A 56,246-nucleotide genomic window follows, 5' to 3' on the forward strand; every position below is an offset into this window, starting at 1 on the left:
CGTGTGCTCCACGATCGCCTTGCCGGCGATCTTGATGAGCTGCTTCGGGATGCCCAGGCCGACGCGGACGCCGATGCCTCCGGCCAGCACGACGGCGACGGTGCGGGGAGTGCTCACGACCCAATCCTACGGTGCGCCCCGCTCGGGCTAGAGCTCCGGAGGTTCGTACGCGGACAGCGTGCCGTCCTCGATCGCCTGCCGGACGACCTCCATCTCGTCCGGGTCTGGCAGCACCACGGACTGCCCGCCGCGCCAGCCGGTGCCCAGCGTCGGCGAGGTGAAGAAGTGGACATCGCCCGAGCGGATGTCCCGCGCGCCCCAGATGGTGGACAGCAGGTACCAGGGATCGACACCGGCATCGACGGTCAGGTGCGGCGAGACCGCCGACACGAGCTCGCTCACCCGGAAGGGGTTCACGAGCGTGTCCGGGCTCAGGATGCCCGACAGCATCCCCTTCAGGAAGCGCTGCTGGTTGGCTGCCCGGCGGTAGTCGCCGGTCGCGAACGCCTTGCGCTCGCGCACGAAGGCGAGGGCGTCGCCGCCGGCGAGCGTGATCTCCCCTTCGTCGAAGTGCTCGCCCGAGACGGCGGTGAAGGCGGACGGGTTCTGCACCGTGACGCCGCCCAGGGCGTCCGAGATCGCCGAGAAGCTCTCGAAGTCGACGATGGCGACATGATCGATCCGCGTGTCGATGAACTGCTCCACCGTCTGCACGACCAGGGGCACGCCGCCGAGAGCCATCGCCGCGTTGATCTTCCCCTCGCCGTGGCCGGGGATGTCCACCCAGTTGTCGCGCATGATCGACATGACCGTGACGGTCGCCTGATCGGCGGGGATGTGGACGACCATGATCGTGTCGGACCGCCCCGTGAGGTCGGCGCCCTCGTCGGTGCCGCGCGAGTCCGATCCCAGCAGCAGCACCGTCTGCGCGCCCTCGACGGCGGCGGGCCGATCGCCGTCGGGGAAGGCGTCCTCCAGCCTGTCGGCCTGGTCGAAGGACGACCACAGGTTCCAGGCGAAGACGCCCACCACGAGGAGGGCGACGACGAAGACCGTGAGGACCGTGAAGAAGGCGATCTTGACCCGGTCGCGCGTGCGGCGCGGCTGCGTCGGGGCGGCTGCGGGGCCGCTGTCGGCGACGGGGAGGACGGCGGTGGGCATGCCGTTCTTCGGGATCCGGGGGTCGTCGGTCATCCCGCCATCCTGGCAGGCGGGCCTGAGTCCCTCCCCGGAGCCGTGCCGGGTGAACACCTCGACAACGCGCGGTGAACGCGGCCGCCGACGGCGGGTCGGGCCCGCACCGCTTCCGTAGGATCCCTACGTAGCGTCATCAGCGTCCGGCGGTCGGTCGCGCGCGGAAAAGGGCACCTCGGTATGGATCTCCTCGTCGTCGGCTCCGGCTTCTTCGGCCTCACGATCGCGGAGCGGGCGGCCGCAGCCGGGCGCCGCGTGACGGTCATCGACCGTCGCTCGCACCTCGGCGGGAACGCCTATAGCGAGGTCGAGCCGCAGACCGGGATCGAGGTCCACCGCTACGGCGCGCACCTGTTCCACACCTCGAACCCGACCGTGTGGGAGTACGTGAACCGCTTCACGGCGTTCACCGACTACGTGCACCGCGTCTACACGACCCACCGCGGCGTCGTGTACCCGCTGCCGATCAACCTCGGCACGATCAATCAGTTCTTCCACGCGGCGCACTCGCCCTCCGAGGCCCGCGCGCTCATCCAGGAGCTCGCCGGCGAGTTCGACCCCCAGGCCGCCCGCAACCTCGAGGAGCGCGCGATCGGTCTCATCGGCCGGCCGCTCTACGAGGCCTTCATCCGCGACTACACCGCGAAGCAGTGGCAGACCGATCCCACCGAGCTCCCCGCCGAGATCATCAGCCGCCTCCCCGTGCGCTACACGTACGACAACCGCTACTTCAGCGACACCTGGGAAGGACTCCCGGTCGACGGCTACACCGCGTGGCTGGAGCGCATGGCCGACCACCCGAACATCGAGGTGCGACTGGACACCGACTTCTTCGACGAGGCGCAGCCGCTGCACAAGCGCGCCGTCGTCGGGCAGCTTCCCGTCGTCTACACCGGCCCCGTAGATCGCTACTTCGATCACGCCGAGGGCACCCTCTCGTGGCGGACGCTCGACTTCGCGCAGGAGGTGCTCCCGGTCGGCGACTTCCAGGGCACGAGCGTCATGAACTACGCCGATGCCGAGGTGCCGTACACCCGCATCCATGAGTTCCGCCACTTCCACCCGGAGCGGGCGGACCGCCACGCCCCCGACCGCACCGTGATCATGCGGGAGTTCTCGCGCTTCGCGGACGGCGACGACGAGCCCTACTACCCCGTGAACACCCCCGCCGACCGCGAGCGGCTGCTGGCGTACCGTGAGCTCGCGAAGGGCGAGGCGGACGTCCACTTCGGCGGGCGTCTGGGGACCTACCAGTACCTCGACATGCACATGGCGATCGGCGCCGCACTGTCGATGTGGCGCAACGTCCTGGCGACCGACGCGGAGCTCGCTCAGGGCTGAGCGTCACGGCCGGGGTCAGCGAGGATCCCGTCGACGCGCGCCGCCAGATACGGGGCGAGCGTCCGAGCGAAGGTGCGCGTGAGGTGCAGGCGGTCCGCGTAGACGACGGTGCCTCCGATGACCGCGTGGCAGCGCTCGCCGCCGCGGCACAGGATCTCGTCGAAGGTGATGATCGGAAGCCGCAGGGCGCGCGCCGCGGCGTTGACGGGGTCGGAGCGGTCGGGCTTGTCGCTCGCGCACGGGTCGACGCGGGCGCCGGACGCCTCCACGCAGGCCGGACCGCGTGTCCCCGGCGGCATGCCCGGGGTGTCGTCGACGACGGCGAGGCGGGGCAGCCGGTCCTGCAGCGGGCCGAGCACGCCGAGGACGTCCGCCACACGGATGTTGCGCCCGGCGGCGCGGCTGCTGAACAGGACGAGGTCGGGCCGGGTGCGCTCGAGCTCGGCCCAGACGCCCGCGGCCCAGTCCGGGCACGTGCTCATGACGCGCTTCGCGTCGACGGATCTCGTGCGCGCGGAGGTCGCGGCGTTCTCGAACCCCGAGCAGCTGGACTGCACGTACATGGTGACGTCCCACCCCTCGCGCCTCGCGCTCTCGACGAACGCGTCCCAGAGGTGGAAGGCGTGCGAGTCGCCCACCAGCGCGATGCGGGGACCGGGTGCCTCGATGCGGCAGCGGATCCCGACCCGCGGCGGCGTCGCGAGGTACTGCTCCTCGGTGCAGTCGTACCCGGCCGGCGCGGCGGCGTAGTCCCACTGATCGCCCGCGGCGACGACCGGGTCGACGGTGTCGGTGACCGCATACGGATCGGCGCAGTCCCGGATGACCGCGGCGGCGCCGAAGCAGCTGTCGGCGTCGTCCACCAGCGCGTCGATCCGCGCCGACAGCGCGGCCGTCTGCGTCTGCTGCACCGCCGCCTGGGCCGGGGCGACGGCGACGAAGACCGCGATCCCCGCCGCCATGAACGCGTATGCCGGGGTGCGGCGGCGCAGGAGGCCCGAGGCCCGGCGCACCGGATCCTCCACGAGCGCCTTGGTCGCGGCAGCCAGCGCGATCGTGAGCCCCAGCAGCGCCGCGCCGCTCAGCGGACCGACGCCGTGGCCGAGCACGAACGGCGCGGCCACGATGAGCGGCCAGTGCCACAGGTAGATCGCGTAGCTCGTGTCGCCGACGTACTGGACCGGACCGAGGCGGGCGGCGGCCTGCGGCGCCCACGGATGGTCGTCGTCCCCGAGCGCGAGGAGCAGGGCCGCGCCGGCCACCGGGACGGCCGCCGCCCACCCGGGGAAGGGCGTGGCGGCATCGAAGAGGACGGCCGATCCGGCGATCGCGCCGACGGCGGCCCACGCGGCGAGCCGGCGCACCGTCGGGGTCCCCGCCCGGGCGGCCGCGGGCGGGAGCAGCGCCACGAGGCCGCCGACGGCGAACTCCCACGCGCGCGTCGGAGTGACGAAGTAGGCGAGCGCCGGGCTTGCAGCCGTCATCGCCACGGAGGTCGCGAGGGAGGCGACCGCCACCGCGGTCATCAGCAGCGTCACCGCCCGGGTGCGGGACGTGCGCGCCGAGCGCGCGGCCAGCCACGCTGCGGCGAGGACGAGCAGCGGCCACACGAGATAGAACTGCTCCTCCACCGACAGCGACCAGTAGTGCTGCACCAGCGAGGCCGAGTTCTCGGCCGCGAGGTAGTCGACTGCGTCGGCGGCCAGCCTCCAGTTGAGCACGTACGCCGCCGCGGCGCCGATCTCCCCGAGGTTCTGGGGGAGGAGGGTGCGGGGGAGCACCGCGAACGCGAGCACCGCACTGGCGGCCAGGACGAGGAAGGCCGCAGGGAGGAGCCGGCGGATCCGCCGCGCCCAGAAGCGCGTGAGCGACACGGTGCCGGTCCGTTCGAGCTCGCCCACGAGGTGCCCCGTGATGAGGAACCCCGAGATGACGAAGAAGACGTCGACGCCCACGTAGCCGCCCGGAAGGGCGCCCGGCCACAGATGGAACACCACCACCAGTCCGACGGCCAGGGCGCGCAGGCCCTGGATGTCGGCGCGGAAGGCGCGCTCGGTGCTTCCCACGTCAGCGCAGCGCGGCGGTGAACGCGTCGGCCTGGGACTGCAGCTGATCCCACAGCTCCTCGCGGCGTGCGGCGATCCCCGACGCCAGTTCGTCCTCCCGTGCGATGAAGCGGGTGAGCGTGGCGATCATGCGGTCGGCCATCTGGTCGAGCTGGGCACGCGTCATCGTCGTCGTGCGCGGCACGGCGCAGAGGAACTCGTCATCCCCGAAGTAGTCCCGCGGCATGCCGCGGCGCGCCCCCATGCCGATGAACGCGGACGGCTTGTCGTAGGCGAGGAACGGCAGCCACCCGTGCAGGCGCTTGCCGAAGGCGAAGCGGCTGTCGGCGTAGCGCTGGGCGAAGGACGGGTGACGCAGGAGCGCCGCGTTGAACGCCTCGTGGAAGTCCCGGCCGTCGAGCTCCGCGCGCAGCAGATCTCCGAACAGCGGCTCGTCGAGGTCGATCAGCGGGAAGAGGTCGAGCATCAGGCGGTTGGCGTCACCCGAGGCGTTCACCATCGACCGCACCTCGAGGCCGTGAGAGGCGGCGAAGTCCCGGAACCGGCGGAGCGGATGATCGGCGATGTTCTCGGCGGTGAACAGGAAGCTGTCGAAGTTCACGACGACGACGTCGCGCGTGGTGCGATCGGCCGGCAGCAGCCGATCGGTGAACAGCGACGTGCAGGGCGCCCACTCCGGGCTCGTCACCGGTCCCGCCGCGCGGACGAAGTCCGCCTCCCGCGTGGCGCGGACCACGATGCGCGGCGCCCGCGAGGTCACGCGCCGGACGGCGGCGAGCTCGTCGGGCGTCGGCTCCTGGAGGATGCCGGTCGACCACAGGTAGTACTTCGACTCCTCGAACCGGTCCCACTGCTTGGCGAGCTTGGCGTGGAGGTGCCGCGACGAGTTGGTCTGCACGAAGAGCCCGCCGGGCCCGATCACGACGTTCTCGGGCGCCGCGTCCGAGGACGAGAGGTAGGCCGGCGCGCTCACGTGGCGGAAGTCGAGGTCGATCCGCCCGTCGAAGAGCCTCTCGGTGACCTGATGCAGGAGCGCGTCTCCCGCATTGCCGCGGACCCCGCACGTGATCCAGAGCGCCTTCTTCACGAGACGTCCTCCTTCGCCGTCGCGCGCGCTTCTCGGCGCGGCGCCGCGAGGTCCAGCGCTCTGCGCTGCTCGTCGATCATCCGCCGGTAGCGCTCGGTGAAGCGGGCGAGGGAGAAGTGCTCCTCGTACACCGCTCGGTTGCGCTCACCCCACATCACGCGGTCGCGGGTCTCGAGCACCCGGCAGGCGTCGAGGATCGTGCCCTCGTCGACGAAGAGCACATTGCTGGCGAGGTCGACCTCGAGGTTCCCCCCGACCGGTGAGAGGATCAGCGCCTTCCCCGCCCGCATCGCCTCGAGGGTGGCGAGGTCGAAGATCGCGTTGCGGTGCATCATGACGTAGTAGTCGGCGAGGTCCATGAGCGCGAGCAGGCGGTCGTGGGTGGTGCGCGTGCCGATGAGGCGCGCCGTGAACGGCCACGACTCCCGCTGCCGCTCGAGGTCCTCGAAGCGCGACCGGTCCGACGAGGCGCCGATGGCGATCCACACCACCGTGCGTCCCGACAGGCGGGCGTGACGGCTCAGCAGCGCCGGGATGCGATCGAGGCCCTTGTCCTCGTTGAAGTCGCCGACGCTGAGGAAGACGTCGGTGTGCTCGTCGCGCGGCGGGAGGTCCAGCTCGCGGATGAGCTCCTCCCGCAGCGCCGCCCGGGCGCCGGCGTCGTCGTCGTGGTCGACCGCGGACACCGTGTTGTAGAGGGCCCAGTCGGCGAAGTTGCCGCCGTCCACCCCGCTCTCCGATGTCGCGAGGTAGGTGTCCCGCGCGCCCAGGCTGGGGAAGAAGACGGTCTGCGCGTTGTCGCAGATGAGCTTCTCGAGCGCGCCCGCCACGCTGATCTCGTGCGCGCTCGGCGTCCGTCCGATCGAGCGCATCTCCTGCAGGGTGCTGCCCTGCTGGTGGTAGACGAGCACGTAGGGGATGCCGAGCCGGTACGCGCCGTAGGCGGTGCCGAGCTCGTGGCACACCATGAGCACGTCGCCGCGCTCGCGGGCCGCCAGGACATCCGGATGCGTGCGGATGTACTCGCTCGCCTCCACGATCTGCGCGATCTTGGTGCTGAGGCCGCGGGTGGTGGGGGCGAGGCGCTCGCGGATCTGCGACGCCTCGGGCCCCTGGAAGAGGTAGGCGAGATCCGCGCCGGCGTCGTGGTCTCCCAGCGCGAGTCGCTGTGTCGCCAGCACCCCGCCGGGGCCGCCGGTCTTGCCCGTCGCCGGGTCGTACTCCCGGTACGCGCATCCGAAGATCGTCAGCGCCTCCGACCGCGGCACCGCGGGGGAGGGATCGTGCTCGCGCCTCTCGACGATGTGGTCGACCAGCAGGGAGCGCAGGAACGCGCCCTCGTGCTCGACGTCGTGACGCGACCCCATGTCGCCCAGCGCGTCGAAGTAGTGCCCCGTGTCGCCGCCGGTGATCGAGGAGAAGCCGTAGACGTCCACGCCCGCGAGCGACCCCCGGCTCTGGAACAGCATCCACAGGATCTGCGCCCCGGAGGTCGGCAGCAGCAGTCCGGAGCGTCGACGCAGCGCGGCCTTGGTCTCGGTGTCGATGTGGGTCACCCGGTCAGGGGAGAACAGGACGTCGCGGTAGAGGATGTCGGCGTGTGCGGGGACCTCGAGGAGGTTCCGGAAGAAGTCCATCTCCCACACCACCAGGGCTCCGGTGTCCACGGCGACCCGGTCGCGGACGTCGCGATGGGCTCCGCGCACCCAGATGTCCGTGCGGATCCCGTAGTCGGCCTCGTAGCCGGTGGGGTGGTTGTTGAAGCGGATCACGACGTCGTGCGCGTCGATCTCGGCGCCCTTGCCCGATCCCAGGTTCCCGGGGCCGTTCCCGACGACGGCCACGGTCCGCCCGGCCACAAGCTGGGCGAACAGCCGGCGCTCGCTGTTGCGCTGGAGGACCTCGGCCACCTGCGCGGCCCGGGCGACCTCGTCGCCGCCGAGCCGCAGCTCGCCGGCGAACTGCGCGACGGGGAGGCAGCGGGTCAGCACCTCGACCGGCAGGCCGCGCGAGAGGTAGGTGCGCAGGAGCTGCTCGGCGGCGGCGCGATCGCCGGCCTCGATCAGCACGCCGGCGTAGACCGCCCACATGGCGGGGGAGAGCACCCGCCAGGCGACGGTGTTCTGGGCCATCGCGCGGGCGCGGTCCACGAGATACGGGGTCGCGCCCTGATCGCGCCACTCCACGCGGGAGAGCGCGAAGTCGTCGGTCGCGCGCCGCTCCTCGCCGCCGGCGCCCAGCGGCGACCGGCGCCCCGCACCCATCGCCGCGGTCGTCGCCGAGAGGCGGGAGCGCAGCCGTGTGAACCGTCCGCGCCAGCGCGATCGGAGGCCGCGGGTGCGTCGCGCGAGTGCGCGCAGGAGAGGGATCTTCCGTGCGAGTTTCTTCATGGGGCCCGTCTCGGTCGGGCGCCGCCGGGGGTTCGTGGCGGCGCAGGATCGAGGGATCCTAGCGGACGCACATGGCGTGCCGGAGACACGGCGGTGTCCCCGCGGTGGCCGGGGGCGGGGCGGCGCCGGCGGGGTGCGCGCGTGCGGTCAGCGGGCGCCGACGGCGGCGATCAGGCGGCGGGCGATGTCGTCCGCACAGGGGGTGGCGCCAGCGGCGGGAGCCGGATCGCCCGGCACCTGCACCCAGCGGCGCGCGAACGCCGCGGCGTCGGCACGCGTCGCCCCGTCGGCGGCGACGGCCGCCACGAGCTCCTCCACCGTGCGGACGATGGGCCCCGGCAGGTCGCGGCGGTAGTCGAGGTAGAAGTCGCGGGAGGAGAGGTACTCGTCCAGGTCCGGAACGAGGAAGTAGCTCGGCACCCCGACCACGGCGGCCTCGTACAGCGCCGACGAGTAGTCGGTGATGAAGAGATCGGCCACGAGCAGCATCTCCTGCGTGGAGAACCCGTCGGCGGTGTCGACGTCGGCCCCGAAGCGGCCGTGCATGAGCGGATGCAGCTTCACGACGGTGTGGACCCCCGCCTCGGCGAGCGCCGCGCTCAGGGTCGCCGCGTCGACAGTGACCGTGCCGTCGAGGCGGAAGGTGGGGGCGAAGACCGCGACCCGCGCGCCGCGCAGGTGCGGGTGGCGCGCGTAGATGCGCTCGCGGGTCTCGGCCGCGCGTGCCGGGTCGCGCAGCCGGTCGACGCGGGGAAGGGGGGCGACGACGACCTTCGACGGATCGGTCCCGAACGCCTCGGCGTACGCGGGGCGGCACTCCTCGGCGCTGGTGAGCACGATGTCGTACCCCTCGTGCATGCGCATGGCGGCGGCCAGACGCGCGTCGCGTCCCTCCTCCTGCCCGAGGATGCTGAGACCGAACTTCTTGAAGGCTCCCAGGGCGTGCCAGATCTGCACGACCGTGAGGGACTCCTTGTGCCGGAGCACGCTCGCGACGATCGAGTAGGTGTCCACGACGAGCACCCGGGCGGTCGCCACCTGGTAGAGCTGCGCCAGCATATGCAGGCTGTACCGGATCTTCCCGGGGATGCCCGGGGGGACCATCCGGACCATCGAGACGACGTCGACCGTGGGGTCCTGGGCCCGGATCGCTGCCCGCAGATCGGTGAAGTCCGCCGGCTCCTCGGGATGCTCGCGGCTGATCATCACCACCTTGCGTCGCGTGCGGAGGAGCTTCAGCGGCGCGTACAGCGCGGACAGCCCGGTGCGGGCGAGCCAGGCGACGGCGAGCTGCCCGGTGATCCGCCCTCCGACGGTGGTCGGGGCGGGGCTCCCGCCGGGAGCGACGGCGGCGGCGTCGACCTCGGCGCGACGGGCCAGGACGATGTCGCGCACGATCCGCTCGCTGGAGCGCCCGTCGCAGGCGGCGAGGAAGCGCTCGCGGAACGCGTCTGCGTGCGGGCCCACCGTCGCCGAGGAGATCGCCGCGGCGAGGTCGTCGCCGTCGGTGACCAGCGGCCCGGTGACGTAGGTGTCGAACGGGTAGTAGAAGTCGCGGTCGGACGTGTACTCCGCCAGATCGGGGCAGAAGAAGACGATCGGGCGGCGCAGCAGCGCGTACTCGAAGATGGCGGAGGAGTAGTCGGTCACCAGGACGTCCGCCGCCATCAGCAGCTCGTTGAGCTCGCGCTCGGCCGAGACGTCCAGCACGCCGGTGACGTTGGGCCGCTGCACCTCCAGCGGCGTCACGAACGGGTGCATCTTCACCATGACGACCCAGTCGTCGCCGAGGTCGGCGGCCAGCCGCTCCCACGGCACCGCGTCGACGTCGTACGTCGCGGTCAGCTGGCCGTTGCCCCGGAACGTCGGGGCGAACAGGGCGATGCGCTGGTGCGCGCGGATGCCGTAGCGCTTGCGCAGGCTCGCCGCCGTGGACTGCACGAGGCCCTCGTCGAAGAACACGTCCGTGCGGGGGACCCCGAGCGCGTGGACGCGCTCGAGATCGACGGCGAACGCCTCGGCGTAGTCGCCGCGGATCGCCTCGGCGCTCACTGTCACGTCGGTGTAGTTGCGGTGCGCGAGCGATCCGGGGAGCGGTCCGCCCGGAAGCCCCTCACGGCTCCACCCCACGCGCTTGAAGGCCCCCGCGGCGTGCCACACCTGCAGCAGGCGGGTCTGCGGCCGGAGGTTCAGCGGGTAGATCAGGGGGTAGAAGTCGTCGACGATCACCGTCTGAGCCGAGGCGATGAGCCAGGGCAGGGCGAGGAGATCGCGCAGCGGACGGCGGGCGCGCAGGCTCTTCTTGAAGACCCCGCGGATGTCGGCGGTCGGGTCCTGGCGCCGGATCTCGGCGTCGAGGAACGCGAAGTTGCCCGAGAACCCCGACCGCGAGTCGGAGAGGAACAGCACCCGTCCGTCGCGCACGGAGGTCGTGCGGCGCGCGAGAGCGTAGGCGAGGATGTACGGCGCGAACCGCCACTTCTGGAGGAACGCGTTGCCTCGCAGCAGGCTGCGGAGTGCGTGCACGAAGACCTCCAGGCGGGACGAAGCGATCGGTCAATCCTAGTTCGGGCTGCCTGTGCCTCCCCTGTCGCCCTGCCCTGTCGCCGTTCCCCGGGCCGCGGCTGCCGGCTGCGGCCCGTCAGTCGCGCGGCGCGCGCGGAGCCCGCCAGCCGGGGGACTCCGGGCCGGTGTCGAGGCCGCTCCGCCAGCCGCGCACCAGCGAGGCGCGCGTGGCGCAGACGACCAGGAGGAACCACCCGAAGCCGCCGAGCAGCGAGCTGGTGACCACCGAGTCGGCCAGCAGGGTGATGATCACCAGGGGCGGCCAGGTGTACACGGTCGACCGGCGCTCGGACGCGGTGACCCAGGCGCGCGCCAGGGCGAGCCCGGCGAACCCGACGAACAGCGCGACGCCGACCGCCCCCGCCTGCAGCAGCACATCCATCCAGGCGTTGAGGGCAGAGGCGTGGTCGCGGCCGGTCGTCACGCGGATGAAGTAGTAGGGCATGAGGTTCTCGGGCCATGTCCCGACCCATCCCCAGCCCTGCACCGGCCGCAGCGCCGCCATGTCGAGGACCTCGTTCCACAGGCGCGACCGGGTGAGGAAGTCGGGCTCGGCGTTCAGCCAGTACACGAGGGGGCGGCGGAACGTGAAGACGAGGATCGTCGCGATCGCGAACGCGCCGGCGATCGCCCACTGGAGCGCGGTGCGCCGGTGAGGCGGTGTACGTCGCACGATCGCCAGGACGCCGGTGGCCAGACCCGCGATCACCGCCATCCCGAGGACGATCGGCGAGGCGGTGAACACCGCCAGCAGCACCGCCAGCGACACCGAGTACACGGACAGGCCGGGGGCGACCGACCGGGTGCGCCACTCCACGAGGAACGTGATGAGCGCGAGGATCGTCACGAGCCCGAGCATGGTGCGGGTGCCGAACAGGCCCTGGATCGGTCCGCCCTCGGCCAGGTTGCCGGCGATGCCGAGGAACGGGACGGGCCCGTCGAGCAGGATGCCGCTCAGGATCTCGATCGCGAGCGAGCCGGTGAGGAGGAAGCGCAGGACGTCGCCGGTCGCGCGCACCGTCTGCAGGGTGTCGCGGAACTGCGCGACGACGATCGCCAGGAACGTGGGCGCGGCCAGCTGCAGCCACCCGCCGAGGGTCGCGCCCACCGAGCGCGACCAGAACACCGTGAGCAGCAGCCAGATGAGCAGGAGGAGCAGCGTCGTCGGCATGATCTCGAACGCGCGCAGCTCGCGGCGACGCGCCACCAGCATCCCCGCACCGATCACGCAGAGGCCCGTGATCACGGCGCCGTACCCGGCGTCGCCCATGAGCTGGCGGATGAGGTGGGTGGAGAACAGCGCGCCGATCGCCGCGGTGGCGAAGGCGGCCGCGAGGGCCGAGGACCGGAGGAAGTCGAGGATCGACCGCGGTGCGCTCGTCATCGCTGGGCGAGCCGCTCGCCCTGCTCGCCCGCGAGCCGCTGCTCGGACGGCCCGCGGCCCACGAGGGGCGCCTGCTTGATCTTGAAGGCGAACATCACGAGGAACATCCACCCCCAGCCCAGCAGCGGCGAGGATTCGGCCAGGCCCTGCACGAGCAGCTGCGCCGCCGTCAGGGTGGGCAGGAGCGTGAGGGCCTCGTAGGGCCGGTCCGCCACCAGATCCCAGCGCGGCCGGTCGACGGCGAAGAACCACGACCTCCAGATGAAGGCGAGGTAGGTGAGCGCCATGAGCACCACGCCGACCACGCCCAGCTGCAGGTACACGTCGATCCACATGTTGTGGGCCTGCATGACCGTCTCGCCGTGATCGACGATCCAGCGGTCGAAGAACGGGTCGGTGGGCACCCAGGGAGTGGAGAACCCCCACCCGAGCACCGGGCGCTCGCCCGCGCGGGCCAGGACCGCCGTCCAGATCGACTCACGGCCCGTGAGGTCCGCGGAGCGGCCGAGGAGCGAGAACACCGCGTCGCGGCCGAACCACAGCGCCGCCAGGCCTCCGACGGCGACGATCGCGTACGCGAGGTAGTACCGCGTGCGCTCGCCGGCCCGGCGCGTCGTGCGCATGAGCAGGGCCGTCACGAGCACGACCGCCGTCAGCGCCGCGGCGAGGTAGGCCGTCGCCGAGCCCGCCCGGACGAACAGGAACGCCGCCAGCAGGAACCAGCCGACCAGGAGGGTGCGGCGCGGGGCGCGGGCGGCGAAGCGCAGGCCGAAGACCACCATCCCGAGCAGCGCCACGTAGGCGAGCGCGTTCGAGTTGCCGAACAGCCCCTGGATGCGCCCGCCGTCGAACAGGTTGTCGCGGCTCCACATGGTGATCGGGTCCTCGCCGCCCTGCGGTCTGCCGAACTCGGGGAGGATCGGACCGCCCCAGACGAGCGAGACCCACAGCTCGAAGGCGAGTGAGAGCCCGAGGATCCACTTGAGCGCCGAGGCGACGGCGCGGACGAGTTCGCGCCACGTGAGCACCGAGGCGATGAAGAACGCATGGATGGTGGTGCTCAGGAGCAGTCCGAGGGTGAGCGCGGTGGCGGCGGGCCAGGCCGTCCAGGCGAGCGATGCGACCGCCAGCACGACGTAGGCGACGGCGAACCACGGGAGCCGGCGCCACTGCACCACGGGACGGAGCAGGATCCACAGCGCGAGCGAGACCACGGCCGAGCCGAAGACCGCCACTGCGGCCCCGACGACGCCGAGCACCATCAGCAGGCTCGTGCCCGACAGCGCCCCGGCCAGCACCAGGATGCACCAGCCGCGCAGCAGCAGATGACCCGTCTTCTCGCGGATCGGCGCTGCGGGCGGGGCCGCGATGGGGTGCTGGGTGTGGGTGGTCATGTGCACATCAGGGTATCGCGGGCGGCCCTAGGCTGAAGGGTGTGCTGATCCCGATCTCCAACGCACCGCGTGAATACTCGTGGGGGTCGCCCACGCTCATCCCCGGGCTGGAGGGCCGTGTCCCCTCGGGACGTCCCGAGGCCGAGATCTGGTACGGCGACCACCCCGGCAGCCCGTCGCGCACCGCCGACGGGCTGACCCTCGACCGGGCGCTCGCCGACGCGGGCGCGGCGCCGCTGCCGTATCTGCTGAAGGTGCTCGCCGCGGGGATGTCGCTGTCGATCCAGGCGCATCCCTCGCGGGCGGAGGCCCAGGAGGGCTTCGCGCGCGAGGAGGAGGCCGGCATCCCGCGCGATGCGGACGTGCGCACCTACCGCGACGACAATCACAAGCCCGAGATCATCGTCGCCCTGAGCGACCGCTTCCGCGCGCTCGTCGGGCTCCGCCCGCTGGATCGCACCCGCCGGCTGCTGGCCGGACTGGGCGACGGTCACGGCGTCCAGGAGCTGCGCCGCCGGCTGGAGGGCGACGACGAGCCCGCCCTCCTCAGGGGCGCGCTCGCGTGGGCGCTCTCGGATGCCGCGCAGGACGAGATCGACGACATCGTCGCCGCGATCGGCGCGGCCGACGTCGACGGCTTCGCGCCCGAGCTGGAGGTGCTCCGCCGCATCGCCGCCGACTTCCCCGGCGATCCGGGAGTCGTGGTCGCGCTCCTCATGAACCTGGTGGAGCTGCGGCGGGGCGAGGCGCTGTTCGCGCCGGCGGGCGTCCTTCACGCGTATCAGGAGGGCCTCGGCGTCGAGCTGATGGCCGCGAGCGACAACGTGCTCCGGGGCGGTCTCACCCCCAAGCACGTCGACGTCGACGAGCTGCTGCGCATCGTGGACACCTCGCCGGGGCCGGCGCCGGTGATCGCGCCGGTCCCTCTCGACGGCGTGGACGGCGCGGAGGTCTACGACGCCGGAGTGCCGGACTTCTCGCTGGTGCGCACCGTCGTCGCGCCCGGCCGGCCGCAGCGGCTCCCGGTGGCGGGTCCGACGATCGTCCTGGCGGTGCGCGGAGAGGTGACCGTCGACACGCCCGGGGGGTCCACCGTGCTGGCGGCGGGATCTGCGGCATTCGTCAGCGCGGACGAGGGAGAGGTGCGCCTCGACGGCGACGGCGAGGTTTTCCTCGCCCGACCGGGCACGCGCTGACTCCGGGCGGCCGTCGCGACACGCCCATCGCGCGCCGTGAAGGTTCAATCACGCATTGAGGGTTTACGATCTGCGACTTGACCTCACCGAATGACAAGGGTGTAATTATCCCAACACGCGCAACAGCGCGAGGCGAAACAGGTGGGAGAGCGATATGGCGGCTTACCGTTCCGGCGTTCCCGAGAATTGGTTCGTCGACCCGGTCAACCTCGGTGTCCCCGGCGTCCGCCGTCAGACCGAGGTCGAGGGTGACGGAGCTCTTGCCTGGCAGTCCGACGCGCTCTGTGCGCAGACCGACCCCGAGGCCTTCTTCCCGGAGAAGGGCGGATCGACGCGCGACGCCAAGCGCATCTGCACCTCGTGCGACGTCCGCGGCGAGTGCCTCGAGTACGCCCTGCAGAACGACGAGCGCTTCGGCATCTGGGGCGGGCTCAGCGAGCGCGAGCGCCGCAAGCTGAAGCGCCGCGCGGGCTGATCCGCCGATTCGCCGGAATCGCGGCGCGCAGTCCCGGACGGGCCCGCCCACCGGCTTAGGCTGACGAGGTCATGCCCTCCCGAGTCCACGCGCTGCTGGTCGTGCGCTCCGATGGCCACGTCGCCCCCGACATCCATCTGCGCCGCACCCTCGCCGCGCTCGCCGCGCAGTCGCGTCCCGTCGACGCGCTGACGATCGTGCTGTGCGGGGACGATCCGCGGGTGCGCGAGGTCGTGGCGTGCGCCCCCGCCGAGGGGATCATCACGACGGGGCGGACCACGCGGTTCGCCGACGCCCTGCGACTGGCCTCCCGGCGCCTCGACGGCGATGCGGTCTGGCTCCTCGCCCAGGACACGGCACCCGAGCCCGAGGCGCTCGCCCGCCTGGTCGCCGCCCTCGAGACGGCGCCGTCGGTCGCCTTCGCCGCCCCCAAGCTCGTGCGCTGGCAGGACCGCACGCACATCGTCTCGCTCGGCGTGACGATGACGCGCACCGGCAGGACGGTGGGACTCGCAGACGGCGAGCACGATCAAGGACAGCACGACGCGCGCGAAGACGTGCTCGGCGCCGATGTGCGCGGGCTGCTCGTCCGCGCCGACGTCTGGCGCGAGCTCGACGGGATCGACCCGGCGCTCGACGGGGCCGACGAAGGCCTCGACCTCGGCATCCGGGCGCGCCTGGCCGGCGGCCGGGTGGCGCTGGCGCCCTCGTCGATCATCGCGGTCGCCGGAGACGGGGTCGCGGGCGACGACGCGGGCGAGGGCGTCGCCGCGCGGGCGCGCGCCGCCTACGCGTCGCGGAGCGCCCAGCTGCATCGGCGCCTCGTCTACGCGCCGCCCGCCCTCGTCGCGCTGCAGTGGATCGCGCTGCTGCCGGTCGCGGTCGGACGCTCGCTCGCCCATCTGCTCGGCAAGCGGCCGGGCCTCATCCTCCCCGAGCTCGCCGCGGCCCTCGTCGCCCTCGTGCGCATCCCGTCGGTCGCCCGCGCCCGCTCCGGCATCCGGCGTCGCCGCCGCGCGTCGTGGTCGCAGCTGGCTCCGTTGCGCATCGGCTCCCGTCAGCTGCGCCATCGGCTCGACGACGAGGGCGGAGACGCCCTCGCACGGCCGGATCTCCGCTTCTTCAGCTCCACGGGCGGCGCCTGGATCGTCCTGGCCGCCTTGGTGGTCTCCCTCGCGGCCTTCCCGGCGCTGCTGGCGTGGCCGGTGCTGGGCGGCGGCGCGTTGGCGCCCCTGCGGACGACCCTCGCGCAGCTGTGGGCGGACGCCCTGGCCGGTCCGCGCCCCCTGGGCTGGAGCACCGCCGGGCCCGCGGATCCCTTCAGCGCGCTCATCGCCGTGATCGGGAGCCTGTCGCCGGCGGAGCCGTCGCGTGCGCTCGTGGTGCTGTGGCTCCTGGCGCTGCCGCTGGCGGCGCTGGGCGGCTGGTTCGCCGCGACGCGCGTGAGCGAACGCGCGGGGCCGCGCGCGCTGGTGGCCATCGGCTGGGCGCTCGCGCCGTCGCTGCTGACCGCCCTCGTCGAGGGGCGCCCCACGGGGGTGCTGGTCCATCTCCTCCTGCCGTGGCTGCTGTTCACCGGCGCCGCAGCCCATCGCTCGTGGACGCAGGCCGGAGTGGCGTCGCTGGCCCTGGTGGCCGTGCTCGCCGCCGCACCGTCGCTGGCACCCGCACTGATCGTGCTGTGGCTCGTCGCGATCGCCCTCACGATCGCCCGACGCTCCGGCCGGGGCATCGCGCGGATCATCTGGCTCGTGGTGCCGAGCGTCGTCTTCGCCCTCCCGCTCGTGTGGCATCGCGTGGGCGCGGGGGATCCCTGGGCCCTGCTGGCCGATCCGGGGGTGCCTGCCGCCGCAGCCGTCCCCGCGTCCGACCTCGCCGGGCGCCTGCTCCTGCTGGCGGGCTTCCCCACGTCGGACGGGGCCGGGTGGTCCGGCCTCCTCGGCCTCGATGCCGCGCCCGCCTGGCTGCCGCTGCTGGTCGTCCCCGTCGTCGTCCTGGCCGCCGCGGCGCCCGTCGTCGCGCGGCTGCTTCCGTCGGCGATCCTCCTGCTGGCGGCCGTGCTCGGCCTCGTGACCGCCGTCGCGGCGTCGGGGACCGTGCTCGCCGCCGCGGGGTCCACGCCCGTCACCCTGTGGCCCGGCGCCGGACTGAGCCTCGCCTGGGCGGGTCTGCTCGGCGCCGCCGCGGCGGCCGCCGATCGGCTGCCGCGCGCGGGTGCGGTCCGCGGGATCGGGATCGCCGTCGCACTGCTGAGTCTCGCCGTCGTCGCCGTGCCGGCCCTCACGGCGCTGCCGCGCAACGCCCTGGCGATCACCAACGGACCCGACAGCACGCTGCCGGCGTACGTGGACGCGGAGGGGCGCGGCGACCCGGGCATCGCGACGTTCGTCCTGCGCGCGCAGCCGCGCGGCGGCCTCGCGACCGAGGTCGTGTGGGGGGCCAGCTCCACCCTGGGCGGTCAGACGACGCTCCAGTCGGTGCGGTCCGGCCCGACCCCGGCCGACGAGGAGACCGCGGCCGCCACGGCGGACCTCGTCTCGGGCTCGGCGGGCGACGTGGTGCAGCGGCTGGCCGCCCAGGGCATCGGCTACGTCCTCCTCGGCGCGGCCGCGGAGGACGAGACCGACGCCGCCCGGGCGACCCGGCTGGCGGCGCGGGCCGCGCTCGACCGCCGGGACGAGCTGGAGTCGGTCGGTGACACGGGCAAGGGCGAGCTGTGGTTCGTGGTCGGCGACGTCGTGCCGCGCGAGGCCAGCGCCGCGCAGGAGGCGCAGGCGTGGCGCGGCGGGGCGGCGCAGCTCGGCGTCGTGGTCGTCGCCCTCCTCCTTGCTCTGCCCACCGCCGCGACGATCCGTCAGGCGCGCCGGGAGCCGCGCATCGTGGGTGGGGGGACGACATGACCGGGCCGACTCGCCGCACGGTGCGCGTGGGCGCCGGCATCGCCGTCGCGGCGCTGTTCGCCGCCGCGATCCCCGCCGCGGCGCTCGCCCCCTGGCCGGCGGCGGTCCGCGAGCCGGTCGCCGTGACCGCCCTTCCCGAGCCGACGGCCTCGCTCGTCTCCTGCGCCGGGCCCATCCTCGCCGTCGGCCGCGACGCGACCGACGCCGCACTCCTCACCGACGCCGCGGGTCAGGACGTCGCCGCGGCCACGGCCCCGGGCCAGCCCGATGCGGCGGCCGCACGCCTCGCCTCACCGGACGTGTCCGGCGGGGCGGGCCCCGACGCCCTGAGCGCCGAGCCGAGGGAGGGCACCCGGACCGACCTCGCCGCCGCCGGATCGGCCACCGTCGCCGACGAGGACCTCGCCGGCTTCGCGGCGTCGGCGTGCGCCCCCGGGCTCATGGAGTCCTGGCTCGTCGGCGGCAGCGGTGCCACCGGCGCCGCCGATCTCCTGCTCCTCTCCAATCCCTCCGGCGTGGCCTCCGAGGTCGACATCACCGTCTACGGCGCCGAGGGCGCCGTGCAGCCGGCAGCGGCGGCGGGGATCATCGTCCCGGCGCGGACGCAGCGCGTCCTCCCGCTGGCGGCCCTCGCGCTCGGCCAGGAGAGCCCCGTGGTGCGCGTCAATGCGGCGGGGGCGCCGATCCAGGCATCGCTGCAGACGAGCCTCACCCGCACCCTGCTTCCCGGCGGCGTCGACCAGGTGGGCACCACGGCCGCCCCCGACACCGTCCAGGTGATCCCGTCGGCCACCGTCGTCGTGGCGCCCGGCGAGGAGGGCGCGTCCGAGCCCGGAGCGCGGCTGCGGCTGCTGGCGCCCTCCGACGACACCGACGTCGTGGTCGACCTCACCCCGCTCGGCAGCGGCGCGGCCGCCTCCGAGACGCTCGAGCTGTCGGCGGGGGTCCCCGCCGAACTGGAGCTCGGCGGGCTGGCGGCGGGCACCTACCGGGTGGAGGTGACCGCGGAGCATCCCGTTGTGACCGCCCTGTGGACGACGAGCGGGTTCGGCGAGGGCACGGACTTCGCCTGGCACACCGCCCCGTCGGTGATCTCGGTGCCGAGCCTGGTGGCCGTGGCCGTGGGCCCCTCGCCCTTCCTCGCCCTCTCGAACGAGGGGGAGGAGGAGTCGCGGGTGACGCTGTCCGGGCCCGCCGGCGAGTCCGACATCGTCGTGCCGGCAGGCGGCGCGGTGCGCACACGGGTGCAGGACGCGGCGGTCTATCAGCTCACGCCGCAGGGCGGCGCCATCCGTGCGAACGTCACCTACCGCGGGTCGGGCGCCCTCGCCGGTTACGACGTGATCCCCGCCGATGCCGCGGCCGAGCCCGTCGTCGTGTTCCCGCAGTAGCCGCCGGGTTCGGGCCGCAGCGGTCCGAGGCGACCGCTCAGAAGTAGCGGAACCGCTCGGGGCCGAGGTCCCAGGGGTCGCGGTCGAGGTACTCCGCGGCGGCCCGGAACACGCAGCTCTCGATCATCATCCGCCGGTGCAGCTCGTCGTTGCGGTGGAGGTGACTCAGCCGCTCGATCGGCAGGCGGTACAGCGTGATCCGCTTGTGCTCGGTCGACACGCTCCAGCGCGGGATGCCGTCCTCGTCCGAGGCCGCCGGCATGGAACCCACCTCGAAGCGCACGTCGCGCAGTTCAGGCCAGGCGCTGCGGAGGAACTCCGCCGCCGTCCCGACGGCGAGGTCGAACTTGTCGGCGCGCGTCTCCAGGGGCGGCAGCGGCGGCCGCACGACCGGGCTGCGGTCCTCGCGGCCATGACGCCCGTGGCGCGACGGCCGCGCGGCCGGTGCGGCGGTGCGGCGACGCCTCATCATGCCCCCATCCTAGGTCGGGCCGCGCCCGCGGCGGCGCGGCGACCGTCCACTGTCGCCGGGGGTCGGTAGCGTGGCTGCGATGCGTGACAGACTCTGCTCCAAGGTGGGCTGCGCCCGCGAGGCCGTGACGACCCTGACCTACGACTACGGCGACCAGATGGCCGCCCTCGGTCCGCTGGGCGGCGGGAACGACCCGCACGCCCACGATCTGTGCGCGATCCACACCGACCGGCTCTCGGTTCCCAAGGGCTGGGTCGTCGTGCGTCACGAGACGCTGCGCGTCTGACGGGTCGCCCGCGCCGGGCGCGAGGTGGGAGAATGGGCGGATGCCGACTCCCGTGAACACGCTCGACTTCGTCGTCGCCGACCTGGCCCTCGCTGCGGCCGGCCGCCACCAGATCCGCCTCGCCGAGAACGAGATGCCCGGCCTCATGGCCCTGCGCGAGGAGTTCGGTCCCTCGCAGCCCCTCGCCGGCGCGCGCATCGCCGGCTCGCTCCACATGACCGTGCAGACCGCGGTGCTGATCGAGACGCTCGTCGCGCTCGGCGCGCAGGTGCGCTGGGCCAGCTGCAACATCTTCTCCACCCAGGACGAGGCCGCCGCCGCCGTCGCGGTGGGGCCGACGGGCACGGCCGACGCCCCCGCCGGCGTCCCCGTCTTCGCCTTCAAGGGCGAGACCCTCGAGGAGTACTGGCAGCTCGCCGACCGCATCTTCGACTGGTCGGCCGAGGGCTTCGACGGACCGAACCTCATCCTCGACGACGGCGGCGACGCGACCCTCCTCGTGCACAAGGGCGTGGAGTTCGAGCGCGCCGGCGGCGTACCCGAGACCACCGAGGGCGACTCGGCCGAGTACCGCATCGTCCTCGACACGCTGCGGGCGAGCCTGGCCCGCGATCCCGAGCGCTTCACCCGCATGGCGGCGGGGATCCTCGGGGTCACCGAGGAGACGACCACCGGCGTCCACCGCCTGTACGAGCTGCACGCCGCCGGGAAGCTCCTGTTCCCCGGCATCAACGTCAACGACTCGGTCACCAAGTCCAAGTTCGACAACAAGTACGGCATCCGCCACTCGCTGCCCGACGGCATCAACCGCGCCACCGACGTGCTGATGGGCGGCAAGGTCGCCTTCGTCGTCGGCTACGGCGACGTGGGCAAGGGCGCGGCCGAGGCGCTGCGCGGGCAGGGCGCGCGCGTCATCGTCGGGGAGGTCGACCCCATCTGCGCGCTGCAGGCGGCGATGGACGGCTTCCAGGTCGCGCGTCTGGAGTCGGTGCTCGGCGACATCGACCTGCTGATCACCGGCACCGGCAACACGCAGGTCGTCACGGTGGACCACCTGCTGGGCCTCAAGCACCTCGCGATCGTCGGCAACGTCGGTCACTTCGACGACGAGATCGACATGGCCGGGCTCGAGTCGCTGCCCGGCGCGGAGCGGATCGAGATCAAGCCGCAGGTGCACGAGTGGCGCCTTCCGGCGACCCCGGACGGGCGCGGCGGCCGCAGCATCCTCGTGCTGTCCGAGGGGCGCCTGATGAACCTCGGCAACGCCACCGGGCACCCGTCCTTCGTGATGAGCGCGTCCTTCACCAACCAGGTCCTCGCTCAGCTGGAGCTCTTCACGAACCTCGAGGCCTACCCGGTGGGCGTCTACACGCTGCCGAAGATCCTCGACGAGAAGGTCGCGCGGCTGCATCTGGATGCCCTGGGCGTCGAGCTCACCGAGCTCACGCCCCATCAGGCCGCCTACATCGGCGTCCCGGTGGAGGGCCCCTACAAGCTGGACCACTACCGCTACTGACACGACCGCGCCCGCGCCCGCGGGATGTCCCACTTACGGCGAGGCATGTCCCACTTCCGGCTGGTTCACGCACCCCGTACCCGCCGAAAGTGGGACATCCTCTCGGTCTTCTTTTGACTGGATCAAAAGAGCGGTAGGCTGAGTTCGTGACCCTTTCACCCCAGACCGCACCGCCGACGGCCGACGCCCTCCGCGCCGCGGGACTGCGGGTCACGGAGTCCCGCACCGCCGTGTACGAGGCGCTCGCGCTCGCCCCGCACGCCAGCGCCGACGAGGTGTTCGCCGCGATCGCCGAGCGGATGCCGCGCACCAGCCGCCAGTCGGTCTACAACGCCCTGGGCGACTTCGCGGAGGCGGGCATCGTCCGCCGCATCGAGCCGGCAGGCCGGCCGATGCTGTTCGAGCTGCGCGTCGCCGACAACCACCACCACCTCGTGTGCGTCTCGTGCGGCGCCGTGGAGGACGTCGACTGCGTCGTCGGCCACGCCCCCTGCCTCGCACCCTCCGACAGCCACGGCTACGCCCTGCAGGCCGCCGAGGTCACCTTCTGGGGCACGTGCCCCGCCTGCGCGGCCGCCTGACGGCGACCGCCCGACCGCCCACCGACACATCGACCACCCGCCGAGGAAGGAACACCATGAGCGTCCACGACGAGAGCGTCTCGCCGATCGGGGAGAACCCGACCGACATCGACCAGTCCGTCACCGTCACCGACACCGACGAGGCCTATGCGGAGGAGGCGGCGACGTGCCCGGTCGTCCACGCGCAGCCGCACCCCACCAGCGGCTCTGCCAACAACGTGTGGTGGCCGAACCAGCTGAACCTGCGCATCCTCAAGAAGAACCCCGCGATCGCCAACCCGCTCGGCGAGCAGTTCGACTACCGCGCGGCGTTCGCGACCCTCGATCTCGCCGCCGTCAAGGCCGACATCGCCGAGACGCTGACGACCTCGCAGGACTGGTGGCCCGCCGACTTCGGCAACTACGGCCCCCTCATGATCCGCATGGCCTGGCACTCCGCCGGCACCTACCGCGTGATGGACGGCCGCGGCGGCGGCGGCGCCGGACAGCAGCGCTTCGCCCCGCTGAACAGCTGGCCCGACAACGTCAACCTCGACAAGGCCCGCCGCCTGCTGTGGCCGGTCAAGAAGAAGTACGGCCAGAACATCTCGTGGGCCGATCTCATGATCCTCGCCGGCAACGTCGCGCTGGAGAGCATGGGCTTCCGCACCTTCGGCTTCGCCGGCGGGCGCCCCGACGTCTGGGAGCCCGACGACGACGTGTACTGGGGACCCGAGACCACCTGGCTCGGCGACCAGCGCTACACGGGCGAGCGCGACCTCGAGAAGCCGCTCGCCGCGGTGCAGATGGGTCTCATCTACGTGAACCCCGAGGGCCCGAACGGTCAGCCCGACCCGCTCGCGTCGGCTCGCGACATCCGCGAGACCTTCGCGCGGATGGCGATGAACGACGAGGAGACCGTCGCCCTCATCGCCGGCGGCCACACCTTCGGCAAGACCCACGGCGCCGCGCCCGACGCGAACCTCGAGGACAACCCCGAGGCGGCGGGCATCGAGCAGCAGGGCCTCGGCTGGAAGAACAATCACGCCTCCGGCAAGGGGGATGACACCATCACCTCCGGCCTCGAGGTGACCTGGACGTACCACCCGACCCGGTGGGACAACGAGTTCTTCCACATCCTCTACGCATACGAGTGGGAGCTCTTCCAGAGCCCGGCCGGGGCCCACCAGTGGCGCCCCATCAACGGCGGCGGCGCCGACATGGTGCCGCTCGCCCACTCGAACGGGCGGCGCGAGCCGCGCATGCTCACGAGCGACCTGGCGCTGCGCATGGACCCGGAGTACGACAAGATCTCGCGGCGGTTCAAGGACGACCCCGAAGCGTTCGGCGACGCGTTCGCGCGGGCGTGGTTCAAGCTCACCCACCGCGACATGGGACCGATCGAGCGCTACCTCGGCCCCGAGGTGCCCGACGAGGAGCTCATCTGGCAGGACCGCGTCCCGCCGGTGGACCACGAGCTGATCGACGACGCGGATGCGGCGGCGCTGAAGGCGCGCGTCCTCGAGTCCGGCCTCACCGTGTCCGAGCTCGTCTCGACCGCGTGGGCCGCGGCGTCGACCTTCCGCGGCAGCGACAAGCGCGGCGGCGTCAACGGCGCCCGCATCCGCCTGGCGCCCCAGAAGGACTGGGAGGTCAACAACCCGGCGCAGCTCCACAAGGTGCTGGGGATCCTCGGCGGCATCAAGGCGGACTTCGACGCCGCCGAGCCTGCCGGCAAGAAGGTGTCGCTCGCCGATCTCATCGTGCTGGCGGGCAACGCGGCCGTCGAGAAGGCCGCGAAGGATGCCGGCGTCGACGCCGAGGTGGTCTTCCACCCCGGTCGCACCGACGCCTCGGCCGAGCAGACCGACGTCGAGTCGTTCGCGTACCTCGAGCCCGCCGCCGACGGATTCCGCAACTACCAGGGACCGCTGGCCACGGCCTCGGGACTCCCGGCCGAGCACCTCCTCCTCGACAAGGCGAACCTGCTCACCCTGAGCGCGCCCGAGACGACGGTGCTCGTGGGCGGTCTGCGGGTGCTCGGGGCGAACTGGGACGGATCGCCCTACGGCGTGTTCACCGACCGGCCGGGCGTGCTCACGAACGACTTCTTCGTGAACCTCCTCGACCTCGGCACGACGTGGAAGCCGCTGGACCCGGGGGCGCACGCGTTCGCCGGCACCAAGGACGGCTCGGGGGAGAAGGTCGGCGTGGGCACCCGCGTGGACCTGCTGTTCGGCTCCAACTCCGAGCTGCGCGCGCTCGCCGAGGTGTACGCCTCCGACGACGCGGCCGAGAAGTTCGTCCGCGACTTCGTGGCGGCCTGGGGCCGGGTGACCGAGCTGGACCGGTTCGACCTGCACGCCTGACGGGTCGGGCGAGGCGTCTCGCCTCGCTGTGCCCGCGCAACGGCCGGGGGTGATGTCTTCCCCCGGCCGTTGCGCGTGGAGCGCCGCGACGAGTCGGAACGGGCGGTGTCAGCCGGCGGTCTTGCCGTCGAAGAGCGCGCGGTGCGCGAAGCCGGCGATCAGGGCGCCGACGATCGGGAACACGAGGAACACCCACAGCTGCAGCAGCGCGTCGCCGCCGCCGTAGATGGCCGTCGCGATCGAGCGCGCCGGGTTGACCGACGTGTTGTCGATCGGGATCGAGGCGAGGTGGATGAGTGTGAGGGTGAGCCCGATCACGAGGCCGGCCAGCTTGGTGCCGCGCGTCGCGTGGGTGACGCCGAGGATCACCAGGACGAAGATGCCCGTGAAGAGGATCTCGGCCGTGATCGCGGCGCCCAGGCCGAACCCGCCGGGGGAGTGCTCCCCGAAGCCGTTGCTGGCGAACCCGCCGGCCTGCCGCTCGGACAGCCACCCGTCGGGGCCGAACAGGCCGATCAGGACGATGAGGCTCGTGCCGATCGCGCCGCCGACGATCTGGGCGATGATGTAGCCCACGCTGTCCTTCCACGGGAACCGTCCCGCCGCGGCCAGGCCCAGCGTCACTGCCGGGTTGAAGTGGCCGCCGGAGATGGGGCCCCACGCGTAGGCGCCGGCCACGACGGTGAGGCCGAACGCGAAGGCGACCCCGACGAAGCCGATGCCGAGGGAGCTGCCGTTGCCGCCGACGCCGAAGTCCGCGGCGAACAGCGCCGCGCTGATCGAGCCGAAGACGAGGAGGAAGGTGCCCGCCGCCTCGGCGAGCAGCTTGATGCTCGTCGTCGGTCCGGACGCGGCAGGGGTGTGGTCCAGCGGCGTGGGGGTGACGGGGGTGTCCGGAATGGGATCGGGGCTCATGAGCAGTCCTTTGTTCGGTGAGCAATCCTGCTGGGAGTGATTCTGCCGTCGTTCTCGGCGTTTGCACAGGAAGGGACTCGCGCGCGGCCTGGTGATGACGTTTCGTGTCCGTCCGCGTCCTCACGCGTCGGCGCGACCTCCGGCTGGTCCTCCGGCGCGCGACCGCACGGCGGCGCCGCCCGCGCTCCGACCGTCGTTCCAGACTCGTCCGATACTGTGTGAGTCAGCGCACTCCACCCGGCGCGCGACGGCATCCGCCGAACCCGAAGGACGAATGGGTCAGATGGCTTCCCGCATCCTGGTCGTCGACGACGACACCGCACTGGCAGAGATGATCGGCATCGTCCTGCGCACCGAGGGGTTCGAGCCCGTCTTCTGCGCGGACGGAGCCGCTGCCGTCGACGTGTGGCGGCAGGAGCGGCCCGAGCTCGTGCTGCTGGACCTCATGCTCCCCGGCATGGACGGGATCGAGGTCTGCACGCGCATCCGGGCGGAGTCCGGCGTGCCCATCATCATGCTGACGGCGCGCACCGACACCGCCGACGTCGTCCGAGGGCTCGAATCGGGAGCAGACGACTACATCGTCAAGCCGTTCAATCCCAAGGAACTGGTGGCGCGCATCCGCACCCGGCTGCGCCCGGCGGCCGCGCCGCCCGCGGAGGTGCTGCGCATCGGCGACCTGTCGGTCGACGTCGCCGCCCACGAGGTGCGCCGCGGCGACGAGGTGATCGCGCTGACCCCGCTGGAGTTCGAATTGCTCGTCGCGCTGGCCTCCAAGCCGCAGCAGGTCTTCTCCCGCGAGGCGCTGCTGGAGCAGGTGTGGGGCTATCACTACAAGGCCGACACCCGGCTCGTGAACGTCCACGTCCAGCGTCTGCGGGCCAAGGTCGAGATCGACCCGGACAACCCCCGGATCGTCATGACGGTGCGCGGTGTCGGCTACCGCGCCGGGGCCGCGGTGTAGCGGCGTGACCTCGGCGACCGGCCCCGTGCGCACGGCGGCGCTGCCGACGTGGCGCGAGTGGCGGGCGTGGCCCGACAACGTCCGGTACGCGTGGCGGCGGTCGCTGCGCTTCCGCACGCTCGCCGTCACGCTCGGTCTGACCGCGCTGACGATCCTCGTCGCGCTGGTGTGGATGGCCCTCGCGATCCAGAACGATCTGTTCGAGTCGCGCGTCACCCAGGTGGAGGCCTCGGCGCAGCAGGCGACCCTGGCGGCGCAGACGACGCTGGACTCCGCCTCCATCGAGGGCAACGCCGTGGCGCTGCAGAACGTCATGAGCGACGTGCAGAACACGCAGTTCCGCCAAGCGGCGACCGACATCTACGCGCTCCTGCGTATCTCGTCCGCGCCCTCGGTGGTGGCGCCGCAGGACGTCGAGGTCGGCGGCTTGGGCGCGCTCCTCTCGCCCGATCTCCGGGCGGCCGTCGCCGCCGATCCCGATCACCAGTACTGGCAGTCGATCAGCCTCCCCACCGACGACGGCGGGACCGTTCCGGGGGTCGTGGTCGGCCAGCAGCTCGTGCTGCCGGAAGCGGGCGCGTACGAGCTCTACTTCGCCTATGACCTCGCCTCCGAGGCGTCGACCCTGAGCTTCGTGCAGGCGACGCTGTGGGGCGTGGGCCTCGCCCTGGTGGTGCTCATCGGCGCCATCTCGTGGTTCGTCCTCCGGTCGGTGACCGTCCCGATCGGGCAGGCGGCCGAGACGAGCGCCAAGCTCGCCGCCGGAGACCTGAAGGTGCGGCTGCCCGTGCAGGGCGAGGACGAGTTCGCGACACTCGGCCGCTCGTTCAACGCGATGGCGGACAGCATCGAGAGTCAGATCCAGGAGCTCGCCGAGCTGTCCCTCGTGCAGCAGCGATTCGTCTCCGACGTCTCCCACGAGCTGAGGACACCGCTGACGACGATCCGCCTGGCCTCCGACATGCTCAACGACCAGCGCACCGAGTTCGATCCGACCACCGCCCGCGCCGCGGAGCTGCTCCACGCACAGGTGCAGCGCTTCGAGATGCTGCTCACGGACCTGCTGGAGATCAGTCGGTACGACGCGGGCTCCGTGCAGCTGGAGACCGAGCCGACGAGCCTGGCCCACCTCGCAGAGGACGTCATCGCCTCGATGGAGCAGCTCGCCGACCAGCACGGCACGGATGTCCGTCTGGTGGCGCCGGGCGGCTACAGTCCGGTCGACATGGATCCGCGCCGCGTGCGGCGCATCGTCCGGAACCTGCTCGGCAACGCGATCGAGCACGGCGAGGGCCGCCCCATCGTGGTCACGGTCGACAGCGACCAGCGCTCGGTCGCCGTCGGCGTGCGCGACTTCGGCCTCGGCATGCGTGCCGAGGAGGTGGAGCGGGTCTTCGACCGGTTCTGGCGCGCCGACCCGTCGCGCAAGCGGACCATCGGCGGCACCGGGCTCGGGCTCTCGATCGCGCTCGGCGACGCGCGTCTGCACGGCGGCAGGCTCGCGGTGTGGTCGGAGCTCGGACGCGGCACCAACTTCGTGCTCACCCTCCCTCGGGGCGGGGCGCGCATCGGATCGTCCTCTCCCATCGCTGTCGACCCGGGCGACGACGGTGCTCCGCTCGACGACCTCGGCCTCACCCAGCCGATCGACATCCCGACCGCCGGCAGAGGAGGTCCGTCATGAGCGCGAGGCGCTGGCGACGTATCGCGGCCGCGCTGACCGCCGCGGGTCTGACGGTGGTGCTCGCCGCGTGCGCCGGTCTTCCGGTGAGCGGGCCGGTCAAGCTCGGCCGCACCGTGGCGGAGGCGGGGGAGGAGCCGGCGGTGTCCTTCAACCCCGACGAGCCGATCCCCGGGATGACGCCCCAGCAGGTGGTCGAGGGGTTCATCGACGCGGGGACCGGACCGCGCAACGACTGGGGCACCGCGCGACTGTTCCTGACCGACGACAGCGACTGGAACCCGAGCGCCGGCGTCACCGTGTACACGCCGGGCCAGCGTGCCGTCGTGGAGACCGCCGAGGGCGAGGTCACCGTCTCGGTCACCCAGGAGGCGTCCGTCGACGACATCGGCGCCTACGCGACCGCGTCCGGGCAGCCCATCGCGCTCACCTACCGGCTGGAGCAGGTGGCGGGCGAGTGGCGCATCAGCGAAGCGCCCGACGGGATCGTCCTCGATCGCAACCGGTTCTCGTCGGTCTACCGCGCCTACTCGCTGATGTTCTTCGACCCGTCGTGGACCTATCTGGTGCCCGACCAGAGGTGGTTCACGGTCGAGTACGCGCCGGTGAGGATCGCCGAGGCCCTGGTGGCCGGGCCCAGTCCGTGGCTCCTCGATTCGGTGGCGACCGCGTTCTCCGAGAACGTGGGGCTGAGCGGGCCCTTCGTCCCCGTGCGTTCGCAGACCGCCGAGGTGTCGCTGCGGCCGCCGGCGCGCGATCTCGACCAGCTCACACTGGATCGGATGCAGACCCAGCTGGAGCAGAGCCTCGCCAGCGCAGGGGTCCGCGACGTCGACCTGCTCGTCGACGGACAGGCACTGGACGCGAGCATCGTGCCGGTGCGCAGCACCCGCGTCGACGCGCGCGCCCTCGTCCTGAGCGGGTCCTCGCTCGGCTTCCTCTCGGGTGCCGAGGTCGAACCGCTGGCGAGCTTCGCCCAGGCCTTCGGCGACGTCGCTCCGGACGCCGTCGAGATCGACGCCGATCGTGCCGTGGCCGCCGTGCGGACCTCGGCCGGCGAGGTGCGGCGCGTCCTGGCGGACTCGCGATGGGAATCGCTGGACGCGCGCGCCGGCCTCCTGGCCCCGACCGTCGACGCCGCGGGCTACATCTACTCCGTGCCCGCCGGCGACCCGTCCGCGCTTCTCGCGTTCGGGCCCGACGGCGACACCTTCGAGGTCGCCGATGCGTGGCCGGGCGCGACCGAGGCCTACGCGGTGCGCGTCTCGCGCGACGGCACGCGCATCGCCGCGCTGATGCGCGACGGCACGCAGCCGACGATCATGGTCGCCGGGATCGTGCGCGACGACGCCGGGGCGCCGGTGAGGCTCAGCGAGCAGTACTCGCTGGGCGCGCTGCCGGGCGAGGGGATCGACCTCGCGTGGCTCGACGGATCCACCCTCGCGGCGCTCGCCGAGGCCGAAGGGGGACGCGTGGTCGTCGAGCAGGAGGTCGGAGGCCCGTCCGCCTCCACCCGGGCGCCGGCCGGAGGGGTCGCGATCGCCGGCGGCAACGAGCCGGGAGCCGTGCGCCTGCTCGACCGCGACGGCGAGCTGTACGGGCAGCGCGGGGCGACCTGGTCGCCGCTCGCGTCGGAGATCTCCGTGCTCGTCGTCCAGCAGGGCTCGCCGGGCTGACCCGCCGCGCCGCAGCCGCCGTCCCGTCCTCCCCAGCCGCGGTCGTGCCGCGCATCCTCCCGGATCGTCCCTGCGGCGCCCGCATGCCTCGCGGCCACGACAGGCTGGCCGGATGCCGCCTCCCACCGAGCTCGATGCCGCCCGCCCCGATCCACGCGCGGACTCGCCGCACCGTCGCGGCCTCCGCGCGGCGTTCGCCGGTGCGCTGTCGCTGCTGATCCCCACCTGGTGCGCGGGCTGCGACCTGCCCGGAGTCGAGCTGTGCGGCGCGTGCCGGGCGCTCTTGATGCCCCGCCCGCGCTCGAGCCTCCTCTCCGACGGCACCCCTCTCACGACCGCGCTGCAGTTCGACGGCGTGCCCGCGAGCGTCATCCGCGCGCTCAAGGAGGACGGTCGCACCGGGCTCGCCCGTGCGCTCGGCACGGCGCTCGGCGACGCGCTCGAGCACGGCCTCGGCAGGGTCCCGGGCGGAGCTGGTGCGGGCGGGGTCGCGGTGGCGCCGGTCCCCGCCTCGCGCGCCGCGATCCGCAGGCGCGGCTACTCCGTCGTCGAGGTGCTGCTGCGCGGGGCGGGGGTGCGCCCGGTCCGGCTGCTCGCCCCGGGCCGGGCCGCCGGAGATCAGCGACGTCTCGGCCGCGGCGAGCGGGCCCGCAACGTCGTCGGGACCATGCGCGTGCGCGCGTCGACGGCGCTGCCGGTGGTGGTCGTCGACGACGTCGTGACGACGGGGGCGACGCTCGGCGAAGCGGTGGCGGTGCTGCGCGCGGCGGGCGTGGAGGTGGTGGGCGCGGTCGCGCTGGCCGCGACCCCGCGGCGACTGCGGCGGTGACGACACCGGGGCAATCCGTGCGTGACATCCGGGTGAAGCGCGGATAGCGTGGAGGGGACAAGGCGAACTCAGGGTCCGCCCTTGACCGGGAGGACCCGGAACAAGGAGGTCAGGGATGGAAACCAGCATCGTCGGCGTCGGGGTGGGTATCAGCGATCGCTTCCGTACCGTCACCGAAGAGAAGTCCACCCGCATCGAGAACCTCGCTCCACGCGCTCAGCGCATGGACGTCAAGGTCACGCACCGCGCGTATCACAACGGCGGTCGCGAAGAGGAGACGGTGGAGCTCACCGTCACCGGCAAGGGGCCCGTGGTCCGCGCCGAGGCGACCGACGGCGACAAGTTCGTCGCTCTCGACCTGGCGGTGGACAAGCTCGCAGAGCAGCTGCGACGGGCCAAGGACAAGCGCGTCGATGCCCGCAACCACCCGCGCGGTGCGAAGTTCGAGAAGGGCAGCGGCGCGCTGGAGGGGATCGACGTGCAGCCGGCCTCGGTCGAGGTCCTGCATGCCGTCGCCACCGGCGAGGTGCCCATCGTCGCAGCCGAGGACGACGAGGCCGACTACACGCCGGTCGTGATCCGCACCAAGAACTTCGACGCGGAGTGGATGACCGTCGAGGAGGCGGTGGACCGCATGGAGCTCGTGGGCCACGACTTCTTCCTCTTCATCGACGCACGCACCGATCACCCGAGCGTCGTCTACCGCCGCAAGGGCTGGGACTACGGCGTCATCTCGCTGACCGCATCGGCACCGCCGGTTCAGGAGCTCGCCTCCTGACACCGGGATGAAAGAGGGGGACGCCGCGCGGCGTCCCCCTCTTTCCTTGTCCGTCCCCGGCTCGCCGGGCGTCAGTCGAAGATGCCGTCCAGGATGCTGCCGATCACCAGGCCGCCGAGGATCCCGCCCATGACGTCGCCGCCGCCGCCGCGGTTGCCGCCGCCCCATCCGCCGCCGCCCCAGTTGCCGCCGCCGGGCCCCTGGGGGCGGGAGGAGTCGATGTCGCGCTGCGCGAGCTGGAGCGCCTCCGAGGCGAGCTGGCCGCACCGGCGGGCATCGGCCATCGCCTGGTCGCGGTCGTCCTCGGGCACCGGCGTGCCGCTGCTCCAGGCGAGGTCGAGGCGGATGCGCTCCGCCTCGGCCAGCCGGGTGCGCGCGTCGGCGCCGATCCATCCCCGGTGGCCGGAGATGACGCTGCGGGCGACGCCCAGCTGCCGGTCGGCGTCGTCGATCGCGTGCCAGACGTGCGCCTGCGGCACGACCGGGCGCGCCGCGCGCTCGCGCGCCTTGGCGACCACGACGTCCAGCGCCGCGTTCGCCTCGCGCAGACGCGTGAGCTCGGCGAACGGGTCGGTCGGCGTCCCCGCCGGAGCCAGCGAGCCGAGCTCCTTCTCGAGGACGGTCATGGCACCCGCGACCGCGGGGACGCCGGCGATGTCGCGCGCAGCCGCGAGATCCTCGCGCGAGTCGAGCACGATCGCATCCAGCGTGGACTCGGCGCGCAGCGCCTCCACTTCGTAGCTGTCCACCGCGTCGATCAGGGTGGTCGCGCGGCGGACCGCCTCGATCGCCGTCTCCAGGGCCAGGTTCGCCTGCTCGCGCTGGCCCGACTCGCGACGGCGCTCCGAGATGTCGGCGCCGTGGCTCGCGAAGTCGAGCAGCTGCGAGGCCTCGGCGTGGTTGCCGGAGACCTTGCGGAGCGCTTCTGCGGAGTAGCGGGAGGTGAGACGGTCGATGGTGACCTTCACCTGGGGCAGCCGCGCGCTCAGCCGCTCGACGTCGCGGCGGATCCCGTCGATGATCTCCGGTGCGCGTCGCGCGCGCTCGATCGGTCCGGCGAGCGCCTCGGTGCGGTCGTCGAGCAGCTCCTGGGCCCACTCGCACAGCTGGAGGATCCGCGCGCCGCGCGACTGCAGCTCCTCGGAGGTGTCGGGGATCTCGTCGTGGTTCAGCTGGTGGAGGTGGAAGGCCTCGGCCAGATGCTGACGCACCGCGTCCAGGGCTTCGCGCAGCGGACGCGTCGCGTCGGCGCCCAGCTCGGCCTCCGCGTAGACGAGCTCGTCGCTGGTGGTGCGGATGCGCTCGTCGGCGGCGACCAGGGCGGAACTCGCACGGCGGGTGAGCTCGGCGTCCTCCGCAGCCTGCGCTTCGCGTTCCTTCTTGCGGTTGCCCCAGAATCCGGCCATGGCTCGATCCTAGAACTCCTGCGACGGGCGAGACTGAGCGCTTGCCGTGCTCCGTATACAGCACGCTTCAAGGTCACAACCGCATAACATGGGGAGTTGTGCTGTGCGCATGGGCGCGCGTCACCGGTGGCACCCCGCGCCACCCGCACCCGAAAGATGGAGATCCTCCGTGGCCAACCCTCTCGAGAAACTGCTCCGTGCCGGTGAAGGACGCATCCTCCGGCGGCTCCAGCAGGTCGTGAAGGCCGTCGGCGCCCTCGAAGAGGATTACGCGCAGCTGACCGACGAGGAGCTGCGCGGCGAGACGGCCGAGCTGCGCGCCCGTCACGAGGCCGGCGAGTCGCTGGACAAGCTCATGCCCGAGGCCTTCGCCGCCGTCCGCGAGGCGGCCAAGCGCACACTGGGTCAGCGCCCGTACGACGTGCAGATCATGGGCGGTGCGGCACTCCATCTCGGCAACATCGCCGAGATGAAGACCGGTGAGGGCAAGACGCTCACCGCGACGTTCGCCGTGTACCTGAACGCCATCGCGGGCAAGGGCGTCCACGTCATCACGGTCAACGACTTCCTCGCGTCCTACCAGTCCGAGCTCATGGGCCGCGTGTACCGCGCCCTGGGCATGACCACCGGCACGATCATCGCGGGCCAGACGCCCGAGGTGCGCCGGGAGCAGTACGCCGCCGACATCACCTACGGCACGAACAACGAGTTCGGCTTCGACTACCTGCGCGACAACATGGCCTGGCGCAAGGAGGACCTCGTCCAGCGGGGGCACTTCTTCGCGATCGTCGACGAGGTGGACTCGATCCTCATCGACGAGGCGCGCACCCCGCTCATCATCTCCGGTCCCTCGTCGGGCGAGGCTAACCGCTGGTTCGTCGAGTTCGCCAAGATCGCCAAGACCCTCGAGGCGGGCGTGGACTACGAGGTCGACGAGAAGAAGCGGACCATCGGCGTCCTCGAGCCCGGCATCGAGAAGGTCGAGGACTACCTCGGCATCGACAACCTCTACGAGTCGGCCAACACGCCGCTCATCTCGTTCCTCAACAACTCGATCAAGGCGCTCGCGCTGTTCAAGCGCGACACCGACTACGTCGTCATGAACGACGAGGTCATGATCGTCGACGAGCACACCGGCCGCATCCTCGTGGGACGCCGCTACAACGAGGGCATCCACCAGGCCATCGAGGCCAAGGAGGCGGTCCCGGTCAAGGCCGAGAACCAGACCCTGGCGACGGTGACCCTGCAGAACTACTTCCGTCTCTACGAGAAGCTCGCCGGCATGACGGGAACCGCCGAGACCGAGGCGGCCGAGTTCATGTCGACCTACAAGCTCGGCGTCGTGCCGATCCCGACGAACAAGCCCATGATCCGCAAGGACCAGTCCGACCTCGTCTACAAGAACGAGCAGGCGAAGTTCGCGCAGGTGGTCGAGGACATCGCCCAGCGCCACGCGACCGGGCAGCCGGTGCTCGTGGGAACGGTGAGCGTCGAGAAGAGCGAGTACCTCTCGCGCCTGCTCGCCAAGAAGGGCGTCAAGCACGAGGTGCTGAACGCGAAGAACCACGCCCGCGAGGCCGAGATCGTCGCCCGTGCCGGTCGCCTGGGCGCCGTGACCGTCGCGACCAACATGGCCGGCCGCGGTACCGACATCATGCTCGGCGGCAACGCCGAGTTCCTCGCCGTGCAGGAGGTCAAGTCGCGCGGCCTCGACCCCGAGGAGAACCCGGAGGAGTACGAGGCGGCGTGGGACGAGGTCTACACCGCCATGCGCGACACCGTGGCCGAGGAGGCCGCGAAGGTCGTCGCCGCCGGCGGCCTCTACGTCCTCGGCACCGAGCGCCACGAGTCCCGTCGCATCGACAACCAGCTCCGCGGCCGCTCGGGACGACAGGGCGACCCCGGCGAGAGCCGGTTCTACCTGTCGCTGACCGACGACCTCATGCGGCTGTTCCAGTCGGGCGCCGCCGAGGCGATCCTCGCGCGCACCAACTTCCCGGACGACGTCGCGATCGAGTCCTCGATGGTCTCGCGTGCCATCAAGAGCGCGCAGTCGCAGGTCGAGGCGCGCAACGCGGAGATCCGCAAGAACGTGCTCAAGTACGACGACGTGCTGAACCGTCAGCGCGAGGCGATCTACGCCGATCGTCGTCACATGCTCGAGGGCGATGACCTCTCCGACCGTGTGCACCACTTCATCGAGGACGCGATCGGGGCCGTCATCGACGACCACACCGGCAGCGGTCACAACGAGAGCTGGGACTTCGACGCGCTGTGGACCGAGCTGAAGACGCTCTACCCGGTCGGGGTGACGATCGAGGAGGTCGTCGCCGAGAGTGGGAGCAAGGGTCGCGTCACCCCCGAGGTGCTCAAGCGCGAGATCCTCTCCGACGCCAAGATCGCCTATCAGAAGCGCGAGGAGACCCTCGGCAGCGCGGCGATGCGTGAGCTCGAGCGCCGCGTGGTGCTGCAGGTGCTCGACCGCCGCTGGCGCGACCACCTCTACGAGATGGACTACCTCAAGGACGGCATCGGCCTTCGTGCGATGGCCCAGCGCGACCCGCTGATCGAGTACCAGCGCGAGGGCTACCAGATGTTCCAGTCGATGATGGCCCAGATCAAGGAGGAGTCGGTCGGCTTCCTCTACAACCTGGACGTCGAGGTGCGTCAGGCCGGCGAGTCGGTCGAGGCCAAGGGGCTCACGGCGCCCGCGGTCGAGGCCCAGAAGCTGCAGTACACGGCGGCCAACGACGCCGGCGAGGTCGAGGTCCGCAACGACCGCGGTCAGGTGCAGCAGGCGGCCACGAGCAAGCTCCGCCAGGCGGCGGCCACGCAGGCCTCGCCCGCCGAGGCTCCGCGCGGCGCCTTCGGTCAGCGCACCGAGGCGCCGGAGCCGTCGCAGAGCGCTCCGCTCAACCGGGCCGACCGTCGCGCAGCGGGCAAGAAGAAGTAGCCCACCGGTTCACGCCCTCGCCGCCGAGCCGCGGCGAGGGCCACGCGCCGTCGATTGGCACCACGGGCCCGGCGATATCCTGATCCGATGAGTCCCCGCATCCTGGATCAGTCGTCGAAGCTCAAGGACGTCCTCTACGAGATCCGCGGCGCCGCCCTGGTCGAGGCCGACCGCCTCGAGGCGGACGGCCACACGATCCTCAAGCTGAACACCGGCAACCCCGCCGTCTTCGGGTTCGAGGCGCCGTACCAGATCGTCCGGGACATGATCGAGGCGATCCCGCACGCCCACGGCTACAGCGACAGCCGGGGGATCATGTCCGCGCGGCGGGCCATCGTCTCGCGCTACGAGCAGGTCGAGGGCTTCCCCCCGTTCGACCCCGACCACGTGTATCTCGGCAACGGCGTCTCCGAGCTCATCACGATGACGATGCAGGCCCTGCTCGACGAAGGCGACGAGGTCCTCATCCCCGCACCGGACTATCCGCTGTGGACGGCGATGACCAGCCTCGCGGGTGGCACGCCGGTGCACTACCGCTGCGACAACGAGAACGGCTGGCAGCCCGACCTCGACGACATCCGGGAGCGGATCACGCCGCGCACCAAGGCGATCGTCGTCATCAACCCCAACAACCCCACCGGCGCCGTCTACACCCGCGAAGTGCTGACCGGGATCGTCGAGATCGCGCGGGAGCACGACCTGCTGCTGCTCAGCGACGAGATCTACGACCGCATCCTCTTCGACGACGCGGAGCACATCCCGCTGGCCACGCTCGCCCCCGACCTGCTCTGCCTCACGTTCAACGGGCTCTCCAAGACCTACCGCGTCGCGGGGTACCGCTCGGGCTGGATGGTGATCACGGGTCCGAAGAAGCACGCCGCGGGCTTCCTGGAGGGGATCCAGCTGCTCGCCTCGACGAGGCTGTGCCCGAACGTGCCGGCTCAGCACGCCGTCCAGGCGGCTCTGTCGGGGGTGCAGTCGATCGATGCCCTCATCGCGCCGTCGGGGAGGCTGCACGAGCAGCGCGACGCCGCGTGGGAGGGCCTGACGAAGATCCCGGGCGTCACGTGCCTGAAGCCCCAGGGGGCGCTCTACGCCTTCCCGCGCCTGGACCCCGAGGTGCACGAGATCCGCGACGACGCGAAGTTCGTCTACGACTTCCTGGTCGCCGAGCACGTGCTGCTCGTGCAGGGGACGGGGTTCAACTGGCCGACGCCCGATCACCTGCGGATCGTCACACTGCCCGAGGCGCGCGTGCTCTCCGAAGCCGTCGAGAGACTCGGAAACTTCCTGTCTTCCTACCGGCAGTAGTCGTCGCCGGCGCCGCTGGCGGGCGGCCCTAGAGGAGCGCGAGCGATGTCGCCCGCCATCGCCCGTCCCACCCCTCGAGGCGCAGGGCCACGGCGCGCGTGCGCACCGGTCCCGCCACGATGGCGACCGCCTCGACGATGCCGTCGGCGGGGGCCGAGTGGTGGATGCGCAGGATGTGATGGACGGGGCGCGCCGCCGGCACGCCGCGGGCGCTGCGGGCGCGCGCCGACAGATTCGCCCGTGTGACCAGGGCTCGAAAGGCGTCCTCCCCGAGCCAGCGCGCGAGCTGCTCGACCTCGCGCACGCCGGCCAGGACCTCCAGGACACCGATGGTCAGGTTGCGCACGAGCGGCTCCGGCGGCGGCAACGCGACACTGGGGGTGCGTTGCGCGCGAAGTACTCCGCGACGTCGAGAGCCCGGCCGACGCGAGGTCGGGATCGGGCTCCGCCAGAAGCTGTGGACACGGCGGGCCTCCTCACGACGGGGGGAGTCCGGATGAGTAGAGCACACGCACGTCGACGGCGGTATGAGAAAGCTCCAACCTGTGGACCCCCGCGAGGCCGGTCCACGCCTGTGGAACCGCGACGAGGGCATCCGGCCGCATCGCCTACGCTCTGGGCGTGCGCTGGGACCGCTTCTTCGAAGATCTGGAAGATCAGCTCGACTCCGAATGGGAGGCCGAGCGGGCCGCCCTGGACTCCGAGGCGGAGCGCCTGCGGCTGTCGCGCATCACCCTTCGCGAGCGCCCCGTCGCCGTGGCGGGGGAGGGCGAGGGAGCGGTGTCGTTCGACCTGTGCGACGAGACGGTGCTCGTCGGGCGGGTGAGCGCCGTCGGCGCCGACTGGGTCGCCGTCGCCCCGGAGCCGCGAGGCGACGCCGTGCTCGTGCCCCTGAGTGCGGTGGTCGCCCTCGGGCTCACCCAGATCGACCTCGTCGGCAGCGCTCGCGGCGCCTCGGCGGGTCCGGCGCTGCGACGTCGCATGACCTTCGGATTCGTGCTGCGCGACCTCGCCCGGAAGCGCATCCCCGTGAGGGTGCAGATCGCCACCGGCAGATCGCTCACCGGCACGATCGACCGGGCGGGAGCGGACCACTTCGATCTCGCTCTCCACGACGCGGGCGCCCCGCGGCGGCGCGGCGAGGTCGCCGGCTACCGCCTGGTGACCTTCGCCGCGGTCGCCAGTGTGCGCCCGGAAGCCCCGGCCGCGCTTCCCTGATCCGATCGACCGTCGTCCGCGATCAGCGGGTCAGTCGCCGTGCGCGCCGCCGCGTCCCCACAGCTCCGGGAAGCTCGCGGCGTTGGACTCGCGCCACAGCGCCATGCGCCGCGCCTCCTCGGTCTGCGCCTCGACGTACTCGTCGACGCTGTCCTCGGCGATCCGCCAGCGCGGGGGAGAGCCGAGCTTCGCGCCGCGCAGCCGGCCGTCGAGGATCAGAGCCACGACCTCGTCCGTGTCGATGCTCAGCATCTCCGCGACCTGCGCGGCGCCGAGCATGCGCACGTCGGGGCGAGGCGCTTCGGGCATGACGCCATTATCCGCTCGCGGCTCATGCTGCGCCATGGGGTGCGGCGACTGTGGAGAAAACGTCCCGCGGCACCGCCCGCCCGGAGTCTCCCGCCGGTTGTGGACAGTCCCGACGGCGCCGGCGCGATCCCGCCACCATGGGGCGATGAGCTCCGCCGACGCCCGTCCACGCCCGCGCGCCTTCTGGGCGGATGTCCGCTTCCTTCTCGGGATCGTGCTCATCATCGGATCCGTCGCCGGTGTCTGGGCTGTCGTGATCACCGCGCGCCAGACCGCTCCCGCTCTCGCGGCGGCGCGCACGCTGGTGCCCGGCGAGGCCATCTCGCCGGATGACCTCCACGTCGTCGACGTCGCGCTCGGCGCCGCTCGCGGAGGCTATCTGTCTCCCGACGCTCTGGAGCCCGGGGCGGTCGTCACCCGCACCATCGAGCGCGGCGAGCTGATCGCGCGCGCCGCAGTGGGGAGCGCCGATGCGGCGCGGGTGACGACGGTGGTGCTTCCCGTGGCCGGCGATGTGCCGGTCGCGGTGAGCGCCGGGACCGTGGTCGAGGTGTGGGCGGCGCCGCAGCTCGAGCGCGGCACGTACGGCACGCCCCGCGTGCTCGTCGCGTCGGCGACCGTCCTGTCGGTCACGCGCGGAGACACCGTGATGGGGGGTGGGGAGACGTCGCTCGAGCTCGTGATCGCCCGCGTCGACGTCTCGGCCGCCCTCGCCGCCCTCGCCGACGGCTCGCGGCTCTCCGTGGTGCCGCTGTCGGGGCTGCTGCCGTGAGGGTGGTCGTCGCCGGCGGAGCGCGCGGGCGCGCGCTGGCCGAGGATCTGCGGATGGAGGGCGTCGAGGTGATCGCCGTCGTCGCGGCCACCGCGCCTGCCGCGGTGGTGGCCGACGCGACCGTCGACGCGGCAGCAGCCGGACTGGTGGCGGCCCTCTCGTCGGCCGACGTACTGGTCGTCGACGCGGACCGCGCCGCGCTGACGGCCGCGCTGGTGGCGGCGTGCGACCGTTTCGGGGTGCGCATCGTCGCGCGGTGCACGCGCGCGTCAGACCAGCGGCTGGCGGAGCGATTCGGGGTCCGCGCCGTCGATGCCGATGCGCCGGCGCGCGAAGTGATCGACCCGGCGGCCGGGGACTCGACCCGGCCGGTCGGCCGCGGCCGTGGCCGCGTGATCGTGGTGTGGGGGGCCGCCGGGTCGCCGGGGCGGACGACGCTCGCCATCGGGCTCGCGGCTGAGCTCGCCCGCGACGGCCGCCGGGTCGCCCTCGTCGATGCTGACTCGCACGCGCCGTCGGTCGCGCTGGCGACGGGGCTGGCGGATGAGGGCCCGGGGTTCGCGGCGGCATGCCGTCAGGCCGCACGAGGCGCCCTGTCCGTCGACGAGCTCGAACGGATATCCCTGCCGCACGGCGGCGTCAGCGTCCTCACCGGGATCAACCGTCCGGGGCGGTGGCCGGAACTGTCGGTGGAGCGGGTGCAGGCCGCGCTCACCGTCTGCCGGGACTGGGCCGATGATGTCGTCGTCGACGTCGCGGCGTCACTCGAACTCGACGAGGAGATCGTCAGCGATCTCGACGGGCCGCGTCGCAACGCCGCCACCCTGGGCGCCCTGCGGGTCGCCGATCTCGTCGTCGCGGTCGTCGCGGCCGATCCGGTGGGGATCTCCCGCTTCGTCCGCGCGCATTCCGAGCTGCGGGCCGTGATCGGGGCGACTCCGGTGCGGATCCTCGTCAACAAGACGCGGCCCGGTGTGCTCGGGCTCGATCCGCGCACCCAGGTGCGTCGGGCGATCGAGCGCTACGCCGGCGCGGGGGAGATGTGGTTCGCACCTGCCGACGCGCGGGCCGTCGATGCCGCGCTCCTGAGTGCGCAGCCCGTACTCCGGGCCGCTGGGCGCTCGGCGCTCACGGCGGCGATCCGCCGCTTCGTAGGTGAGGCCCTCGAGCCGCCGCCCCCGCCCCCGTCGCCGCGCCGGAGGCGACGAAGACCATCGCGGCGGCCGGTCGCACCGCGCGTGTGACGAGGTCGGTAGCCTGGAGTCGTGTCGACACTCAGCGATCTCGTCTACGCCCAGGGCCGGTCCAGCGAGGCGGACGTGGAGTGGCTCCACCGCCTGGCCGGTGACGGCCAGCTGCTCGCCGACCTCGCCTTCGCCGACATCGTGATCTGGGTGCCGACCGACGACGATTCCTTCATCGCCGTGGCCCACACCCGCCCGTCGGGGGCGGCGACGCTCTTCTATCGCGACATCGTCGGTGACCGGGTCCGTCCGCAGTGGCGCACGCAGGTGAGGGACGCCTTCACACAGCTGCGGATCGTGGATTCCGCCTCGCCCGACTGGTTCGAGGAGACGCCGACGCGGGTGCGCGCCGTGCCGATCGTCCGCGCACGCGCCACCGCCGACAGCCCGGCAACGGTGGTGGGCGTCCTCACCCGGCACACGAACCTCGGTGAGGCTCGGACGCCGTCGCGGCAGCAGATCACCTTCAACGATTGCGCCGACGACCTGTTCGGCATGATGGCGGCCGCCGACTTCCCGGATCTCGCCGCACCGACCTCGCCCCGGCGCGGCGCGCCGCGCGCGTCGGACGGGCTCATCCGTCTCGACGTGGACGGCGTCACGACGTTCGCGAGCCCGAACGCACTGTCGGCGTTCAACCGCCTCGGATTCGACGACGAGCTCGAGGGCGAACCGCTCATCGAGGTCGCCACCGCGCTCCTACCCGCCTCGCGACAGTTCGACGAGTCCCTGCCGATCGTCATGGCCGGCCGCGCTCCCTGGCGGGCCGACATCGAGGCGCGCGGCGTCACGGTGTCGCTGCGGACGATCCCGTTGAAGGACCACGGCACCCGCATCGGCGCGATCGTGCTCTGCCGCGACGTCACCGAGATCCGCCACCAGGAGCAGGAGCTCATCACGAAGGACGCGACGATCCGCGAGATCCACCACCGCGTCAAGAACAACCTGCAGACCGTCGCCTCACTCCTGCGGATCCAGTCCCGCCGCACCCACTCCGACGACGCGCGCGACGCCCTGACGCAGGCCATGCGCCGCGTCTCGGCTATCGCCGTCGTTCACGACACGCTCTCGGAAGGCCTCGCGCAGAACGTCGACTTCGACGACGTCTTCGACCGGGTGCTCAAGCTCGTCGCAGAAGTCGCGGCCTCGCCCAATACCCGGGCGCGGACCGTGAAGACCGGCACCTTCGGCACTCTTCCGAGCGAGTACGCGACGCCCCTCGCGCTCGCGCTCACCGAACTGGTCACCAACGCCGTCGAGCACGGCCTGGCCGATCAGGAGGGCGAAGTGGAGATCATCGCGGAGCGCACCGACGAGGAGCTCGGCGTGCGCGTCCGGGACACCGGAGTCGGTCTCCCCGAGGGGCAGGTGGGCCGGGGACTCGGCACCCAGATCGTCCGAACGCTCATCCAGGGCGAACTGGGCGGGACCATCGACTGGCACACCATCCTCGGCTCGGGCACCGAGGTGACGATCGAGATCCCCCTGCGCTACATCGACCGTCCCGGGGGCTGAGAGCCGCCGCACGGCGATTCGCCCGGCAGACTGTGGAGAACATAGGCGCGCTTTCATGAGTCGTGCTTTCATGCATACATGAGAGCAATCAAGAAGCCGGTGGCCGCAGTCGTCCTCACCGCGGCGATCGTCCTCGGGGTCGCAGTCCCCGCGCACGCGTACTACTACAGCAACGTCTGGGGTGAACTGAACGGCCGCGGGTTCGTCGTGAACTATCAAACATTCCGGGACCACGTCTCGACCACCCGACCGCGTATGTATCTGGACAGGGTGACCGCGTTCAACTTCCGCCTGTGGATGAGGGACAACGACGGAGTTCGCGTGTCTGACCGCGCGCTCTTCCATACCACCGGGCAGACCACGTATTGGTACTCGTCGACCGGATCGACCGTCATCCCCAGTGGGCGCTACAAGCTGTCGGGTCAGATGATGGGCGAGCTTCAGGGCAGCTTCGACCCGATCAAGATCCGCTGGCAGGGAGACATCACGTGGTGACGGCTCAACGTAGGCACTCGGGAGCGACCAGGACGTTCGTCGGTCTCGTGCTCGCTGTTTCTGCGCTCCCAGGATGCACTTCCGGCGTCGTCACGCAGGAGGGCTTCATGTCCTACGACGAGATGCGCGATGAGTACGACCGGACGCTTGAGGACTTTCCGGCCGACCTTCCGTTCCCCGAGGGTGTGCCCACCCACCCGTCGCTCGAGAGCCAGATCGTCGCAGACCCAGAGACCACTGATCTCTTCGAGGTGGGTTCCGGCTCGGGACAGGCATACGTGTACTGGGAGTGCACGTGGATGATGCAAGTGCTGGCTGCGGACGGTGTGGGGGAGAAGGCCGATCAGGGGTTGGACATGTTGGAGTCCGCGCTTGACTCCGACATGCGTGCGAGACACTTCGACGACTCCAGCGGGGTCTGGGAGAACCAAGTGCTTCGGAGTGCTCGGCAGGGCGACCTGAGGCTGCTGAAGGACTTCGCGGTCGGTTGCGAGGGGGATTCGTGAAGCCTGCCGGTCTTTTCGGCCGCGTCGGCGGCTTCGGCGTCGTCCTCTGCCTTCTGATGACGAGCCTCGCGGGCTGCGATGCCGATGCCGTCACGCAGGAGGGCTTCATGTCCTACGACGAGATGCGCGCGGAATACGACCGCACGCTCGAGAACTTCCCAGACGACCTGCCGTTTCCCGAGGGGGTCAACACTCATCCGCCGCTGGAGAGCCAGACCGTGACCGACCCTGAGACGACCGATCTCTTCCAAACCGGATCGGGGGAGAGTCAGGCATACATCTACTGGGAGTGCACGTGGATGGTGCAGGCGCTCGAAGCGGGCGACGACCGGGCGAGGCTCGACGAGGCGCTCGACATGCTCGAGTCGGCCTTGCACTCCAGATTCCATCGCCTCTACTACGAGGATCCCGGCCGGGTGTGGGAGCTCGAGGTGCTCGGCGGGGCGCGGACGGGCGACCTGAGCTCGTTGAAGGACTTCGCCGTGGGTTGCGACGTGGAATCCTGATGGCCGCCCGTTCTGTCGACAGCGCACGCGCGCTCGGCTCCGCGGTCGCCGCGATGCTCCTGGGCTGTCTCCTCTCAGCCTGCATCGCTCCTTCGGCGCCGCCATATGCCGACGACGCAGAGGCGTCCGAGGCGACGCTCATGACCGAGACGGTCGAACGGCGCACCTTCGACACGGTGCTCTCGCTTCCTGCCACGGTCGTGTCGGGGATGACGTTCCAGGTCACGGCCCCGGCGTCCGGGAGTTTCGTCGAGCACGACGACACGCTGGCGGTGCGGCTCGGCTCGGGGCGCGAGCTCCCCGTCGGAGCACGCGCCCGGATCGAACGACTCCTCGTCGAACCGGGGGCCGAGGTGGTCGCCGGGCTTCCTCTCGCCGAAGCGGTGCACGACGGGTTCGCCCTGCGCGCCCCGGTGACGGGGGAAGACCTGCTGCGGCTGGCGGCGTCGACGGAGGGACTGGCCGACCTCGACGTGCCCGGGAGGGCAGAGGGCGAGGTGCTCGGCTCCTCCGGACCGTTCGCCTGCGACCTCGTGGACCCCGTGCCGAGCTCCGCCGACCCCGCCCTCGTCCAGGAAGGTGACTCCTTCCTCGCCTGTGCCATCCCGGCGTCCGTGCGCGTCCTCACGGGGATGACCGGACAGCTCGTCGTCACGCTCGCCACCCACGAAGACGTCCTCTCGCTGCCGCTGGAGGCGGTCGCCGGCACCATCGACCGTGCCCGTGTCTCCGTGAGAGAAGGAGACGAGATCGTCGAGCGCGAGGTCACTCTCGGCGGGTCGAACGGGTACGTCGTCGAGATCGTCGACGGCCTCCGCGAAGGCGACGAGGTGCTGGTCCCGAGCCCGAGTCTCCTCGAATGACCCGCGATGTCCTCCGCCTGGTGCGGGGCACGAAGGTGGTCGGCGGGCGGCCCGTGCTCGACGCGACGAACCTGACGATCGCCGCAGGCGAATCGCTCGCCGTGATCGGCCGGTCCGGAAGCGGGAAGAGCACGCTGCTGTCGGTGCTCGGACTCCTCGACGACCTCACCGACGGGGAGCGATGGCTGTGGGGAGAGCGAATCGAGGCTCTCGGTGAACGAGATCGTGCCGTACTTCGGGCCCGGCGCCTCGGGTTCGTCTTCCAGAACTTTCGGCTGATCGACTACCTCACCGCCGCGAGCAACGTCGCCGTGCCGATGGATGCCGCCGGGCACCTGAAACCGGTGCAGCGCCGCCGGCGGGCGGACGATCTCCTCGGCGAGCTCGGCCTCGCGCATCTGCGACGGCGCCGCCCACGCGAGCTCTCCGGTGGCGAGCAGCAGCGGGTCGCCATCGCCCGGGCGCTCGCGTGCGAGCCCGACCTGCTCCTCGCCGACGAGCCCACGGGCTCGCTCGACGAAGCGACGGCCGCCGATGTGCTCCGGCTCCTCCGGCAGGCCACGCACGAGCGCGGCTGCGCCCTGCTCGTGGTCACGCACGACCCGGGGGTCGCCGCTCAGATGGGCACCGTCCGCGAACTCGCCGACGGCCGTCTGCACGAGGTCTCGGGCACGCGGGCTGAGAGGACTGAACGGGCTGAGCGGGCGGGACCGTCGGTCGAGGTGGTCCCGTGAAGACGCTCCGCCTCGCCGGTCAGCTCCTCCGCGGGCACGCGCGGGGCCATCTCCTCACGATGGTCACCCTGCTGCTCGGTCTCGTCGGGATCGTCACGGTCGCCGGCGCCTCCACGACGATGGCGCGCACGATCGAGCACCAGTCCGCACTGGAGAGCGGCCATCGTGTCACCGTCACCGCGTACCTGTACGCGACGGCGTCCCCGGTGGATCTGCAACGACTGACGGCGCAGTTGCAGCGCCGAACGCCGGAACAGGCCGCGGTGGCGCCGGTCGTGCGACTGCCGACCCTGGCCGTCACCGCTCCGCAGCACCTCGTCGAGACGCAGGTCGTGCTGACCACGCCCGCGCTGATCGCGGTGCGACGCTGGCCGGTCCTCGCCGGCGCCTGGCTCGACGACACTGCGTCGCTCGTGCCGACGGGCGTCGTGAACCGCGCGGCGGCGGGTCTCGGCGCCGGCATCGGCGACGTCCTGCGGACCGACGACGGGACCGGTGTCGTGATCCGGGGCATCGTCGAGGACGGGCTGCGCGACCCTTGCGTCTACGTACGCCTGGAAGAGCATGCCGGCGCGGTGGTGCTCAGCGATGACCGGACCTCGGCCCTGACGGTCTCCGCCCCCGGACTCGACGCCGCCGTCGTGCGCGAGGTCCTCACGGGCATCGAGAGCATCGCCGGTTCCGCTCTCGTCGAGCGCGTCGAACGCACCGATCGGCTCGACGAGCTCCTCGCCGAACTGAGCGCGGCGACGATCGCCTTCGTCGTCGTGGGGACGTTCAGCGTGCTGTCCCTGTCCGTCGGCATCCTCAACATCGGCCTGTCGCGCTCACGCGAACGCGCGTGGGAGCTCGCGTTGCGCCGAGCTCTCGGAATGCCGCGTCCGGCGCTCGCGCTGGCGATGGTGATCGAGTCGCAGGTCGTCGCCGGCGCTGCGGCAGCGGCGGCCATCTCAGTCTCGGTCGTCGCCCATCCGGCCATGGTGTCGGCCATGGCGACACTTCCCGACACGGCGGCGTCGAGCTATCCGGTCGATGCCGCCGTGCTCGGACTCGGCGTCGGGGCGCTCGCCGCGGCGATCGGCAACATCGCGCCGGTGGCGCGCATGTGGCGCCTGCCGATGTCGATGATCATGCGGCTCTGAGAGCCCGCTGGGACGGACGACGCCGGACGGCACACCGTTCGGAGAGGCGTCAGGAGGCGCGGCGCGCGCGGGCGGCGCGGCGCTTGAGAGCGCGGCGCTCGTCCTCCGACAGACCGCCCCACACGCCCGAATCCTGACCGGACTCGAGGGCGTACTGCAGGCAGATCTCGGTGACCGTGCACCGCGCGCAGACGGCCTTCGCCTTCTCGATCTGGTCGACGGCGGGTCCGGTGTTGCCGACGGGGAAGAAGAGTTCCGGGTCGACGGTCAGGCAGGCGGCTTTGTCGCGCCAATCCATGGTGTGGTGCTCCTTGATGCGGGATGAAGTTCGGGTGGGACGGACGCCGGGTGGACGTCGATTACCCTGGAAGTGTGCGAGCAACTGCTCGCCCCACTGCGCTGTGGGAGCACACGCTTCATCAATCGTCCCATGCGGCGGCAGGTGAATCAAGGGTGAACATGGCATTTCCAGACCAGTTTGCTGTGCGTGGCCTTAAAGGCCGGCACGGTCGCGCGACGCTCCGCGCACCGATCCGAGGAGTCCTCCGGCCCATGCGCACCCGTCCCGTCGAGCGTTTCGCCGCCGTCGCCTTGGGCGCCGAAGGGGCGGGTCTGTTCGTCCTGGCGGGATGGGAGATCGTCGCCCTCGTCTCCGGCGACACCGAGTCGGTGGCCAGCTCGATCGCGCTGATCGTCCTCACGGTCGTCGGGGCGATCGCGGTCGTCGCCTTCGGAGTCGCGGTCTGGCGCGGGAGCTCCTGGGGGCGCAGCGGCGGAATCGTCACCCAGCTGCTGGCGCTCGCCGTCGCGCTCGGCGCACTCACCGGCCCCGACCCGCAGCCCGGCTTCGCGGCCGCGCTGGCGGTGCCGGCCGTCGTCGTGCTCGCGGCCCTGGTCGCGAGCGCCCGGGCCGCCGGACGCCGCATGCGCGCCGCGGAGGCGGAGGGGTCAGACGCCGAGCAGTGACCGGATCCGGGCGACGTGCCCGGTGGCCTTCACGTTGTACAGCGCGTGCTCGATGGTCCCGTCCGGGCCGATCACGAACGTGGAGCGGATGACGCCCTCGACGACCTTGCCGTAGTTCATCTTCTCGCCCCACGCGCCGTAGGCGTCGTGCACCCGGTGGTCGGGGTCGCTCAGCAGGTCGTAGGGGAGGCTGTCACGCGAGCGGAACTCGCGCAGCGTGGCGGGGTCGTCGCGGGACACGCCGAGCACCGTGTAGCCGGCGGCCTGCAGCGGGGCGAGGCTGTCGCGGAAGTCGCACGCCTCGGTGGTGCAGCCCGGGGTCATGGCAGCGGGGTAGAAGAACAGGACGACGCCCTGCCCGCGCAGCGCGTCGAGCGACACCTCCCGCTCGTCCTGGTCGACCAGGGTGAAGGCGGGAGCGGGGGAGCCGGGTTCGAGGCGGGTCATGCTCCCAGGATAGTGAGCGCACGGCGCTGCAGGGTTCGCCGCAGGCTTGCCGCCGGGTTCGCCGCGGGCACGCGGGTCAGGGCCGGGCGAAGGTCGCCAGCAGGCGCTGCAGGGAGTCCAGCCGCGCGGCGCCGCGGTCGCCGAGGCGCCCCTCGGCGACGGCCTCCACGATTGCGCAGTCGGGCGCATCGGGCAGGTGCGTGCAGCCGCGCGGGCACTCCTCGGCCACGGTGGCCAGATCGGTGAAGGCGCGGAGGATGTTCGCGGGATCGACGTGACCCAGGCCGAACGACCGCACACCCGGCGTGTCGATCACCCACCCCTTGCCCGCAGGGCTCTGGTAGCGCAGAGACACGGTGGAGCTCGAGGTGTGGCGTCCTCGACCGGTGACCTCGTTGACGTGCCCCGTCGCCCGGGCCGCGTCGGGCACGAGGGCGTTGACCAGCGTCGACTTGCCCACTCCGGAGTGTCCGACGAAGACGGTCGAGTGGCCGACGAGGCGCTCGCCGATCCGATCCACCGGCATGTCGCCGTGCCCGCTCGTGAACACCTCGAGGTCGTCGAGCCCCTCGAAGTGGCGGAGGAACCCGCTCGGGTCGGCGAGGTCGGTCTTCGTCACGACCAGCAGCGGCCGGATGCCGGCGTCGAGGGCTGCGATGAGGTAGCGGTCGACGAGGCGGGGCCGGGGCTCCGGGTCGGCTGCGGCCACCACGACGAGCATCTGGTCGGCATTGGCGACGACCACTCGCTCGACCTGATCGGTGTCGTCGGCGCTGCGGCGCAGGAGCGAGGTGCGCTCCTCGATCCCGACGATGCGCGCCAGCGTGCCGTCATCTCCGGAGGAGTCGCCGACGATGCGCGCCCGGTCTCCGGTGACGATCGGCTGCTTGCGCAGCTCGCGTGCGCGGGTGGCCGACACCTGACGCTCGTCGGGGCCGTCCTCGTCGACGAGGACGGTGTACCGGCCGCGGTCCACCCCCAGCACGCGGGCGATGCGCGCATCGGCGTGGGCGGGGCGGCGCTTGGTGCGCGGCCGGTTCGCCTTCGGGTTGGGGCGGACGCGGACGGAGGACTCGTCGAAGTCCGACTCGTCGTCGTCGTCGTAGTCGTCGAGCCAGCTCATCGCCGCCGTCGACCGCTCACGCGTCGCCTGCCAGCATCGCCCGCCACAGTTCGGGGAATTCGGGCATGGTCTTCGCGGTCGTGCCGATGTCGTCGACCTCGACTCCCGGCACGCGCAGGCCGATGATGGCCCCCGCCGTCGCGATGCGGTGATCGTGGTGCGCGCGCCAGAGCCCGCCGTGGAGCGGGGCGGGGGTGATGCGGATGCCGTCGGGGAGCTCCTCCGCGTCGCCGCCGAGCGCCCGAAGGTTCGACACCAGCGCGGCGATGCGGTCGGTCTCGTGGCCGCGGATGTGGCCGATCCCATGCAGAGTCGACGGGGCGTCGGCGAAGGCCGCCAGGGCGAACAGCGTGGGCGTCAGCTCGCTGGCCGCCGTGAGGTCGAGGTCGACACCGGCGATGCGGTCGCCGGCGGTGACCGTCAGCGCGCCGCCGCGGCGCGAGGTGCGGGCGCCGATGAGGGTGAGGATGTCGGTGAGGAGTGCGCCCGGCTGCGTCGAGGTCGCCGGCCACGCCGGGATCGTGACGGCGCCGCCGGTGAGGATCGCGGCCGCGAGGAACGGCGCCGCGTTGGACAGGTCGGGTTCGACGCTGGCGTCGCGCCCGCGCGGGGTGCCGGCGGGCACCAGCCACTCGTGGGGCTGCGCGTGCTCCACGTGCACGCCCCGGCGTGCCAGGGCCTCGACGGTCATGTCGATGTGCGGGAGGCTCGGGAGCCGGGCTCCGGAGTGCAGCAGGTGCAGGCCGACGTCGTACCGCGGAGCGGCCAGAAGGAGCCCCGAGACGAACTGGCTCGACGTGCTCGCGTCGATGGTGACCTCGCCGCCGCGGATGTGGCCGCGCCCCTTCACCGTGAAGGGGAGCGCCCAGTTGCCGCCGTCGTCGATGTCGACGCCGATCTCGCGGAGAGCCTTGATCATGACGCCCATAGGGCGGTGCAGCGCGCTCTCGTGCGCGGTGATCGTGACGTCTCCCTCGGCGAGACCGGCCAGCGGGGCGATGAAGCGCATCACCGTGCCGGCCTGTCCGCAGTCGATGACGACATCGCCGCGGAAGGAGCTCGGCGGGGTGACGCGCAGGTCCGGGCCGAAGGGTCCGGACGCGGGGAGCTCCTCGATCTCGACGCCGAGGGTGCGCAGCGCATCGATCATGCGCGCCGAGTCGTCGGAGTGCAGCGGGGACATCAGCGTGCTCGGGGCATCGGCGAGGGCGGCCAGCACGAGCTTGCGGTTGGTGAGCGACTTCGAGCCCGGAACGGTCACGGTGGCGTGCACCGGGACGTCTCGGGTGGGCGCCGGCCAGGCACCCTCGACGGCCGCGGCGTCGGCGGCGGAGGGAGGCTGGGAATACCCGGACGCAGTCATCGGGTTCTACCCTAACGAACCCCGTCGTCCCGCCCGAGTGAGACCCTCGGACATCCCGCTGTGAGGAGCGTCATGATCGCCACGCTGCCATCGGTGTACGACGTGGTCGGCGACGTAGACTGGCGCCTGATGGAACACGAGGCGGCGACAGACCCGCAGACCACCGAGGACCCGCAGACGGCCCCGGAGCCCAGAGACCAGTTCGAGGAGCAGGCGCTCCCGTTCATGGATCAGCTCTACGCCGCCGCGATGCGGATGACGCGCAACCCCGCCGACGCCGCCGATCTGGTGCAGGAGACCTTCGTCAAGGCGTTCGCGTCGTGGGCGTCGTTCACGCAGGGCACGAACCTGAAGGCGTGGCTGTACCGCATCCTCACCAACACGTACATCAACACGTATCGGAAGAAGCAGCGCGAGCCCTACCAGGGCACGATCGACGACCTCGAGGACTGGCAGCTGGGCGGCGCGGAGTCGACGACCGCCACCAGCTCCCGCTCCGCCGAGGCGGAGGCGATCGACCACATGCCGGCGTCGGCGGTGAAGGACGCGCTGCAGCAGATCCCCGAGGACTTCCGCCTGGCGGTCTACCTCGCGGATGTCGAAGGCTTCGCGTATCAGGAGATCGCGGACATCATGAAGACCCCGATCGGCACGGTCATGAGTCGCCTGCACCGTGGCAGGCGACTGCTTCGTGACCTGCTCGCCGATTATGCGAGAGAGCGTGGCATCGACGTGCCCGCGACGAGGAGCACGAAATGAGCGACTGCGGCTGCGACAAGGCGAGGAAAGACCTCGAGGAGTACCTGCGCAACGAGGTGTGCAAGACCGAGCACGCCGACATCAAGGAGCACCTGGACAACTGCCCGGCCTGCCGCGAGGAGGCCCTGGTGGCCACGACGCTGACCGCCGTGCTCGCCCGTGCGTGCAAGGAGACGGCTCCCGAGCAGCTGCGCGACCAGGTGCTGAGCCGACTGCGCGCCGAGCAGGCCGCGCACCACTGATCCTCAGGCCTCGCCGCGGTCCCGGTGGGTCGGCGGCAGCCACGCGCTCGTGTGCCCGAGGATGAGGTAGGCGCCGGGGATGGCGTCCGGATCGTCGTCGACGGCCGGGTTGCCCGTGGAGCGCAGCAGCGCGAGCGCCGAGGTCCGCAGAGCCTTGACCCCGTCGACGTCCACGCCGGCCTCGCGCAGCTCTCGCGCCGCGCCGTCGAGGAGGCGGGCGCGCTCGGCGGCGACCTCGGCGCTGACGTCCAGGTACGCGGTCTCGAGGCCGTCGTCGATGAGCTGCGTCCGCTCGCGATCGCGCCGACCCCAGAGATAGACGAGGACGGCCGCGACCGAGCCGGCCGCGCCGGTGAGGAACAGCGCGGGCAGGGGCGCTGCGGTGATCGCGGCGCCGACGACGGCCACGCCGACCACCAGCACCACCGAGACCTGCGCCTGGAACAGGGTGCTGCGCACCACGGGCTTGCCGGCGACGCTGAGCGCCACCGCGAGCTGGAGCAGCCCGATCACCGCGGTGGCGACGGCCGCCGCGGGCTCCGTGCCGTCGGTCCCGAGCCGCAGCGACGCGAGGAGCGCGATCGGCGCCACCGGGGCGAAGGTGAGCAGGAAGACCAGCAGCGAGTGCCAGCCGCTCAGCTGCGGCCGTCGTCCGCCGAAGCGCTCGCGCAGCAGTGCGGTCACCCGTCCGCGGGCGCGGGCCGCGACCGCATTGGACTCCGTCACGAGCCGGTCGCGCAGGCCGTCGAGCCCGGCGACGGTGAGCACCGCGTACTCGATCAGCTCGCGGTGTGCGGTGCCGGGCGAGACGAGCTCGTCGCGCACCTCGGCGGCGCGGGCGGCCAGGGGGTGCGGCTCGGTCATCGGCTCTCCAGTTCGAGGGTGGGCAGGAGCTGCTCGGTGAGCGCCATCGCGACCGCGCCCGCCTCGGGGCTCAGCGGCGACAGCTGGCCGACCGCCAGCCGTCCGTGCAGATCGAGCACATAGGTCGTCCGCACCCAGCCGAGCGTCGTCGCCGGAGAGGGCTCCGCCGTCGGGGGCTGGTCGTCGTCGGAGAAGAGCACGGTGACCCGCCATCCCGACACCGGCCCCTCCGGCAGGGCCGTCGTGGTCGGCGGCCACGGCGAAGGCGTCACCGTGAGGGCGAGCTCCTCGGCGCGACCGCGGTCGGAGAACGCCGGCGCGTCGGTGACGATGAACCCCAGCGTCGCGTAGAGGCCCGACACCGGCTCGCACAGCAGGAGCACCAGCGCGTCGCCGGCGGCTTCGCGAGCGGTCATGGCCAGATCGGCCGCCAGCAGGATGCGCGCCGACTGCTCATCGGTCCTGCCCTCCAAGAGCGCCCGCAGCCACTCCTCGGCATCGGCCTCGGCCGGCACGACCGACCACAGGCGCGGGTCGGCCTCGACGGACAGCTCAGGCATCGCGCTTCCAGCGGACGGTCGCGACGATCGCGTCGCACAGCGCGCTCATCGTCGCGACACCGGTCTGGTCGACGGTGACACCGCCGGCCGAGGCGAGGATGCTGGCCTGGAACAGCAGACCGCGGTGCTCGGTGCCGGGGGCGGGGAGCAGGTAGTTGATCGTCAGGATCTCGGCCGCGCCGTCGGAGAATCCGGCGGTGGACGTCTGCGTCCAGCGCAGGATCGTGGCACCGTCGTCGAGTGGAGCGGCACCCCGGGTGGCGATGAGGTGGCGGCCCGCCTCGGCCAGGCTGCGTCCTCCCGGCGCGTCCATGCGTGCCGCCACGAGTGAGACCGGCAGATAGTCCGTCTCCGCCACGTCGGCCTGGGCGAACAGGCGCACGAGGTCCGCACCACCGCGTCGGGCGGAGGCGAACACCTCGTCGATCACGGGGCGGAGGGCGGTCCGCTGAGCCGCCGACAGGCGCCCGAGCGACTGCTCGGCGCGCGCGCGGAGCACCTCGGGGTCGGGATCGAAGGCCCCCCAGCCGTCGGGCAGCACCAGGGCGAATCCGGGCAGCCCCGCGGTGGGCTCGACCAGTTCAGCACGCAGAGACACGGGGCTCCGATCCTGAGACGGGGGGCACGGCGGACGCGAGAGGCACGGTGATCGAGTCTACGGGGACCGTCAGTCGAACGACTTGGCCACGCTGACCAGGGTCGGCATGACGGTCGCGTATGCCTGGGCGGCGCCGCCCAGTGCCTCGGTGAGGCTCTGGGGCATGCGGCCGGGCGCGAAGCCCGCCAGTGCGCGCCACCCGTTGCCCCAGCTGCCGGTGAGGGCGAAGGTCTCCTTGACCATGACCGGCGAGTAGAAGAGCCGGAACATGTTGCGCGTGTTGAGCCCGTGGGGCGTGCCGCGCACGAACAGCTGCGGCATCCGGTTGGCGAGGACGCCGTCGAGGGCGCGGAAGGCGTTGCGGGCGTCGACGAACTCGGAGGCGAACAGCCGCACCGTGCCCGACAGTCGCGGGAACCGCGCGCCGGCCGAGGCGAACGAGCCGAGCCGGCCGAGACCGGCGAGCTTGCCGAACGGGAGGATGGCGACGGCCGACAGCGCGACCTCCTGCCAGCTGCCGCGGCCCGTCGACAGTCGCGCGAGCTCGCCGAGCAGCGAGATCACGCCCACGATGACCGCCAGCGCGGCGGCGATCGCCGCCAGGGGGCCGGTGACCACGAAGGCGACGATGATGAGTGCGACGCCCACCCACATCAGCACGGTCAGCAGCCCCTCGACGAACGGCATGGCGTCGTCCCAGAACCCGTCGGAGACGCCGTCCTCGTTGGCGCCCTGCAGGCTCGAGAGCGTGGAGTCGTACGACGCCTCCCATCGGGCCACCGGCGCGTCGTACTGCCCGCGGTAGGTCTCGAAGGTCTGGAGGGCGGCGTCGAAGCTGCTCTGCTCCGCGCCGCTGGAGGGGCGGGTGCCCGTCTGCTCGACGTCGTGGTTCTCGTTCCAGTCCCACTCCTGCTGGTCGCCCTCGGCGGCCGAGAGCCGCCGGGAGGCCTCGTTGACGCGGTCCCACGCCGAGGCGGCCTGGGTGACCAGGCTGTCGGTGGCCGACTGCACGGTCTCCAGCGCCGTCGCGTAGCGCACCAGCGCACGACCGCTCGGCAGATACCGCTCGCCGGCCGTGCGGAGGTCGGCGTAGACCTCCTTGGCCTGCTCGCGCACCGCTTCGAACGACTCGCCGCTGCCGATGGTGCCGTCGGCGAAGAGCTCGAGCGTCCGCGCCGCCGACCGCATCATCTCGCCCTGCTCGACGATGTCCTCGCCGCGCCGGCGGATGGGCGAGGGCTCGCCGTCGATCCGCTCGATGTCGCGCCCGTCCGCCGTCGCGGGCATGTTCTCCCGCTGGTACCAGTAGCCGTCGTGAGCCATTACTCCGATGCCTCCATGCTGCGGGCCAGTTCTGCGTCGGCCTCTTCCCAGTCCTCCCGCGCCTCGTCCAGGCGCTTCTTCATCTCCTCGAGGTGACGGCGCTGCGTCTCGCGCTTGTCGTCCCACTTGGCCTCGAAGTCCTCCGCGGCGGACTGGAGCGAGCCGCGGCCCTGCGGCCGGCCGATCGCCTCGGTCAATGCGTGGGTGCGCGACGACGCGTTCTCGTACTCCGCGATGATCGCGCCGAGCGCCTCGCTCAGCTCCGCCATCGACTCGAGCGGAATGTCTACGCCTTCACCGGCCATCGGTCCTCCTCCTGGCTCGTGTCCATCCTAGGAACGCCGCACGGGGACCACGATGGGGAGAACTCCCCGGTTCAGGCGGTGAAGACCGAGAGGGCGGCCGGAACGGCCTCGACCCGCATCGGCAGCGAGCCGATCGGGTCGCCGTCGGCGTAGGCGGTCCTCCCGGGTGAGGAGACCTGCACGGCACGCGCGCGCCGGATCGTCACGTGCGGCGAGTCCGCGTGGGTGCCGGCGTACACGCGGCGGAGCAGGCGCAGGAGGGTCACGCGCCCGGCCCGACGCACGAGCGTCACGTCGAGCAGGCCGTCGTCCAGGACGGCGCCCGGGCAGATCGGGATGCCGCCGCCGTAGGTGGGGCCGTTGCCGACGGAGGCCAGCAGCAGCGGGCCGTCGATGATCTCGGTGCTCCCATCCGCCTGCTCGAGCTCGACGTGGAAGGGGAGATCCCGCAGGCGGAGGAATTCCACCAGGACGGCGATGTCGTACCGGACGTGTCCGCGCGGCCAGCGCATCGCGTTCGCGCGGTCGTTGACCTTGGCGTCGAATCCGCTCGCCAGCACGGTCGCGTACAGCCGGCTGCTGCCGTCTGCCCGTGTCGCGCGGGCCAGATCGATGCGCCGGGTCCGGCCCGCGATCACCGCGTCGGCCGCCGCGTCGGCGTGCAGCTCCCGCAGGCCGACCGCCGCGGCGAGGTCGTTGCCGGTGCCCACCGGGATCACCCCCAGCGGAACGCCCGTGCCGGCGAGCTCCTGGATGGCGAGGTTGACCGTGCCGTCACCGCCGGCGACGAGCACCGCATCGGTCCCCACCTCCAATGCGGCGCGAAGGAGCGCCGACGAGTCGGCGGCGCTGCCGCCCGAGATCACCCCGACGCGCATCCCCGCACCGCGCAGCCGCGCGGCGGCGCGCTCGGCCGCATCCGAGTGGGCGCCCGAGCGGGCGGCCGGGTTCACGAGCAGCGCGACGTCCATGTCGGTCCTGTCTGGGTGGTGGGGCGGTGCTGGCAGGAATGCGCACCGAGACGACCGTTTTCCGCGAGCCGGGAGTCGGGGGTGCTGGACAGGATGGTGGCATGAGCTCCGACCGCCTCGCCGCCGACACGCCCGCAGCCTCCCGCGGCGGCATCGGGCTGGTCCAGGGTACGGCGCTGTACGTCGCGTCCGTCCTCGGCACGGGCCTGCTCGTGCTGCCCGGTCTCACGGCCGGCGTGGCAGGGCCGGGGAGCATTCTCGCCGTCGTCGCCGTTCTCGGCCTGTCGGTGCCGCTGGCCGGCGTGTTCGCCGTGCTCGCCGC

General features: G+C 72.1%; 53 protein-coding genes (2 of these 53 running past the window's edge). 30 read left to right on the plus strand and 23 right to left on the minus strand.

Annotated elements, in window-relative coordinates:
- Together ACPWUT_RS03615 and ACPWUT_RS03620 are read right to left on the minus strand one after the other, a co-directional pair.
- Positions 1–117: the 5' end (the start) of an SDR family NAD(P)-dependent oxidoreductase gene (locus ACPWUT_RS03615; RefSeq protein WP_425840716.1), read on the minus strand. Its footprint begins 1,284 nt before the window's first position; the window shows 117 of its 1,401 coding nt (coding positions 1–117); it begins with the start codon at positions 115–117; its stop codon lies beyond the left edge, outside the window.
- Between the two features lie 30 nt (positions 118–147).
- Complete coding sequence (locus ACPWUT_RS03620) at positions 148–1,194, minus strand: LCP family protein (protein ID WP_425840719.1); 1,047 nt, start codon at positions 1,192–1,194, stop codon at positions 148–150.
- A 180-nt stretch (positions 1,195–1,374) separates the two neighbouring features.
- Here ACPWUT_RS03620 and glf point away from each other — a divergent pair, with 180 nt between their 5' ends.
- Positions 1,375–2,535: a UDP-galactopyranose mutase gene (gene glf / locus ACPWUT_RS03625; protein WP_425840722.1), complete on the plus strand. Its 1,161-nt coding sequence runs from the start codon at positions 1,375–1,377 to the stop codon at positions 2,533–2,535.
- Here the strand turns inward: glf and ACPWUT_RS03630 are convergent.
- The 6 genes from ACPWUT_RS03630 to ACPWUT_RS03655 all read right to left on the minus strand — a co-directional run bounded on the left by ACPWUT_RS03630 (position 2,526) and on the right by ACPWUT_RS03655 (position 13,421).
- Positions 2,526–4,601, minus strand: coding sequence for an acyltransferase family protein (locus tag ACPWUT_RS03630; protein ID WP_425840725.1), 2,076 nt, complete (start codon positions 4,599–4,601; stop codon positions 2,526–2,528). The genes glf and ACPWUT_RS03630 overlap by 10 nt on opposite strands.
- A 1-nt stretch (position 4,602) precedes the next feature.
- The gene (locus ACPWUT_RS03635) at positions 4,603–5,688 is read right to left on the minus strand and encodes a hypothetical protein (protein ID WP_284529787.1); all 1,086 of its coding nucleotides are present in this window, start codon (positions 5,686–5,688) and stop codon (positions 4,603–4,605) included.
- The gene (locus tag ACPWUT_RS03640; protein ID WP_425840728.1) at positions 5,685–8,078 is read right to left on the minus strand and encodes a glycosyltransferase family 29 protein; all 2,394 of its coding nucleotides are present in this window, start codon (positions 8,076–8,078) and stop codon (positions 5,685–5,687) included. Before ACPWUT_RS03640 ends, ACPWUT_RS03635 begins: the two co-directional genes overlap by 4 nt.
- Before the next feature lie 147 nt (positions 8,079–8,225).
- Positions 8,226–10,604 carry a CDP-glycerol glycerophosphotransferase family protein gene (locus tag ACPWUT_RS03645; RefSeq protein ID WP_425840731.1) on the minus strand — a complete coding sequence of 793 codons (2,379 nt, stop codon included), beginning with the start codon at positions 10,602–10,604 and terminating at the stop codon, positions 8,226–8,228.
- Positions 10,605–10,719: 115 nt separating this feature from the next.
- A complete protein-coding gene (locus ACPWUT_RS03650) occupies positions 10,720–12,027 on the minus strand; it encodes an O-antigen ligase family protein (protein WP_284529791.1) in 1,308 nt (435 codons plus the stop codon).
- The gene (locus ACPWUT_RS03655) at positions 12,024–13,421 is read right to left on the minus strand and encodes an O-antigen ligase family protein (RefSeq protein WP_284529793.1); all 1,398 of its coding nucleotides are present in this window, start codon (positions 13,419–13,421) and stop codon (positions 12,024–12,026) included. Before ACPWUT_RS03655 ends, ACPWUT_RS03650 begins: the two co-directional genes overlap by 4 nt.
- Positions 13,422–13,462: 41 nt before the next feature.
- On the opposite strand from ACPWUT_RS03655, the gene manA reads away from it, so the two are divergent.
- The 4 genes from manA (at position 13,463) to ACPWUT_RS03675 (ending at position 19,383) form a co-directional block, all read left to right on the plus strand.
- Positions 13,463–14,617 carry a mannose-6-phosphate isomerase, class I gene (gene manA / locus ACPWUT_RS03660; protein ID WP_284529795.1) on the plus strand — a complete coding sequence of 385 codons (1,155 nt, stop codon included), beginning with the start codon at positions 13,463–13,465 and terminating at the stop codon, positions 14,615–14,617.
- A 154-nt stretch (positions 14,618–14,771) separates the two neighbouring features.
- Complete coding sequence (locus ACPWUT_RS03665) at positions 14,772–15,092, plus strand: WhiB family transcriptional regulator (RefSeq protein WP_284529796.1); 321 nt, start codon at positions 14,772–14,774, stop codon at positions 15,090–15,092.
- A 71-nt stretch (positions 15,093–15,163) separates the two neighbouring features.
- Entirely contained in the window at positions 15,164–17,992 is a 2,829-nt protein-coding gene (locus ACPWUT_RS03670; protein ID WP_425840736.1) for a glycosyltransferase, read from the plus strand.
- Positions 17,989–19,383, plus strand: a complete 1,395-nt coding sequence (locus tag ACPWUT_RS03675; protein ID WP_425840739.1) for a DUF5719 family protein — start codon at positions 17,989–17,991, stop codon at positions 19,381–19,383. The genes ACPWUT_RS03670 and ACPWUT_RS03675 overlap by 4 nt, the downstream gene beginning before the upstream one ends.
- 37 nt (positions 19,384–19,420) lie before the next feature.
- Here the strand turns inward: ACPWUT_RS03675 and ACPWUT_RS03680 are convergent, their stop codons facing one another.
- Complete coding sequence (locus ACPWUT_RS03680; protein ID WP_284529799.1) at positions 19,421–19,855, minus strand: metallopeptidase family protein; 435 nt, start codon at positions 19,853–19,855, stop codon at positions 19,421–19,423.
- A 79-nt stretch (positions 19,856–19,934) separates the two neighbouring features.
- Between ACPWUT_RS03680 and ACPWUT_RS03685 the strand changes: the two genes are divergently transcribed.
- The 4 genes from ACPWUT_RS03685 (at position 19,935) to katG (ending at position 24,586) form a co-directional block, all read left to right on the plus strand.
- On the plus strand, positions 19,935–20,141 hold the full coding sequence (locus ACPWUT_RS03685) for a DUF3499 family protein (RefSeq protein ID WP_144807327.1): 207 nt from the start codon (positions 19,935–19,937) through the stop codon (positions 20,139–20,141).
- Positions 20,142–20,181: 40 nt separating this feature from the next.
- Complete coding sequence (ahcY, locus tag ACPWUT_RS03690; protein ID WP_425840743.1) at positions 20,182–21,657, plus strand: adenosylhomocysteinase; 1,476 nt, start codon at positions 20,182–20,184, stop codon at positions 21,655–21,657.
- Between the two features lie 146 nt (positions 21,658–21,803).
- The gene (locus tag ACPWUT_RS03695) at positions 21,804–22,238 is read left to right on the plus strand and encodes a Fur family transcriptional regulator (protein ID WP_425840746.1); all 435 of its coding nucleotides are present in this window, start codon (positions 21,804–21,806) and stop codon (positions 22,236–22,238) included.
- A 56-nt stretch (positions 22,239–22,294) separates the two neighbouring features.
- Positions 22,295–24,586, plus strand: a complete 2,292-nt coding sequence (gene katG, locus ACPWUT_RS03700) for a catalase/peroxidase HPI (RefSeq protein ID WP_425840749.1) — start codon at positions 22,295–22,297, stop codon at positions 24,584–24,586.
- Positions 24,587–24,694: 108 nt separating this feature from the next.
- On the opposite strand, the gene aqpZ is transcribed toward katG, so the two are convergent.
- The gene (aqpZ, locus tag ACPWUT_RS03705; protein WP_284529804.1) at positions 24,695–25,501 is read right to left on the minus strand and encodes an aquaporin Z; all 807 of its coding nucleotides are present in this window, start codon (positions 25,499–25,501) and stop codon (positions 24,695–24,697) included.
- A gap of 283 nt (positions 25,502–25,784) precedes the next feature.
- On the opposite strand from aqpZ, the gene mtrA reads away from it, so the two are divergent.
- From mtrA to hpf, 5 genes are all read left to right on the plus strand, one after another.
- Positions 25,785–26,465: an MtrAB system response regulator MtrA gene (mtrA, locus tag ACPWUT_RS03710; RefSeq protein ID WP_284529805.1), complete on the plus strand. Its 681-nt coding sequence runs from the start codon at positions 25,785–25,787 to the stop codon at positions 26,463–26,465.
- A gap of 4 nt (positions 26,466–26,469) precedes the next feature.
- Positions 26,470–28,149, plus strand: a complete 1,680-nt coding sequence (gene mtrB, locus ACPWUT_RS03715; protein WP_425840755.1) for an MtrAB system histidine kinase MtrB — start codon at positions 26,470–26,472, stop codon at positions 28,147–28,149.
- Positions 28,146–29,822, plus strand: a complete 1,677-nt coding sequence (locus ACPWUT_RS03720; protein WP_284529807.1) for an LpqB family beta-propeller domain-containing protein — start codon at positions 28,146–28,148, stop codon at positions 29,820–29,822. The genes mtrB and ACPWUT_RS03720 overlap by 4 nt, the downstream gene beginning before the upstream one ends.
- 112 nt (positions 29,823–29,934) lie before the next feature.
- A complete protein-coding gene (locus tag ACPWUT_RS03725) occupies positions 29,935–30,651 on the plus strand; it encodes a ComF family protein (protein ID WP_425840759.1) in 717 nt (238 codons plus the stop codon).
- 115 nt (positions 30,652–30,766) lie between these two features.
- Entirely contained in the window at positions 30,767–31,429 is a 663-nt protein-coding gene (gene hpf / locus ACPWUT_RS03730; RefSeq protein WP_284529809.1) for a ribosome hibernation-promoting factor, HPF/YfiA family, read from the plus strand.
- 71 nt (positions 31,430–31,500) lie between these two features.
- On the opposite strand, the gene ACPWUT_RS03735 is transcribed toward hpf, so the two are convergent.
- Complete coding sequence (locus ACPWUT_RS03735) at positions 31,501–32,835, minus strand: hypothetical protein (RefSeq protein ID WP_284529810.1); 1,335 nt, start codon at positions 32,833–32,835, stop codon at positions 31,501–31,503.
- A gap of 169 nt (positions 32,836–33,004) precedes the next feature.
- On the opposite strand from ACPWUT_RS03735, the gene secA reads away from it, so the two are divergent.
- Entirely contained in the window at positions 33,005–35,788 is a 2,784-nt protein-coding gene (gene secA / locus ACPWUT_RS03740) for a preprotein translocase subunit SecA (RefSeq protein ID WP_425840763.1), read from the plus strand.
- An 87-nt stretch (positions 35,789–35,875) separates the two neighbouring features.
- The gene (locus ACPWUT_RS03745; RefSeq protein ID WP_425840766.1) at positions 35,876–37,099 is read left to right on the plus strand and encodes a pyridoxal phosphate-dependent aminotransferase; all 1,224 of its coding nucleotides are present in this window, start codon (positions 35,876–35,878) and stop codon (positions 37,097–37,099) included.
- A 28-nt stretch (positions 37,100–37,127) separates the two neighbouring features.
- On the opposite strand, the gene ACPWUT_RS03750 is transcribed toward ACPWUT_RS03745, so the two are convergent.
- The gene (locus ACPWUT_RS03750; protein WP_425840769.1) at positions 37,128–37,445 is read right to left on the minus strand and encodes an Rv3235 family protein; all 318 of its coding nucleotides are present in this window, start codon (positions 37,443–37,445) and stop codon (positions 37,128–37,130) included.
- Between the two features lie 275 nt (positions 37,446–37,720).
- Here ACPWUT_RS03750 and ACPWUT_RS03755 point away from each other — a divergent pair, with 275 nt between their 5' ends.
- Positions 37,721–38,317: a hypothetical protein gene (locus tag ACPWUT_RS03755; protein WP_425840772.1), complete on the plus strand. Its 597-nt coding sequence runs from the start codon at positions 37,721–37,723 to the stop codon at positions 38,315–38,317.
- Between the two features lie 30 nt (positions 38,318–38,347).
- Here ACPWUT_RS03755 and ACPWUT_RS03760 read toward each other — a convergent pair whose 3' ends face one another.
- Positions 38,348–38,626: a helix-turn-helix domain-containing protein gene (locus ACPWUT_RS03760; RefSeq protein ID WP_425840775.1), complete on the minus strand. Its 279-nt coding sequence runs from the start codon at positions 38,624–38,626 to the stop codon at positions 38,348–38,350.
- A gap of 145 nt (positions 38,627–38,771) precedes the next feature.
- Here ACPWUT_RS03760 and ACPWUT_RS03765 point away from each other — a divergent pair, with 145 nt between their 5' ends.
- The 9 genes from ACPWUT_RS03765 to ACPWUT_RS03805 all read left to right on the plus strand — a co-directional run bounded on the left by ACPWUT_RS03765 (position 38,772) and on the right by ACPWUT_RS03805 (position 46,403).
- Positions 38,772–39,398 carry an SAF domain-containing protein gene (locus tag ACPWUT_RS03765; RefSeq protein ID WP_425840778.1) on the plus strand — a complete coding sequence of 209 codons (627 nt, stop codon included), beginning with the start codon at positions 38,772–38,774 and terminating at the stop codon, positions 39,396–39,398.
- Complete coding sequence (locus ACPWUT_RS03770; protein ID WP_425840781.1) at positions 39,395–40,642, plus strand: AAA family ATPase; 1,248 nt, start codon at positions 39,395–39,397, stop codon at positions 40,640–40,642. Before ACPWUT_RS03765 ends, ACPWUT_RS03770 begins: the two co-directional genes overlap by 4 nt.
- Before the next feature lie 21 nt (positions 40,643–40,663).
- On the plus strand, positions 40,664–42,157 hold the full coding sequence (locus tag ACPWUT_RS03775; RefSeq protein ID WP_284529824.1) for a sensor histidine kinase: 1,494 nt from the start codon (positions 40,664–40,666) through the stop codon (positions 42,155–42,157).
- Positions 42,158–42,235: 78 nt separating this feature from the next.
- Positions 42,236–42,652 (plus strand): hypothetical protein, encoded by a 417-nt coding sequence (locus tag ACPWUT_RS03780; RefSeq protein WP_425840784.1) that lies wholly within the window; start codon positions 42,236–42,238, stop codon positions 42,650–42,652.
- Positions 42,653–42,759: 107 nt separating this feature from the next.
- A complete protein-coding gene (locus tag ACPWUT_RS03785) occupies positions 42,760–43,158 on the plus strand; it encodes a hypothetical protein (protein ID WP_284529827.1) in 399 nt (132 codons plus the stop codon).
- The gene (locus tag ACPWUT_RS03790) at positions 43,155–43,664 is read left to right on the plus strand and encodes a hypothetical protein (RefSeq protein ID WP_425840787.1); all 510 of its coding nucleotides are present in this window, start codon (positions 43,155–43,157) and stop codon (positions 43,662–43,664) included. The genes ACPWUT_RS03785 and ACPWUT_RS03790 overlap by 4 nt, the downstream gene beginning before the upstream one ends.
- Positions 43,664–44,527: a hypothetical protein gene (locus ACPWUT_RS03795; RefSeq protein WP_425840790.1), complete on the plus strand. Its 864-nt coding sequence runs from the start codon at positions 43,664–43,666 to the stop codon at positions 44,525–44,527. Before ACPWUT_RS03790 ends, ACPWUT_RS03795 begins: the two co-directional genes overlap by 1 nt.
- Positions 44,524–45,261, plus strand: coding sequence for an ABC transporter ATP-binding protein (locus ACPWUT_RS03800; protein ID WP_425840792.1), 738 nt, complete (start codon positions 44,524–44,526; stop codon positions 45,259–45,261). Before ACPWUT_RS03795 ends, ACPWUT_RS03800 begins: the two co-directional genes overlap by 4 nt.
- Entirely contained in the window at positions 45,258–46,403 is a 1,146-nt protein-coding gene (locus tag ACPWUT_RS03805; RefSeq protein WP_425840795.1) for an ABC transporter permease, read from the plus strand. The genes ACPWUT_RS03800 and ACPWUT_RS03805 overlap by 4 nt, the downstream gene beginning before the upstream one ends.
- A gap of 49 nt (positions 46,404–46,452) precedes the next feature.
- Here ACPWUT_RS03805 and ACPWUT_RS03810 read toward each other — a convergent pair whose 3' ends face one another.
- Positions 46,453–46,701, minus strand: a complete 249-nt coding sequence (locus ACPWUT_RS03810; RefSeq protein ID WP_036295594.1) for a WhiB family transcriptional regulator — start codon at positions 46,699–46,701, stop codon at positions 46,453–46,455.
- A 254-nt stretch (positions 46,702–46,955) separates the two neighbouring features.
- Here ACPWUT_RS03810 and ACPWUT_RS03815 point away from each other — a divergent pair, with 254 nt between their 5' ends.
- Positions 46,956–47,369 (plus strand): histidine kinase, encoded by a 414-nt coding sequence (locus ACPWUT_RS03815; RefSeq protein WP_284529838.1) that lies wholly within the window; start codon positions 46,956–46,958, stop codon positions 47,367–47,369.
- Here the strand turns inward: ACPWUT_RS03815 and bcp are convergent.
- The 3 genes from bcp to aroA form a co-directional block, all read right to left on the minus strand.
- A complete protein-coding gene (gene bcp, locus ACPWUT_RS03820) occupies positions 47,352–47,816 on the minus strand; it encodes a thioredoxin-dependent thiol peroxidase (RefSeq protein ID WP_284529839.1) in 465 nt (154 codons plus the stop codon). The two genes, ACPWUT_RS03815 and bcp, sit on opposite strands and share 18 nt — an antisense overlap.
- A gap of 76 nt (positions 47,817–47,892) precedes the next feature.
- A complete protein-coding gene (gene rsgA / locus ACPWUT_RS03825) occupies positions 47,893–48,939 on the minus strand; it encodes a ribosome small subunit-dependent GTPase A (RefSeq protein ID WP_425840800.1) in 1,047 nt (348 codons plus the stop codon).
- Positions 48,940–48,955: 16 nt separating this feature from the next.
- On the minus strand, positions 48,956–50,302 hold the full coding sequence (gene aroA, locus ACPWUT_RS03830) for a 3-phosphoshikimate 1-carboxyvinyltransferase (protein WP_284529842.1): 1,347 nt from the start codon (positions 50,300–50,302) through the stop codon (positions 48,956–48,958).
- A 72-nt stretch (positions 50,303–50,374) separates the two neighbouring features.
- On the opposite strand from aroA, the gene ACPWUT_RS03835 reads away from it, so the two are divergent.
- Entirely contained in the window at positions 50,375–51,061 is a 687-nt protein-coding gene (locus tag ACPWUT_RS03835; protein ID WP_284529843.1) for a sigma-70 family RNA polymerase sigma factor, read from the plus strand.
- Positions 51,058–51,303, plus strand: coding sequence for a zf-HC2 domain-containing protein (locus ACPWUT_RS03840; RefSeq protein WP_284529845.1), 246 nt, complete (start codon positions 51,058–51,060; stop codon positions 51,301–51,303). Before ACPWUT_RS03835 ends, ACPWUT_RS03840 begins: the two co-directional genes overlap by 4 nt.
- Before the next feature lie 3 nt (positions 51,304–51,306).
- Here ACPWUT_RS03840 and ACPWUT_RS03845 read toward each other — a convergent pair whose 3' ends face one another.
- The 6 genes from ACPWUT_RS03845 to ACPWUT_RS03870 all read right to left on the minus strand — a co-directional run bounded on the left by ACPWUT_RS03845 (position 51,307) and on the right by ACPWUT_RS03870 (position 55,924).
- The gene (locus tag ACPWUT_RS03845; protein WP_425840804.1) at positions 51,307–52,167 is read right to left on the minus strand and encodes a hypothetical protein; all 861 of its coding nucleotides are present in this window, start codon (positions 52,165–52,167) and stop codon (positions 51,307–51,309) included.
- Positions 52,164–52,727, minus strand: a complete 564-nt coding sequence (locus ACPWUT_RS03850; protein WP_425840807.1) for a hypothetical protein — start codon at positions 52,725–52,727, stop codon at positions 52,164–52,166. Before ACPWUT_RS03850 ends, ACPWUT_RS03845 begins: the two co-directional genes overlap by 4 nt.
- Positions 52,720–53,325: a hypothetical protein gene (locus tag ACPWUT_RS03855; RefSeq protein ID WP_425840810.1), complete on the minus strand. Its 606-nt coding sequence runs from the start codon at positions 53,323–53,325 to the stop codon at positions 52,720–52,722. Before ACPWUT_RS03855 ends, ACPWUT_RS03850 begins: the two co-directional genes overlap by 8 nt.
- 69 nt (positions 53,326–53,394) lie before the next feature.
- Positions 53,395–54,648, minus strand: coding sequence for a hypothetical protein (locus tag ACPWUT_RS03860; RefSeq protein WP_284529851.1), 1,254 nt, complete (start codon positions 54,646–54,648; stop codon positions 53,395–53,397).
- Complete coding sequence (locus ACPWUT_RS03865) at positions 54,648–54,953, minus strand: hypothetical protein (protein ID WP_425840813.1); 306 nt, start codon at positions 54,951–54,953, stop codon at positions 54,648–54,650. Before ACPWUT_RS03865 ends, ACPWUT_RS03860 begins: the two co-directional genes overlap by 1 nt.
- A 71-nt stretch (positions 54,954–55,024) precedes the next feature.
- Entirely contained in the window at positions 55,025–55,924 is a 900-nt protein-coding gene (locus tag ACPWUT_RS03870) for a diacylglycerol kinase (RefSeq protein ID WP_425840816.1), read from the minus strand.
- Positions 55,925–56,025: 101 nt separating this feature from the next.
- Between ACPWUT_RS03870 and ACPWUT_RS03875 the strand changes: the two genes are divergently transcribed.
- Positions 56,026–56,246, plus strand: partial view of an APC family permease gene (locus ACPWUT_RS03875; protein ID WP_425840819.1) — the 5' portion only. Its footprint extends 1,072 nt past the window's final position; 221 of the gene's 1,293 nt are visible here — the first part of the coding sequence; it begins with the start codon at positions 56,026–56,028; the stop codon falls past the right edge of the window.

Source organism: Microbacterium sp. PA5, assembly GCF_049860775.1.
Classification (GTDB): Bacteria; Actinomycetota; Actinomycetes; order Actinomycetales; family Microbacteriaceae; genus Microbacterium.

Coding starts and splice junctions, on each gene's coding strand:
- ACPWUT_RS03735 (WP_284529810.1), bottom strand. CDS start 32,835: ATGGCCGGATTCTGGGGCAACCGCAAGAAGGAACGCGAAGCGCAGGCT.
- ACPWUT_RS03800 (WP_425840792.1), top strand. CDS start 44,524: ATGACCCGCGATGTCCTCCGCCTGGTGCGGGGCACGAAGGTGGTCGGC.
- ACPWUT_RS03680 (WP_284529799.1), bottom strand. CDS start 19,855: ATGATGAGGCGTCGCCGCACCGCCGCACCGGCCGCGCGGCCGTCGCGC.
- ACPWUT_RS03840 (WP_284529845.1), top strand. CDS start 51,058: ATGAGCGACTGCGGCTGCGACAAGGCGAGGAAAGACCTCGAGGAGTAC.
- ACPWUT_RS03765 (WP_425840778.1), top strand. CDS start 38,772: ATGAGCTCCGCCGACGCCCGTCCACGCCCGCGCGCCTTCTGGGCGGAT.
- ACPWUT_RS03725 (WP_425840759.1), top strand. CDS start 29,935: ATGCCGCCTCCCACCGAGCTCGATGCCGCCCGCCCCGATCCACGCGCG.
- ahcY (WP_425840743.1), top strand. CDS start 20,182: ATGCCGACTCCCGTGAACACGCTCGACTTCGTCGTCGCCGACCTGGCC.
- ACPWUT_RS03675 (WP_425840739.1), top strand. CDS start 17,989: ATGACCGGGCCGACTCGCCGCACGGTGCGCGTGGGCGCCGGCATCGCC.
- aqpZ (WP_284529804.1), bottom strand. CDS start 25,501: ATGAGCCCCGATCCCATTCCGGACACCCCCGTCACCCCCACGCCGCTG.
- ACPWUT_RS03665 (WP_284529796.1), top strand. CDS start 14,772: ATGGCGGCTTACCGTTCCGGCGTTCCCGAGAATTGGTTCGTCGACCCG.
- hpf (WP_284529809.1), top strand. CDS start 30,767: ATGGAAACCAGCATCGTCGGCGTCGGGGTGGGTATCAGCGATCGCTTC.
- ACPWUT_RS03795 (WP_425840790.1), top strand. CDS start 43,664: ATGGCCGCCCGTTCTGTCGACAGCGCACGCGCGCTCGGCTCCGCGGTC.
- ACPWUT_RS03860 (WP_284529851.1), bottom strand. CDS start 54,648: ATGGCTCACGACGGCTACTGGTACCAGCGGGAGAACATGCCCGCGACG.
- ACPWUT_RS03835 (WP_284529843.1), top strand. CDS start 50,375: ATGATCGCCACGCTGCCATCGGTGTACGACGTGGTCGGCGACGTAGAC.
- ACPWUT_RS03720 (WP_284529807.1), top strand. CDS start 28,146: ATGAGCGCGAGGCGCTGGCGACGTATCGCGGCCGCGCTGACCGCCGCG.
- katG (WP_425840749.1), top strand. CDS start 22,295: ATGAGCGTCCACGACGAGAGCGTCTCGCCGATCGGGGAGAACCCGACC.
- ACPWUT_RS03845 (WP_425840804.1), bottom strand. CDS start 52,167: ATGACCGAGCCGCACCCCCTGGCCGCCCGCGCCGCCGAGGTGCGCGAC.
- ACPWUT_RS03620 (WP_425840719.1), bottom strand. CDS start 1,194: ATGACCGACGACCCCCGGATCCCGAAGAACGGCATGCCCACCGCCGTC.
- ACPWUT_RS03760 (WP_425840775.1), bottom strand. CDS start 38,626: ATGCCCGAAGCGCCTCGCCCCGACGTGCGCATGCTCGGCGCCGCGCAG.
- ACPWUT_RS03745 (WP_425840766.1), top strand. CDS start 35,876: ATGAGTCCCCGCATCCTGGATCAGTCGTCGAAGCTCAAGGACGTCCTC.
- ACPWUT_RS03685 (WP_144807327.1), top strand. CDS start 19,935: ATGCGTGACAGACTCTGCTCCAAGGTGGGCTGCGCCCGCGAGGCCGTG.
- ACPWUT_RS03780 (WP_425840784.1), top strand. CDS start 42,236: ATGAGAGCAATCAAGAAGCCGGTGGCCGCAGTCGTCCTCACCGCGGCG.
- ACPWUT_RS03870 (WP_425840816.1), bottom strand. CDS start 55,924: ATGGACGTCGCGCTGCTCGTGAACCCGGCCGCCCGCTCGGGCGCCCAC.
- ACPWUT_RS03785 (WP_284529827.1), top strand. CDS start 42,760: ATGTCCTACGACGAGATGCGCGATGAGTACGACCGGACGCTTGAGGAC.
- rsgA (WP_425840800.1), bottom strand. CDS start 48,939: ATGAGCTGGCTCGACGACTACGACGACGACGACGAGTCGGACTTCGAC.
- ACPWUT_RS03640 (WP_425840728.1), bottom strand. CDS start 8,078: ATGAAGAAACTCGCACGGAAGATCCCTCTCCTGCGCGCACTCGCGCGA.
- ACPWUT_RS03670 (WP_425840736.1), top strand. CDS start 15,164: ATGCCCTCCCGAGTCCACGCGCTGCTGGTCGTGCGCTCCGATGGCCAC.
- ACPWUT_RS03810 (WP_036295594.1), bottom strand. CDS start 46,701: ATGGATTGGCGCGACAAAGCCGCCTGCCTGACCGTCGACCCGGAACTC.
- aroA (WP_284529842.1), bottom strand. CDS start 50,302: ATGACTGCGTCCGGGTATTCCCAGCCTCCCTCCGCCGCCGACGCCGCG.
- ACPWUT_RS03865 (WP_425840813.1), bottom strand. CDS start 54,953: ATGGCCGGTGAAGGCGTAGACATTCCGCTCGAGTCGATGGCGGAGCTG.
- glf (WP_425840722.1), top strand. CDS start 1,375: ATGGATCTCCTCGTCGTCGGCTCCGGCTTCTTCGGCCTCACGATCGCG.
- mtrA (WP_284529805.1), top strand. CDS start 25,785: ATGGCTTCCCGCATCCTGGTCGTCGACGACGACACCGCACTGGCAGAG.
- ACPWUT_RS03850 (WP_425840807.1), bottom strand. CDS start 52,727: ATGCCTGAGCTGTCCGTCGAGGCCGACCCGCGCCTGTGGTCGGTCGTG.
- ACPWUT_RS03650 (WP_284529791.1), bottom strand. CDS start 12,027: ATGACGAGCGCACCGCGGTCGATCCTCGACTTCCTCCGGTCCTCGGCC.
- bcp (WP_284529839.1), bottom strand. CDS start 47,816: ATGACCCGCCTCGAACCCGGCTCCCCCGCTCCCGCCTTCACCCTGGTC.
- ACPWUT_RS03655 (WP_284529793.1), bottom strand. CDS start 13,421: ATGACCACCCACACCCAGCACCCCATCGCGGCCCCGCCCGCAGCGCCG.
- ACPWUT_RS03815 (WP_284529838.1), top strand. CDS start 46,956: ATGCGCACCCGTCCCGTCGAGCGTTTCGCCGCCGTCGCCTTGGGCGCC.